The sequence below is a fragment of the Amycolatopsis pittospori genome (genome assembly GCF_013870525.1).
GTDB classification, from domain to species: Bacteria; Actinomycetota; Actinomycetes; order Mycobacteriales; family Pseudonocardiaceae; genus Amycolatopsis; species Amycolatopsis pittospori.
Window position 1 is genome coordinate 1 of record NZ_JACBXD010000056.1, and the last position, 52,105, is coordinate 52,105.

45 protein-coding genes and 1 pseudogene are annotated in these 52,105 nt (G+C 68.6%); 30 read left to right on the forward strand and 16 right to left on the reverse strand.

From position 1 onward, the window contains the following. The 6 genes and pseudogenes from H5J31_RS26955 to H5J31_RS26980 form a co-directional block, all read left to right on the forward strand. Positions 1–638, forward strand: a pseudogene (locus H5J31_RS26955) (IniB N-terminal domain-containing protein); the annotation flags it as partial. Between the two features lie 126 nt (positions 639–764). After that, a complete protein-coding gene (locus tag H5J31_RS26960) occupies positions 765–2,531 on the forward strand; it encodes a dynamin family protein (protein WP_181775450.1) in 1,767 nt (588 codons plus the stop codon). Next, positions 2,528–3,736, forward strand: coding sequence for a GTPase (locus H5J31_RS26965; RefSeq protein WP_181775451.1), 1,209 nt, complete (start codon positions 2,528–2,530; stop codon positions 3,734–3,736). The genes H5J31_RS26960 and H5J31_RS26965 overlap by 4 nt, the downstream gene beginning before the upstream one ends. Then, positions 3,733–3,885: a hypothetical protein gene (locus tag H5J31_RS26970; RefSeq protein WP_181775452.1), complete on the forward strand. Its 153-nt coding sequence runs from the start codon at positions 3,733–3,735 to the stop codon at positions 3,883–3,885. The genes H5J31_RS26965 and H5J31_RS26970 overlap by 4 nt, the downstream gene beginning before the upstream one ends. Positions 3,886–3,911: 26 nt before the next feature. Next, positions 3,912–4,484: a TetR/AcrR family transcriptional regulator gene (locus H5J31_RS26975; RefSeq protein WP_181775453.1), complete on the forward strand. Its 573-nt coding sequence runs from the start codon at positions 3,912–3,914 to the stop codon at positions 4,482–4,484. After that, positions 4,481–5,869: an MFS transporter gene (locus tag H5J31_RS26980; RefSeq protein WP_181775454.1), complete on the forward strand. Its 1,389-nt coding sequence runs from the start codon at positions 4,481–4,483 to the stop codon at positions 5,867–5,869. The genes H5J31_RS26975 and H5J31_RS26980 overlap by 4 nt, the downstream gene beginning before the upstream one ends. Here the strand turns inward: H5J31_RS26980 and H5J31_RS26985 are convergent. Continuing rightward, on the reverse strand, positions 5,866–6,267 hold the full coding sequence (locus H5J31_RS26985) for a TIGR03618 family F420-dependent PPOX class oxidoreductase (RefSeq protein WP_181775455.1): 402 nt from the start codon (positions 6,265–6,267) through the stop codon (positions 5,866–5,868). The two genes, H5J31_RS26980 and H5J31_RS26985, sit on opposite strands and share 4 nt — an antisense overlap. 140 nt (positions 6,268–6,407) lie before the next feature. Between H5J31_RS26985 and H5J31_RS26990 the strand changes: the two genes are divergently transcribed. The 5 genes from H5J31_RS26990 to H5J31_RS27010 all read left to right on the forward strand — a co-directional run bounded on the left by H5J31_RS26990 (position 6,408) and on the right by H5J31_RS27010 (position 12,158). Beyond that, on the forward strand, positions 6,408–7,625 hold the full coding sequence (locus H5J31_RS26990) for a glycosyl hydrolase family 8 (protein WP_181775456.1): 1,218 nt from the start codon (positions 6,408–6,410) through the stop codon (positions 7,623–7,625). A gap of 161 nt (positions 7,626–7,786) precedes the next feature. Then, positions 7,787–8,755: an ABC transporter substrate-binding protein gene (locus tag H5J31_RS26995; protein WP_181775457.1), complete on the forward strand. Its 969-nt coding sequence runs from the start codon at positions 7,787–7,789 to the stop codon at positions 8,753–8,755. Next, a complete protein-coding gene (locus H5J31_RS27000; RefSeq protein ID WP_181775458.1) occupies positions 8,742–9,656 on the forward strand; it encodes an amino acid ABC transporter permease in 915 nt (304 codons plus the stop codon). The genes H5J31_RS26995 and H5J31_RS27000 overlap by 14 nt, the downstream gene beginning before the upstream one ends. Then, positions 9,643–10,431, forward strand: a complete 789-nt coding sequence (locus H5J31_RS27005) for an amino acid ABC transporter ATP-binding protein (protein ID WP_407925066.1) — start codon at positions 9,643–9,645, stop codon at positions 10,429–10,431. Before H5J31_RS27000 ends, H5J31_RS27005 begins: the two co-directional genes overlap by 14 nt. Continuing rightward, on the forward strand, positions 10,428–12,158 hold the full coding sequence (locus H5J31_RS27010) for an aminotransferase class V-fold PLP-dependent enzyme (RefSeq protein WP_181775459.1): 1,731 nt from the start codon (positions 10,428–10,430) through the stop codon (positions 12,156–12,158). The genes H5J31_RS27005 and H5J31_RS27010 overlap by 4 nt, the downstream gene beginning before the upstream one ends. A 74-nt stretch (positions 12,159–12,232) precedes the next feature. Here H5J31_RS27010 and H5J31_RS27015 read toward each other — a convergent pair whose 3' ends face one another. Then, positions 12,233–13,405 carry a macrolide family glycosyltransferase gene (locus H5J31_RS27015; RefSeq protein ID WP_181775460.1) on the reverse strand — a complete coding sequence of 391 codons (1,173 nt, stop codon included), beginning with the start codon at positions 13,403–13,405 and terminating at the stop codon, positions 12,233–12,235. Between the two features lie 290 nt (positions 13,406–13,695). Between H5J31_RS27015 and H5J31_RS27020 the strand changes: the two genes are divergently transcribed. From H5J31_RS27020 to H5J31_RS27045, 6 genes are all read left to right on the forward strand, one after another. Further along, positions 13,696–15,258 carry an alpha/beta hydrolase gene (locus tag H5J31_RS27020; RefSeq protein WP_181775461.1) on the forward strand — a complete coding sequence of 521 codons (1,563 nt, stop codon included), beginning with the start codon at positions 13,696–13,698 and terminating at the stop codon, positions 15,256–15,258. 142 nt (positions 15,259–15,400) lie between these two features. After that, the gene (locus H5J31_RS27025) at positions 15,401–16,303 is read left to right on the forward strand and encodes an ABC transporter ATP-binding protein (protein WP_181775462.1); all 903 of its coding nucleotides are present in this window, start codon (positions 15,401–15,403) and stop codon (positions 16,301–16,303) included. Next, entirely contained in the window at positions 16,300–17,031 is a 732-nt protein-coding gene (locus tag H5J31_RS27030) for an ABC transporter permease (RefSeq protein WP_181775463.1), read from the forward strand. Before H5J31_RS27025 ends, H5J31_RS27030 begins: the two co-directional genes overlap by 4 nt. A 39-nt stretch (positions 17,032–17,070) precedes the next feature. Next, a complete protein-coding gene (locus H5J31_RS27035) occupies positions 17,071–17,715 on the forward strand; it encodes a hypothetical protein (RefSeq protein WP_407925067.1) in 645 nt (214 codons plus the stop codon). Next, positions 17,712–18,035 carry a transcriptional regulator gene (locus tag H5J31_RS27040; RefSeq protein ID WP_181775464.1) on the forward strand — a complete coding sequence of 108 codons (324 nt, stop codon included), beginning with the start codon at positions 17,712–17,714 and terminating at the stop codon, positions 18,033–18,035. The genes H5J31_RS27035 and H5J31_RS27040 overlap by 4 nt, the downstream gene beginning before the upstream one ends. Next, on the forward strand, positions 18,022–19,338 hold the full coding sequence (locus H5J31_RS27045; protein WP_181775465.1) for a DNA polymerase IV: 1,317 nt from the start codon (positions 18,022–18,024) through the stop codon (positions 19,336–19,338). Before H5J31_RS27040 ends, H5J31_RS27045 begins: the two co-directional genes overlap by 14 nt. Before the next feature lie 50 nt (positions 19,339–19,388). On the opposite strand, the gene H5J31_RS27050 is transcribed toward H5J31_RS27045, so the two are convergent. The 4 genes from H5J31_RS27050 to H5J31_RS27065 are packed head-to-tail and all read right to left on the reverse strand — an operon-like array spanning position 19,389 to position 23,599. After that, positions 19,389–20,024, reverse strand: a complete 636-nt coding sequence (locus H5J31_RS27050; RefSeq protein WP_181775466.1) for a FadR/GntR family transcriptional regulator — start codon at positions 20,022–20,024, stop codon at positions 19,389–19,391. Continuing rightward, entirely contained in the window at positions 20,021–21,064 is a 1,044-nt protein-coding gene (locus H5J31_RS27055) for an ABC transporter permease (RefSeq protein ID WP_181775467.1), read from the reverse strand. Before H5J31_RS27055 ends, H5J31_RS27050 begins: the two co-directional genes overlap by 4 nt. Continuing rightward, a complete protein-coding gene (locus H5J31_RS27060; protein ID WP_181775468.1) occupies positions 21,061–22,605 on the reverse strand; it encodes a sugar ABC transporter ATP-binding protein in 1,545 nt (514 codons plus the stop codon). Before H5J31_RS27060 ends, H5J31_RS27055 begins: the two co-directional genes overlap by 4 nt. A 19-nt stretch (positions 22,606–22,624) precedes the next feature. Then, a complete protein-coding gene (locus H5J31_RS27065; RefSeq protein ID WP_181775469.1) occupies positions 22,625–23,599 on the reverse strand; it encodes a substrate-binding domain-containing protein in 975 nt (324 codons plus the stop codon). 319 nt (positions 23,600–23,918) lie between these two features. Between H5J31_RS27065 and H5J31_RS27070 the strand changes: the two genes are divergently transcribed. Next, positions 23,919–25,046, forward strand: a complete 1,128-nt coding sequence (locus H5J31_RS27070) for a CapA family protein (RefSeq protein WP_181775470.1) — start codon at positions 23,919–23,921, stop codon at positions 25,044–25,046. Between the two features lie 276 nt (positions 25,047–25,322). Here H5J31_RS27070 and H5J31_RS27075 read toward each other — a convergent pair whose 3' ends face one another. Together H5J31_RS27075 and H5J31_RS27080 are read right to left on the reverse strand one after the other, a co-directional pair. Continuing rightward, the gene (locus H5J31_RS27075; protein WP_181775471.1) at positions 25,323–26,354 is read right to left on the reverse strand and encodes a family 2 encapsulin nanocompartment cargo protein polyprenyl transferase; all 1,032 of its coding nucleotides are present in this window, start codon (positions 26,352–26,354) and stop codon (positions 25,323–25,325) included. A gap of 12 nt (positions 26,355–26,366) precedes the next feature. Further along, positions 26,367–27,782 carry a family 2B encapsulin nanocompartment shell protein gene (locus H5J31_RS27080; RefSeq protein ID WP_181775472.1) on the reverse strand — a complete coding sequence of 472 codons (1,416 nt, stop codon included), beginning with the start codon at positions 27,780–27,782 and terminating at the stop codon, positions 26,367–26,369. 490 nt (positions 27,783–28,272) lie between these two features. Between H5J31_RS27080 and H5J31_RS27085 the strand changes: the two genes are divergently transcribed. Beyond that, on the forward strand, positions 28,273–29,037 hold the full coding sequence (locus H5J31_RS27085) for a bestrophin-like domain (protein ID WP_181775473.1): 765 nt from the start codon (positions 28,273–28,275) through the stop codon (positions 29,035–29,037). 4 nt (positions 29,038–29,041) lie between these two features. Further along, complete coding sequence (locus H5J31_RS27090) at positions 29,042–30,253, forward strand: DUF6923 family protein (RefSeq protein WP_181775474.1); 1,212 nt, start codon at positions 29,042–29,044, stop codon at positions 30,251–30,253. Between the two features lies 1 nt (position 30,254). Here the strand turns inward: H5J31_RS27090 and H5J31_RS27095 are convergent, their stop codons facing one another. After that, the gene (locus H5J31_RS27095; protein ID WP_181775475.1) at positions 30,255–31,271 is read right to left on the reverse strand and encodes an autoinducer 2 ABC transporter substrate-binding protein; all 1,017 of its coding nucleotides are present in this window, start codon (positions 31,269–31,271) and stop codon (positions 30,255–30,257) included. A gap of 270 nt (positions 31,272–31,541) precedes the next feature. On the opposite strand from H5J31_RS27095, the gene H5J31_RS27100 reads away from it, so the two are divergent. Next, positions 31,542–31,967, forward strand: a complete 426-nt coding sequence (locus tag H5J31_RS27100) for a DUF4396 domain-containing protein (RefSeq protein WP_407925068.1) — start codon at positions 31,542–31,544, stop codon at positions 31,965–31,967. 91 nt (positions 31,968–32,058) lie between these two features. Here the strand turns inward: H5J31_RS27100 and H5J31_RS27105 are convergent, their stop codons facing one another. From H5J31_RS27105 to H5J31_RS27115, 3 genes are all read right to left on the reverse strand, one after another. Beyond that, positions 32,059–33,279, reverse strand: a complete 1,221-nt coding sequence (locus tag H5J31_RS27105; RefSeq protein ID WP_181775477.1) for a glycoside hydrolase family 88 protein — start codon at positions 33,277–33,279, stop codon at positions 32,059–32,061. 169 nt (positions 33,280–33,448) lie between these two features. Further along, the gene (locus tag H5J31_RS27110; RefSeq protein WP_181775478.1) at positions 33,449–34,675 is read right to left on the reverse strand and encodes a hypothetical protein; all 1,227 of its coding nucleotides are present in this window, start codon (positions 34,673–34,675) and stop codon (positions 33,449–33,451) included. A gap of 82 nt (positions 34,676–34,757) precedes the next feature. Next, entirely contained in the window at positions 34,758–37,709 is a 2,952-nt protein-coding gene (locus H5J31_RS27115; RefSeq protein ID WP_328701626.1) for an AfsR/SARP family transcriptional regulator, read from the reverse strand. A 144-nt stretch (positions 37,710–37,853) separates the two neighbouring features. Between H5J31_RS27115 and H5J31_RS27120 the strand changes: the two genes are divergently transcribed. After that, positions 37,854–38,510: an SH3 domain-containing protein gene (locus H5J31_RS27120; RefSeq protein WP_181775480.1), complete on the forward strand. Its 657-nt coding sequence runs from the start codon at positions 37,854–37,856 to the stop codon at positions 38,508–38,510. A gap of 44 nt (positions 38,511–38,554) precedes the next feature. Further along, complete coding sequence (locus H5J31_RS27125) at positions 38,555–40,123, forward strand: alkaline phosphatase D family protein (RefSeq protein ID WP_181775481.1); 1,569 nt, start codon at positions 38,555–38,557, stop codon at positions 40,121–40,123. Between the two features lie 133 nt (positions 40,124–40,256). Here H5J31_RS27125 and H5J31_RS27130 read toward each other — a convergent pair whose 3' ends face one another. Beyond that, the gene (locus H5J31_RS27130; RefSeq protein ID WP_181775482.1) at positions 40,257–41,261 is read right to left on the reverse strand and encodes a winged helix-turn-helix domain-containing protein; all 1,005 of its coding nucleotides are present in this window, start codon (positions 41,259–41,261) and stop codon (positions 40,257–40,259) included. A 143-nt stretch (positions 41,262–41,404) separates the two neighbouring features. After that, positions 41,405–42,565: a glycoside hydrolase family 88/105 protein gene (locus H5J31_RS27135; RefSeq protein ID WP_181775483.1), complete on the reverse strand. Its 1,161-nt coding sequence runs from the start codon at positions 42,563–42,565 to the stop codon at positions 41,405–41,407. Positions 42,566–42,833: 268 nt separating this feature from the next. Here H5J31_RS27135 and folP point away from each other — a divergent pair, with 268 nt between their 5' ends. Beyond that, the gene (folP, locus tag H5J31_RS27140; protein WP_181775484.1) at positions 42,834–43,700 is read left to right on the forward strand and encodes a dihydropteroate synthase; all 867 of its coding nucleotides are present in this window, start codon (positions 42,834–42,836) and stop codon (positions 43,698–43,700) included. 19 nt (positions 43,701–43,719) lie between these two features. Here folP and H5J31_RS27145 read toward each other — a convergent pair whose 3' ends face one another. Then, complete coding sequence (locus tag H5J31_RS27145) at positions 43,720–44,280, reverse strand: dihydrofolate reductase family protein (RefSeq protein ID WP_181775485.1); 561 nt, start codon at positions 44,278–44,280, stop codon at positions 43,720–43,722. Between the two features lie 140 nt (positions 44,281–44,420). Between H5J31_RS27145 and H5J31_RS27150 the strand changes: the two genes are divergently transcribed. Then, positions 44,421–45,140 carry a TetR/AcrR family transcriptional regulator gene (locus H5J31_RS27150; protein ID WP_181775486.1) on the forward strand — a complete coding sequence of 240 codons (720 nt, stop codon included), beginning with the start codon at positions 44,421–44,423 and terminating at the stop codon, positions 45,138–45,140. Here H5J31_RS27150 and H5J31_RS27155 read toward each other — a convergent pair. Continuing rightward, positions 45,137–46,681 carry a sensor histidine kinase gene (locus tag H5J31_RS27155; RefSeq protein ID WP_181775487.1) on the reverse strand — a complete coding sequence of 515 codons (1,545 nt, stop codon included), beginning with the start codon at positions 46,679–46,681 and terminating at the stop codon, positions 45,137–45,139. The two genes, H5J31_RS27150 and H5J31_RS27155, sit on opposite strands and share 4 nt — an antisense overlap. Before the next feature lie 303 nt (positions 46,682–46,984). On the opposite strand from H5J31_RS27155, the gene H5J31_RS27160 reads away from it, so the two are divergent. From H5J31_RS27160 to H5J31_RS27180, 5 genes are all read left to right on the forward strand, one after another. Next, positions 46,985–48,046 (forward strand): ABC transporter substrate-binding protein, encoded by a 1,062-nt coding sequence (locus H5J31_RS27160; protein WP_181775488.1) that lies wholly within the window; start codon positions 46,985–46,987, stop codon positions 48,044–48,046. 16 nt (positions 48,047–48,062) lie between these two features. Beyond that, entirely contained in the window at positions 48,063–48,845 is a 783-nt protein-coding gene (locus tag H5J31_RS27165) for an ABC transporter ATP-binding protein (RefSeq protein WP_181775489.1), read from the forward strand. Further along, a complete protein-coding gene (locus H5J31_RS27170; protein ID WP_181775490.1) occupies positions 48,832–49,740 on the forward strand; it encodes an ABC transporter permease in 909 nt (302 codons plus the stop codon). Before H5J31_RS27165 ends, H5J31_RS27170 begins: the two co-directional genes overlap by 14 nt. A 27-nt stretch (positions 49,741–49,767) precedes the next feature. Then, on the forward strand, positions 49,768–50,784 hold the full coding sequence (locus H5J31_RS27175) for an iron-siderophore ABC transporter substrate-binding protein (RefSeq protein ID WP_181775491.1): 1,017 nt from the start codon (positions 49,768–49,770) through the stop codon (positions 50,782–50,784). A gap of 191 nt (positions 50,785–50,975) precedes the next feature. Next, positions 50,976–51,908 carry an acyl-ACP desaturase gene (locus H5J31_RS27180; protein ID WP_181775492.1) on the forward strand — a complete coding sequence of 311 codons (933 nt, stop codon included), beginning with the start codon at positions 50,976–50,978 and terminating at the stop codon, positions 51,906–51,908. Positions 51,909–52,105: the final 197 nt, after the last annotated feature.

The following is a 52,105-nucleotide window of genomic DNA, read 5'->3' on the forward strand; positions in this document are numbered from 1 at the left end:
TCGACGTCCCGGGTGTCGTCCCGGGCCTGCCGTCGGTCCCCGCCGTCTCCGACGTGACCGACGTGTCGAACGCCGCCGCCGGCGTGACCGCCCTCGCGCAGAACACCGTCGGCAGCTTCGGGCTGACCGATGACCTTTCGCGTGGCCTCGACTCCGCTTCCGTCGGCCAGGCCGGTGGCCTCGCCAACGGCGCCGTCGACACCGCGACCGACCTCGTCCACGACGTCCCCGCCGTGGACGCCGTGCAGATCCCGGCCGTCGACGCCGTTCCGGCCGTCGGTGACCTGACCAGCGACCTGCCGCGTGTCGACGGTGTCACCGGCGGTGCCCCGAACTTCCTCTCCGAGGTCGGCGACCTGACCACCACCATCGGGAACGTGAACGTCTCCGACGTCACCACCAAGGTGCACGAGGTCGCGAACAACTACGCGAACGGTGACATCGCCAACAACCATGGCGACATCGCCGGCAACGTGGCCAACGAGGTCGCCAACGTCGCGAACGGCGCGGGCGTTTCCGACGTCCACGACGTCGTCTCCGAGGTCGGCAACAACATCGGCCACAACGTCGGCAACATCGGCGACGTCCACCTCGGTGCGGGCGACATCGCCTCGAACAACGACATCCACATCGGCTGAGCTGAACATCTTTCATCTCTTGCCGGGTGAACGGGCCCCGCGACCGGTCGTGGTCGCGGGGCCCTCACCGCATGTTGGCCCATGCCACATTGATTCCGCGCTTGGTTAAGGGAACACTGCATCCCCGTGACAGCCCCAGCCTGGCTCGACGTGCTCAACGAGACCTTGGACGCCTGTGCCGCCCACGGTCGCGCCGACCTGGCCGAACGCCTCCGGCGGAGACGTGACCAGCAGGCCCCGGGCACCCGGATCGCGGTGGTCGGTTTTCCCAAGCAGGGCAAGGGTTACCTGCTCAACGCGCTGCTGAACGCCCCGGTCTGCGCGGTCGGCGACGCGAGTACGCCCGCGGTCCCCACCGAAATCGGGTACGCCCCCGATCCCGCCGCCACCCTGGTCGGGCACGCCCGTGAACGCGTACCGGTCGACAATCTGGCCAAGGAACTCGAGGTCCGGCCGCCGGGCTCGCTGCGCCGGGTCGAAGTCGGCCTGCCGCGCGAACTCCTCGGCACCGGACTGGTGCTGGTGGACACCCCTGCGATAGGGGATCCGCGGTCGCCGCGCACGGCGGCCACCCTCGACGTCCTCGCCGACGCGCACGCGGTGATCCTCGTCTCCGACGCGACGCAGGAACTGCAACCGGCCGAACTCGCTCTGGCCCGGCATATCCGGACGTGGTGCCCGGCCCTGGTGCTGGCGATGACGAAGATCGACGTCAGCCCCGACTGGCGTGAACTCGCCGCGCGCAACCGTGCCGCGCTTTCGGACACCGGGGTCGTCGCCGACGTCTTCCCTGTCTCCGCGACAGTGCGCCAGGCCGCCGCGAAGGCCGGTGACACCGGACTCAATGGACGGTCCGGTTTCCCGGATCTCCTGACCTGGGTGGGGGAACAGGCCGCACGGCCGATCGAGAAGACCCGCGCGCTGGCCGCCGCGGTGAGCGTCCGCGCGGCGGCGGTCGAACTGGTCGAAACCCTCCAGACCCGCCTCAACGCCTTCTCCCAGGACAGCGGGATCGACCAGGTCACCCTGCTGCACCAGGCACAACGGCGCGCCGAGGAACTGCGGCGGCAGAACGTCCGCTGGCAGAACCTGTTGTCGGACGAGATCACCGACCTGGTCTCCGACGCCGAATACGACCTGCGCGAGCGGACCAGGGTGATCGTGCGGCATATCGACCGCACCTTCGACGAGGGCGATCCGGTGCAGATCTGGCCGGATTTCCAGACCTGGCTGGAAGAGAACCTCGCCGAGGCCGTCGAGACCAACTACAACTGGGTGTCCGACCGGTCGACGTGGATCGCGCACGCGGTCGCGACCGGTTTCGGCGCACGCTACGGACAGGCGCCGGATCTGCCGCTGACCGGTTCCGGAGCGGACTCGATCCCCGAAGTCGGCACGCCGAAGATCGAACGGTTCAAGATCGGGCAGAAACTCTTCACCGGATTGCGCGGTTCCTATGGTGGCGTGCTGATGTTCGGTCTGGTCACCAGCCTCGCCGGCCTGCCGCTGATCAACCCGGTCTCGCTCGGTGCCGGTGTCGCGTTCGCCACCAAGAGCGTGCGCGACGAAGGCGGGATGCGGCTGCAGCGGCGCCAGGCACTGGCGAAGGCCGCGGCCCAGCGACACGTCGACGACGTGTTCATCCGGTTCAGCAAGGAGATCAAGGACGAGGTCCGGCAGGTCCAGCGGCGACTGCGGGATCACTTCACCGCGCTTTCGGACGAACTCGCGGAAGAGCTGACCCGCCAACGGGAACTGATCATCGCCGGATCCGCCGAACGGGACCGGCGCACGCAACGGGTCAAACGGGAGATCGACCGGTTGGCGGGGCTGCACCGGAAGGCCGGCGCGCTGGGCAGCGGCGCCGCGCCACGCCGGGAGCTTTCCGCGTGAGCTCCGCCCTGGACGTCCGCGAACTGCTGAGCGACGCCGCGGCGCTCTACCGTGACCACCCGCCCGCGCAGGCGATGCTGCAGGAATGTCTGGAGCGGCTGGAAGAACCGCTGCGCGTCGGGTTCGTCGGCACACCGGGAACCGGTAAGTCCACTTTGGTCTCCGCGCTGGCGGAATGGCCGACGCGTGCGCTGCGCGAACTGGATCTGTTCGACACGCCGGCGCTCGCCGAGCACGTCGACGCGACAGTGCGTTTGGTGCGGCATCTCGAACCCGACGAACTCGCGGGTGCCCGTCCGGCGGGTGGTTCGGCGTTCGCACGGCAGAGCGCGGTGAACTCGGTGCTGGTGCTCGGCCGGGCCGACGAGGTCGGCGCGGGCCGGATCGACGCGCTGCTCACCGCGAAGCAGCTGGCGCGCCGCGCTTGGCGGGAAGACCCGAACTGCGCGGGATTCCAGGGGGTCATCGCGGTCGCGGGACAACTCGGGTACGGCGGGCGCGCGCTGCGGGACGACGAATTCGAGGTCCTGCGCGCGCTGGCTTCCGTCTCGCGCCCGGACCTGGAACGGTATCTCCTGTCCGTCGATTCCTTTGTGGACGATCCGTTCCCGGTGCGGATCCCGCCGCAGTCGAGGAAACACCTGGTGTCGCGGTTCGGGCTCTACGGTGTCCGGCTGGCGATCACGCTCATCCGGACCGGCTGCGAGAGCAGGCTGAAACTCTCGGCGGAACTCGTGCACCGCAGCGGACTCGGCGATCTGCGCGACACCTTGGCCGGCTGCTTCGTCGCCAGGGCCGAGGCCCTGAAGGCGCGGACGGCCGTGCTGCGCCTGGAAAACCTGCTCGTCGCCGAACCTCGTCCACACGGCGACCGGCTGGCCGCGCGGGTGGAACGCTTCGCCGCGGCCGCGCACGACTTCCGCGAGTTGCGGCTCATCGCCGACATCCGCGGTGGCCGGACGGCGTTGTCCGGAGAGGTCGCCGAGGAGGCCGCCCGGTTGCTCGGCGTCCAGGGTGTCGCGCCGACCGAGCGGCTCGGACTCGAATCCGACGCGGATCCGGTGGAGATCCACGCGGGCGCCGAGAGCGCGCTCGTCCGCTGGCGGCACGAAGCCGAGCGGGCGGACGCCGCATACGCCGAACGCGCCGCCGCGCGGGTGATCGTGCGTTCGGCGGAGGGCCTGCTCAGCCTCTTCGTGGCTTGACGCGGGCCGACACCCGGGTCGAGACGGTCGGGAAGGTGGTCGCGGACCTGATCGCCGACCGCGGGTTCACCGACCTCGGCGAGTTCACCCGGCTGGGTCGAGGGGCAAGGCGAACGTGGTGCCTGCCGATGGACGACCCGGTTATTTAGTAGTTAGTAACTGGTAACTTAGCCGTATGGCCCGACGGGTGAGTGGAACCGAACGACGTACCCAGGTGCTGGCCATCGCGGCGGACGAGTTCGCGGAGCACGGGTTGCACGGGGCGTCGACGGAGACGATCGCGAGACAGGCCGGGATCACGCAGGCGTACGTCTTCCGGATGTTCGGGACGAAGAAGGCCCTGTTCCTGGAGCTGGTCCGGGCGGCGTTCGAGCGGGTCAGCGGGGGGATGCGGGAGGCGGGCGAGGGGAAGACCGGCCTCGACGCGCTCTCGGCGATGGGCGCCCAGTACTTCGACCTGCTGGCCGACAGGACCGGGTTGTTGTTGCAGCTTCAGGGTTTCGCCGCGTGTGGCGACCCGGAGGTGCGGGACGCGGTGAGGGAGTGTTTCGCGGCGATGTGGGGCGCGGCGGAGGACGGCACCGGACTCGAACCGGTGACCGTGAAGACGTTCCTCGCCTACGGGATGCTGCTCAACGCCGGTGCCGCACTCGATGTCGGGCAGGTCGACGAGGCCTGGGCCGAGGGCGTCCGCACCCGGATCAAGCCGGGCTTGTTCGCTCATCTCACGACGGAGACGAACCGGTGAGCGCCCGCGGCGACGTCTCCGTGCGGCGGGACGGCCGCCTGAGTGGCGCGCTGGTGAGCACCGCGTTGGCGGGAGCGGTGGTCGGCAGCGTCGGCGCACCTCTCATCACCCCGGTCGCCACCGGGATGCACGTGTCCCTCGACGCCGCGCAGTGGACCCTGACGGTGCCCTTGTTCACCGGCGCGATCGCGGGTCCGGTGCTGGGCAGGCTCGGCGGCGGCCCGTACCGCCGGGTCACGATCCTGGCCACCCTGGCCCTGGTCACGGTGGGCGGGTTGCTGACGGTTCTTCCGCTTCCGTTCGCGGCGTTGCTGATCGGCCGCGGTTTGCAAGGGTTGGCGGTGGCGGTCGGGGCGCTGTTGATGAGCGTCGCCCGAGCGCACCTGTCACCGGAGCGCTCGACGTCGACCATCGCCGCGGTGTCGGTCGCGTCGACCGTCGGCATCGGGGTCGGCTACCCGGCGGTCAGCCTCATCGACCAGCTCGCGGGACTGCGCGCCGCGTACGGACTCGGTCTCGTCCTGTCCGCCGCCGCGTTGGTCATCGCCTGGCGGATGCTGCCCGCCGAGGCACCGGGGGAGCGACCCCGGATCGACGTCGCCGGTGCGCTGCTCCTCGCTACCGGAACCCTCGGGCTCCTCCTCGTCATCGCCGAACCCTCGATCTGGGCGACTCCCTGGCTCGCCTCCGGCGCCCTCGCCGGTGTCGCCGCGACCCTGGCCGTGTGGGCCTTCTTCGAACTGCGCACCACCGAGCCCTTGGTGAATCTCCGGCTGCTCGGCCAAGGGCCCATCCTGCGCGCGAACGTGGCGATCCTCATCGCAGGAGTGGGTTTGTATCTGCTGTTCAGCCTGTTCACCCGGTATGTGCAGACCCCCGACGGCGTCCACTACGGATTCGCTCTCCCCGGTGTCGCCGCCGGTGCGGCCTTGATCCCGTTCTCGCTGCTCGGGTTCGTCGCGGGAAGAACGGTGCCCCGGCTCATCGCGGGTATCACCGAACGGTGGACGTATACGCTCTCGGCCGCGATCGCCGCTGCCGGTGCCCTGCTGTTCGCCGTCGGCAATCAGTCCCTGATCGCCGTCCTCACCGCTATCGCCTTGCTCGGCTTCGCCGTCGGAGGTGTCTTCGCGGTGATGCCCAAGCTCGTCCTCGTCGGTGTGTCCCCAGGGGAAACGGCCAGCGTGCTCTCGATCAACCAGATCGCCCGCAGTATGGGAATGAGCATCGGCAGCGCACTCGCCGGCTTCCTGCTCTCGGCCGCCACCCCGGACGGCGGGGAGGTGCCCGGCCAAGACGGCTACGTCACCGCGGCGTTCTGGGCGCTGCCCCTGCTCGCCGTCAGCGCGCTCGTCATCGCCGCGCGCCGCCCGATCGCCCGTTAGGCGTTGCCGAGCACCTTGGACACGGCGATCTCGATGACCACGCGTTCCGGGTTCGGCTTCGGCTGCCGATAGCGGACTGCGTAGCGGTTCTCGGCGTCGCGCACCGACTCCGCGTCCTCGACGAGGACAGCGCGTCCCTCCAAAGTGGACCATCGCGGTCCGTCGATCTGGCAGGCTGCGACCGGAATGCCCTTTTCGCCCGCTTCCTTGAGCATGCGGGCCTTCTTGGACGAGCGGAACGTGATCACCCGGGCGATCCCGGTTTCGAAGTCCACTGTGACGCCGACGGCGACGACGTGCGGGGTCCCGTCGGGCCGGACCGTGGTCAGGGTGGCGAGGTGCCGCTCGGTCCAGAAGTCCCGGAAGGTCTCGCCGCGTGCGCTCAGGTCGATCGTCATGGTGTCCACGCTAGGACACCGTTCATGTAGGCGTCATTTGAGGTAATAGTAAGGAAACTTTCTTAACTCTCTTGTTTTTGGATTGCCCGGATGTCACTCTCGAAACGCGCCGCCGCCATCAACGACGTTCCGGAGGAGCCATGAGAAAGACCGTACGGACAGTGCTGGCCGCGGCCGCGCTGACCGCCGGGCTGGTCGCGTCGACCGCCCCCGCCATCGCGGCGACCACTCAGGGAACCCCTTACCAGCCTGGAGTTCTGCGGCCGTCGGTGTCGCAGGCGACGCAGGACGCGGCACTCGCGAAGTACTACGACTTCTGGAAGAAGAACTTCCTCACCACCAAATGCGGCTCCGGCACGTACGCGGTGAAGGCGCCGGACGCCGACCACGCCTTCGTCGCCGAGGGTCAGGGCTACGGTATGACCATCGCGGCCATGATGGCCGGCAAGGACTCGCAGGCGCGCACTATCTTCGACGGCATCCTGAAGTTCGTGAAGGCGCACCCCTCGTCGATCGACAAGGATCTGCACGCGGCCGAACAGAACGAAAGCTGCAAGAGCGTCAACGGCGTCGACGCGGCGACCGACGGCGACCTCGAGATCGCGTACGGCCTGCTCATCGCCGACAAGGTCTGGGGCAGCGGTGGTTCGGTGAACTACAAGTCCGAGGCGCTGCGGATCATCAAGGCCATCAAGCGCAGCGAAGTACACCCCACCACCAAGTTCATGCGGCTGGCCGACTGGGCGGACAGCGGCAAGTACATCAACAGCTCCCGCTCCTCCGACTGGATGCCGGGCCACCTGCGCGCTTTCGAGAAGGCCACCGGCGACTCCTTCTGGGGCCAGGTCCGGACCCGGCAGGAGCAGGCCGTCACCCAGCTTCAGCAGCAGTACTCGCCCAAGACCGGGCTGATCCCGGACTTCGTCGTCAACACCAACTCCACCCCGAAGCCGGCCCCGGACGGTTTCCTCGAAGACAACGACCCGCACTACGCCTACAACGCCTGTCGTGACCCTTGGCGCCTCGGCGTCGACGGCATCACCGCGGCGGGCAGCCCGGCGCAGGGCCAGGTGCGGAAGATGAACACCTGGATCCAGCAGAACACCGGCGGCGACCCGGCCAAGATCACCACCGGCTACACGCTCTCGGGCTCGAAGCTCCCCGGTGAGTCGGGGCAGCACCCGTGCTTCACCGCGTCGTTCGCCATCGCGGCGATGAACGACCCGGGTAGCCAGGCCTGGCTCGACAAGCTGTGGACGTCGGTCACCACGTGGTCGCCGGACGGCACCGACTACTACGGCACCGGCATCACCGTGCAGGTCCTGCTCATCCTCTCGGGGAACTACATCGCGGTCTGATCGAAGTACATGAAGGCCCCCTTCCTGCGCTTGGGCGCAAGGAAGGGGGCCTTCATGTGGTAAACGGACATCCACTGGACAGGATTTCAACTGTCAGTTGACCTCTTCAACAGCCAGTTGTAGCGTCGGCGACCATCCGAAGTCCCCTGTGGAGGTCCGTCATGCCGTCGACGCCGCTCACCCTGACCCGTACCTGGCGCTTGGCCGTGCTCACCGGCCTGGCCGCGCTCGTCACCGCGGCCTGCGGCGGCGGGCCCGATGGCGCCGGCGGCCAGGAGCCGGCCGCCCCGGGCGCGCCCGCCGCGATTCCCGACACCACCGCGCTGATCGGCGGGATCCAGAAGGACGCCGCCGTCGCCGGGACGTTGCCCGCGAAGTACGCGCAGGCCGGGATGTTGCACCTGGCGTCGAATCTGCAGTCCGCGCCCAACAACTTCTACGCCGCCGACGGCAAGACCCCGATCGGTTACGAGGTCGACCTCGCCAAGGCCGTCGGCGCGAAGCTCGGCGTCACCGTGCACCACCAGGACATGGCGTTCGGCTCGCTCATCACGAGCCTCCAGTCCGGCCGCGTCGACCTCACGATGGCGGCGATGAACGACACGAAGACCCGCCAGGCGCAGATCGACTTCGTCGACTACTTCTCCTCCGGCATCACGATCATGGTCCGCAAGGGCAACCCCGACCAGATCAGCGGTCCGGACACGTTGTGCGGCAAGAACGTCGCGGTCGTGCAGGGTACGAGTCACCAGAAGTTCGCCGAGGAACAGAACGGGAAATGCACGCAGGCGGGCAAGCCCGCGCTGACCGTCACCGCGACCGACAGCGACACGCAGAACCAGAACCAGCTCCGCACCGGCCGGGTCGCCGCCATCCTCAACGACCTGCCCAGTGCGGTCTACATCTCGCGGACCGCGGGCGAGGGCAAGTTCTTCGAGGTCGTCCCGGGTGAGCCGATCAACGGCGGGCCGTACGGGATCGGCGTCAACAAGGAGAACAAGCCCCTGGCCGAGTCCGTGCAGAAGGCGCTTCAGTCTCTGATCGCCGACGGCTCCTACGGCAAGATCCTGCAGGCCTGGGGCGTTGAGCAGGGCGCGGTCAAGGAGGCGAAGCTCAATGGCGGAAGCTAGTCGGCCGACCATCGAGCCGTTGCCGATCGTCCGGCTGAGGCATTGGGGCCGGTGGGTCAGCGCGGTCGTCATCCTCGCGCTGCTGGTCCTGCTCGGGATCGCCCTCGGAGGCGCCCAGATCCAGTGGGATTCGGTCCCGGAGTTCCTGTGGTACCGCGTGATGGCGGTCGGTCTGCTCAACACCGTGCTGCTCGCGGTGATCGCGCAGGGTTCGGCGATCGTCATCGGGATCGTGATCGCCTTGATGCGCCGCTCGGCCAACCCGGTGGCGCGCTGGTTCGCGGCGGGCTACATCTGGCTGTTCCGCGGGCTTCCGGTGCTCCTGCAGATCCTGATCTGGTACAACCTGGCGCTGGTCTTCGAGTTCATCTCGATCCCGCTGCCGTTCGGCGGCTACCTGCTGCACGAGCAGACCAACGTCCTGATCACCGCGTTCACCGCGGCGTTGCTCGGCTTGGCGCTCAACGAAAGCGCGTACATGGCGGAGATCGTCCGCGCCGGGTTGAACAGTGTCGACAGTGGACAGACCGAGGCGGCGAAGTCGATCGGGATGTCGCCGGGTGCGACGCTGCGCCGGGTGGTGCTGCCGCAGGCGATGCGCGTGATCATCCCGCCGACCGGCAACGACTTCATCAACATGCTCAAGGGTACGTCGATGGCGTCGGTGATCGGCGTGACCGAACTGATCCACGCCGCCAACAACATCTCGTCCAACAACCTGCTGGTGATGGAGACCCTGCTGGCCGCCGCGGTCTGGTACATGGTCGTGGTGACCGTCGCCGGTGTCGGGCAGCACTATCTGGAGCGGGCCTTCGATGCGGAGGAGCGGGTGAGCGGCCCGTTCTCCCGTGCCGCCAAGGCCTTGCGCACCGCGCCGCTGGTGAGGAGTGAACGTGTCTGAGCCCGATCCTGGAAAAGCACTGCTGAAGGCCGTCGGGGTCCGCAAGAGCTACGGGCACACCGAGGTGCTGAGCGGGATCGACCTCGAAGTCCACAAAGGACAAGTGGTCTGCCTGCTCGGTCCCTCCGGGGCCGGGAAGAGCACCTTCCTGCGCTGTATCAACCATCTGGAGACGATCGACGCCGGGCAGGTCTGGGTCGACGGCGAGCCGATCGGCTTCCGGCTGCGTAACGGCAGGCTCTACGAACTGAAGGAACGCGAAGTCGCCCGTCAGCGGCGCGACATCGGCATGGTGTTCCAGCGGTTCAACCTGTTCGGGCACCGTACGGCGCTGCAGAACGTCGTCGAGGGGCCGGTGCGGGTGCTCGGGGTCTCGGCGGAGGAGGCGCGCGTCCAGGCGCTCGACCTGCTCGACCGCGTCGGGCTCGCGCATCGCGCCGACGCCTACCCGGCGCAGCTCTCGGGCGGGCAGCAGCAGCGGGTGGCGATCGCCCGGTCGCTGGCGATGAAACCGAAGCTGATGTTGTTCGACGAGCCGACGTCGGCGCTCGATCCCGAACTCGTGGGCGAGGTGCTGGCGGTGATGGGTACGTTGGCCGCGGAGGGGATGACGATGGTCGTGGTGACGCATGAGATGGGGTTCGCGGCGGAGGCCGCGGACGAGGTGGTGTTCATGGCCGACGGCGCGGTCGTCGAGACCGGGCCGCCGGGGGAGATCCTGAGCGCCCCGAAGCATGAGCGGACCAAGCAGTTCCTGGCGCGGGTCCTCGCATGACGCGGATCTCCCCGCGGTACCTGCTGCAGTTCGACGAACCGGCCGGGTACCTCGACTTCGCGCGGTTCGGGCCGCCGTCGCACGCCGTGCTGGACACGACGGCGAGCCTGCTCGACTCCTCGACCAAGGCCGGTCCGTCCACTGTGGACGACCTGATGCGGCAGGAGACGCGGGCCAAGGCCGCCGCCGCACGCCTTTCCGGTAGCGACACCGACCACACGGTGCTGTTGCCGCACACCAGTCTCGGGCTCTTCCAGGCCGCGTTCAACGCTCCCGGTGGCGAGGCGCTGGTCTCGGCGTCGGAGTTCCCGGCCAACACCTACCCGTGGGCGCGCGCCGAACAGGCGGGACGGCTGACCGTGCGGCGGCTGCCGCTGGGGAACGTCACCGCGGACGGGATCAAGGCGGCGCTCACTCCGGAGACTTCGCTGGTCAGTGTGAGCGCGGTCGACTTCCGCACCGGGTATCGCGCCGATCTGGCGGCCATCCGGGAAGCGGTGGGAGACAGGCTGCTCGTCGTCGACGGGATCCAGGGCTTCGGTGTGACCGAAACACCGTGGGAGGTCGCGGACGTGCTCGTCGTCGGTGGCCAGAAATGGCTGCGGGCGGGCTGGGGCACCGGATTCGCCGTGCTCTCGGACCGCGCGCTGGAGCGGATGGAACCGATCCTGTCCGGCTGGACCGGCGCCCGCGACCCGGGGCTGTTCGACGACGAGATCCACCCGGCCGACGAGACCGCGGCCGCGTGGTCGATCTCGAACCTGAGCCCGATCACCTCGGGTGCGTTCGCCGCCGCCCTGGAACTGGTCGAAGAGGCGGGTGTAGCGGCCATCGCCGGCCGGATCGCCGAACGTGTCGGGGAACTCGAAGAGGTCGTGAAATCCGTGGGGGGAGAAGTGGTTTCGGCCGTCGAGCGCCGGGCCGGGATCCTTGCCTTCACCGTGCCGGGGCACGCCGCCGAACAGGTAGGCACCGCCCTGGCGAACGCCGGGATCGCCGCGACGGTCCGGCCCGAGCACGTCCGGCTGTCCCCGCACGCGTCGACTCCGGCGAGCGCGGCGGAACAGGTCCGGTCCGCTTTGGAACGCTTGAAGAAGCCGGTCACGGTCTCCTCCGGTGTTCCCGTGGTCGCGTCCGGGGCCTCGGCGGATCTGCTCACCGCGCTCGTCCCGGCGGTGCACGCGCTCGCCGCGATGCTGGGGCCGGGCAACGAGGTCCTGCTGCACGACCTGGGCAGGCTGCCGGACTCGATCGTCGCCATCGCCGGCGACCTCACCGGCCGCACCGTCGGCGGGCCGATGACGGATCTGCTGCTGGGCCTGGTCCGCCGCGGCACCACGCAGGACCTGACGAACTACGAGACACACGGTCCCGACGGCCGTGCGATCCGGTCTTCGACGCTGTTCCTGCGGGACGCCGACGGGGTCGCCATCGGCTGCCTGTGCGTGAATCGCCTGACCGACGGCGAAGTGCGCTCCAGCGGCCAGGAACCCGAGACGTTCCCACCGGACGTCGACAGCCTGCAGCGGTTCCTCGTCGGGCGCGCGGTCACGAAGGCAGGGATCCCGGTGGACCTGATGAAGAAGCGGCACAAGGCGGCCGTGGTCCGGGAACTGGACGAGGCCGGGTTCTTCCTCATCAAGGACTCGGTGGACCACCTCGCCGGGGAACTCGACGTCACCCGGTACACGATCTACAACTACCTGAACGAGATCCGGGCCACCTGACGCTCCCGCGCGCTATGAACGACCCGTTACTTGCAAAATTTGCCAGTAACGGGTCGTTCATAGCGTCCCGGGCGCTACCCGAGGAAGGACTCGACGGCGTCGGCCGCCCGCTCGATCCCGCCGTTCCCGCGCGTCTCCGCCCGCACCTCGGCCAGGCGAGCCGCGACCGAGGGCGACGAGGCCACCCGTTCGACAGCGGCCCGCAGCGTCGACGCCGTCACGTCCGAAGCCGCGAGTTCCTCGCCGACGCCCAGTTCCGCCAGCTTCGCCGCGTTCCCGAAACCGTCGGTGGCCAGCGGGATCGCCACGGTCGGCACGCCGTACCACAGCGATTCCGTGCTACCGCCCATTCCCGCGTGCGTGATGAACGCCGACGCGGCTTCCAGCACCGCCAGCTGCGGGACGAACGGGTGCACTTCGATGTGCTCCGGCAGCGGCCCGAGGTCGGCCGGATCGGTCTGCCCGATCGAGATGACCACATGCCAGTCGGAATCCCGGAATCCGTCCACGCAGGCGCGGAACAGGTCGATCTGGTCGGTGAACGCGGTACCGAGCGACATCAGCAGGACCTTCTTCCCGCTCGACGGCGGAGTCCAGCTTCGGTCGGCCAGCCGTTCCGGATCCAGTGCCGGGCCGACGAACCGGACCGTCGACGGAACCCTGTCGACGTTGGGCTGCATCGCCCTCGGCAGCAGGGCGAGGACCTGTCCCGGATGGGAGATCCAGTCCCAGGCGTCGGCCTCGATCCCGTTTTCTTCCAGCCACAGAGTGAAAGTGGCGAAATAGTCCTTTCCGGACGGTGAGCTGCGAAGCGCGTCCAGCATCTCGCCCAGATCCTCTTCGTAGCCGTCCCAAGCGACATACGTCGGGGACAGCTGCACGGCCGGGACGCCGTAGCGCCTGCCCAGGATCGGTGCCGGGAGCCCGCCGATGTCGTACAGCAGCAGGTCCGGCCGGTTCTTGTCGTAGAAATCGGTGAGCACCGGCATCGCCTGGATGCCCTCGTCGAGGAAGACCCGCATCTGGGACCCGGCGTCCTCCGGCCACGCCGACTGGTCGCCCAGCGGGAGGATCGAGGGATGCGAGACCACTTCGGCCCCGGTCGGTGCGATCAGGCCGGTGAGCGGCTCGCCCACGACGTAACTGACCCGATGCCCGCGAGCGACGAGCTCACGGATGATCGCCAGGGACGGGTAGATGTGGCTCGGTGCGGTGCAGCCGATCATCGCGATGTGTTGCTTCTGCATGATGTCCTGTCTGAATCCGTGAAGGAATGACGGACGGCGCGCAGAAAAGGGGCCACCCGGTGGCGGGCGGCCCTGCGGTCACGCCGTCTCAGGCGGTGCGCATGCGGATGTGGTAGGTCATGATCGAAATCCTAGCGGCATCGGACGGGGCGCCCAAACGCTTAACCGGTTGCCCGGTTTGCCGCGATCGGGACCCGCCGTTGGTAGGGACCTTCGCCGGAAGGGTTCCGCAGGTCACGCACGTGGATAGGGTTTGCTCGCTTTCACCTTTGGAGGGAAAGGGAGAATCCGTGAGACGTGTTCTCATCACCGCGCTGGCCGTGGCCACACTGGCTTCGGTCGCGGTGACCGCACCGGCTGTCGCCGCGGAAGACGCGCAGCCGGCCGAGACGATCACCTGGGGGGCCTGCACCGATCCGGCGCTCGTCACCGCGGGCGCCGAATGTGGCTACCTGTCCGTGCCGCTCGACTACTCGAGGCCGCGCGGCGAGAAGATCCAGCTAGCGCTCAGCCGCGTCAAGCACAAGACGCCGGAAGCGCGGTACCAGGGCGTCATGCTCACCAACCCGGGTGGCCCCGGCGGCTCCGGGCTGCTGCTCGCGACCCGCGGGCCGCGCGTGCCGAACCACGCCGGCGACGCCTACGACTGGGTGGGCTTCGACCCGCGCGGCGTCGGCGCCAGCAAACCGGCGCTCTCGTGCATCCCTGACTACATGGACTACAACCGGCCGAACTACACGCCGACCACGCCGCAGCTGGAGAAGACCTGGCTACAGCGCTCGAAGTCCTACGCCGACGCGTGCGCGAAGAACAACAGCCGCGCTCTGCTCGACAACATCAAGACGACTGACACGGTCAAGGACATGGAGAGCATCCGCAAGGCACTCGGCGCGGAGAAGCTGAACTTCTACGGGTACTCCTACGGCACCTACCTCGGCCAGGTCTACGGGACGCTGTTCCCGCAGCACGTCCGCCGGATGGTCCTCGATTCCACTGTGGACCCCCGCAACGTCTGGTACCAGGCCAACCTGAACCAGGACGTCGCGTTCGACGTCAACATCAACATCTGGTTCGGCTGGGTGGCGCAGCACGACGACGTCTACCACCTCGGCAAGACGCAGGCCGCGGTGAAGCAGGTGTTCGTCGAGCAGCTGAAGAAGCTGGCCGTGGTCCCGGCGGGCGGTTTCGTCGGTCCGGACGAGTTCCTCGACGTCTTCCAGCAGGCTTCGTACTACCAGCTGCGGTGGACACTGCTCGGCGACGCGCTCGCGAAGTTCGTCAACAACGGTGACTGGCAGACGATGAAGGGGCTGTTCGAGACCTTCGGCGGTCGCGGCGACGACAACGGGTACGCCGTCTATCTCGCCGTCCAGTGCACCGACGTCAAGTGGCCGCAGAGCTGGCAGCAGTGGAAGCACGACAACTGGCGTACCTATCAGAAGGCGCCGTTCTTCACCTGGCAGAACGCGTGGTTCAACGCGCCCTGCCTCTACTGGCCCGCGAAGCCCGGCCACCCGGTGAAGGTCGACGGCAAGAAGGTGCCGAGTGTGCTGATGATCGGTGAGACGCTCGACGCGGCGACGCCGTACGAAGGCAGCCTCGAGGTCCGTAGCCGGTTCCCCGGCGCTCGCCTGATCGGTGAGCCGGGTGGTACGAGCCACGCGATCACCCCGCGCGGCAACGCCTGCGTCGACAACCGGATCGCCGACTACCTGGCGACCGGGGCGCTGCCCGACCGCAAGCCGGGCCGGACGGCCGACGTCGAATGCGCGCCGTTGCCGCTCCCGGTGCCACCTCCGGCGCCGGCGGCCGCTTCGGCCCCTGAGGCGGCTACCTCCCGGGTGCCCGCCTAGCCGCTGTCCGTGAAGGCCTCCTTCCCTACCGTCAAAGTAGGGAAGGAGGCCTTCACGGCGTCATGGGTTTCCAGGACAGGGGACTTTGTGTTACAAAGTGCGTACCGACTTTGTATTTCAGAGTGCTCGAAGAGGGAGAGTCATGGTGGACGCGTTCAGCCTCGAAGGGCTGGTGAAGCGCTTCGGTGACGTCCTGGCCGTCGACGACGTCGGCGTGCGTGTCGCACCGGGCGAGGTGGTGGCGCTGCTCGGGCCGAACGGCGCGGGCAAATCGACCACGATCGACATGCTGCTGGGCCTGACCAGGCCGGACTCCGGACGGGTGCGGGTCGCCGGGCTCAGCCCGGTCGAGGCGATGGACCAGGGGCTGGTCGGCGCGATGGCGCAGAACGGGACGCTGCTCAGGGACGCGACGGTCGCCGAACTCGTCGGCCTCTTCGCTTCCCTGCACCAGAAGCCGCTGCCCGTGCGGGAGGTGTTGAAGCGCGCCGGCGTCACCGAGTACGCGAACCGCCGCTGCGGGAAGCTCTCCGGTGGTGAGCAGCAGCGGGTGCGATTCGCGCTCGCGCTGGTCGGCGACCCGGATCTGCTGGTGCTCGACGAGCCGACGGCGGCGATGGACGTCGACGGGCGGCGCCGGTTCTGGGCGTCGATGCGGGAGTACACGGAGACGGGCCGGACGGTCCTCTTCGCGACGCACTACCTGGCCGAAGCCGAGGACTACGCCGATCGCGTCGTGCTGATGAGGCACGGCAAGGTCGTCGCGGACGGACCGGTCGGGGAGGTCCGGGCCGCCGTCGCGGGGCGGGTGCTGCGCGCCGTCGTCCCGGATGCCACCGAAGCGGCCCTCGCCGCGCTGCCGGGGGTGTCGCGTGCGGTGCTGCGGGCCGGGCACGCGGAGCTGGGCTGCGCCGATTCGGACGCCGCGATCCGCGGCCTGCTGCGCGAGTTCCCGCTCGCCTCGGACATCGAAATCGCCGCTGTGGGGCTGGAAGAAGCCTTCATCGCGCTCACCGCCGATGAGGCTGAAGGAGCTTTGAGATGAACATGAACTACCTCGCGCTGGAGATCAAGCGCATCGTCCGCAGTCCGCAGTTCGCGTTCTTCACCATCGGGATGCCACTGGCGATGTTCCTGTTGTTCGGCGGGATCTTCGGTGCCCGCGAGCTCGCTCCCGGCGTCTCGACCGCCACCGTCACCATGGTGAACATGGCCGCGTACGGCGCCATGACGGCCGCGCTGTTCACCGGCACCCGGGTCGCCACCGAACGCACCGACGGGTGGCAGCGCACCTTGCGGCTGACTCCGATGCGGGCGCCCGGCTACCTGATGGTGAAGGTGTCGGCGGGTCTGTTCGTCGCGCTGCCGGTGCTGCTGGTGATCTTCGCGGCCGGGATGATCCGCGGCATCCGCCTCGAAACCGGCCAGTGGCTGACGATCTTCGGCGCCCTGTGGCTCGGCGCGCTGCCGTTCGCGGTGCTGGGTCTGATGATCGGGCTGTTCGGCAAGGGCGACACCGTGCAGGCGGTGACCGGTGCGCTGATGCTGCCGCTGGGCATGTTCGGCGGGCTCTGGATCCCGCTGCAGGTCCTGCCCGGCTGGATGAACACCGCCGGGCACCTCATGCCGACGTACTGGCTCGGCGAGATCGGCCGCGCGCCCGTGCTGGGCGGCTCGGGCATGCTGACCGCCGTCGGAGTGCTCGCGGGCTGGCTGGTCGTCCCCGCACTCGTGGTGATGGCGCGGTTCCGGCTGGACACGGCCAGGCTGTGACTTCGAAAGGAGCCGGTGAGCGCGTGTTAGTTTTCCGAGGTGGCGGAGGATGAGCGGGCCGTGCCCGAGCAGGACGACGACGCGCGGCCGATGACGCCCGAGGAGTCGCTCGCGCTCATCGCCCAGCAGTCGGAGGAGACCCGGCGGGAGATCGGGCCGAATCCGGCCGTACTGCTCGCGGTCTGGGGTCTGGTGTGGCTGTTCGGTTTCGGTCTCATCTTCCTGTCCGCGCCGCCGACCTCCTTGATGCCGCTGTGGGCGGCCTCGGCCGTCGCGGTCGTCGCCTTCGCCGGCGCCATCGCTTACTCGGCGATCTACGGCATCCGGACGAGCCGGGGCGTTCGCGGTCCGTCGCGGCTCGTCGGGGCGATGTACGGGTGGAGCTGGATGATCGCGTTCGGCGGGCTGACCGTCGTGAACACGGCCTTGATCCGTCAGGGGCTGGATCCCGAGCTGATCCCGCTGCTGTGGTCCGGGACCTCGCTGATGCTCACCGGCCTGATGTACCTGGCGGGCGGCATGCTGTGGCAGAGCAAACTGCAGTACGGCCTCGGCGTCTGGATCATCCTGTGCGGTGCGGCGAGCGTGCTGGCCGGGGGACCGCACAACTTCCTGGTGCTGAGCCTGGCGGGCGGAGGCGGATTCCTGGTGGCGTCGCTGGTCTTCCTGGTGCGGGCGCGATGAGCGAAGACGGGCTGCCGCAGCTCGATCCGGTGATCCACGCACAGGCGAGGCTGCGGGTCACCGTGGCGTTGTCGAGCCTGGGGCAGGGGGACAGCATCACGTTCCCCCGCTTGCAACAGCTTCTGGACATGACCCCGGGCAACCTCTCGACGCATCTGCGCAAACTCGAAGACGCCGGCTACGTCGAGATCACCAAGGCCTTCGAACACCGCACACCGGTGACGCTCGTCGAGCTGACCACCCGCGGCCGGGCGGCGTTCGAGGAGTACACGCGCGCGCTGCACCGGCTTCTCGAGGTGCCGGGCGATGGGCGGGCTTGACCGGTGGGTCATCCACCTCGACATGGACGCGTTCTACGCCTCCTGTGAACAGCTGACCCGGCCCACACTGGCCGAACGTCCGGTGCTGGTCGGCGGTGCGGGCCCGCGTGGCGTGGTCGCCGGCGCGAGTTATCAGGCGCGGGCGCACGGGATCCGCTCGGCGATGCCGATGTCGCAGGCCCGGCGGCTGCTGCCGCCCAACGGGGTCATCCTGCCGCCGCGGTTCAAACTGTACGAACTGCTGAGCACGCAGGTGTTCGACCTCGTCGCGCAGTACGCGCCCGTCCTGGAACGGATCTCGCTGGACGAGGCCTTCGCCGAACCGCCGTCGCTGGTGGGTGCCACCTCCGCCGAGGTGCACGAGTTCGGTTCCCTGGTGCGGGAACGGATCCGGGCCGAGGTCGGGCTGGTGGCGTCGATCGGGGCGGCGTCGGGGAAACAGGTCGCGAAGGTCGCTTCGGATCAGGCGAAGCCGGACGGGCTGCTCGTCGTCGACCAAGGCACCGAACGCGACTTCCTCGCGCCGCTGCCCACCCGGGTGCTGTGGGGTATCGGTCCGGTGGCGGAAGGGAAGCTGAGGGCGATCGGCGTCCGGACACTGGGGCAGCTGACCGCGCTCTCCGACGCCGACGCGGTGTCCACTTTGGGCAGTGTGGTCGGCCGGGACCTGCGGCGGCTGGCCACCGGCGTCGACGACCGGCCGGTGTCCGACCGCGCGGAACTCAAACAGGTCAGCGCGGAGACCACCTTCGACCGCGACCTGATCGACCTGGCGAGCCTGCGGCGCGAGGTCCGCGATCTCGCCGTCCACGCGCACAAACGGCTGGTGAACGCGGGGCGGGTGGCGCGGACGGTGGTGGTGAAGCTGCGGGACACCGCGTTCAGCACGGTGACCCGTTCGGAGACGATGGCCACGCCCACCGACGAATTCGACCAGCTCGCCTCGATGGCCGAGCGGTTGCTGATCGACCCGGCGGAGTTCGGCGGGGTCCGGCTGGCGGGCGTCGCCTTTTCCGGGCTTTCGGTGCCGCATCAGGATCCGTTGTTCACCTTGTCCGTCCCCGTTTCCGAAGCCTTGGAGACGTCGGTTTCGAAGGCGCCCGCTCCGGTCGTGTTCTCGGGCTGGCGTCCCGGGGACGACGTGGTGCACGAGGAGCACGGGAGCGGCTGGGTGCAGGGAGCCGGACACGGGCGGGTGACCGTGCGGTTCGAGACGCGGACCAGTGGGCCCGGAGTGGCGCGGACCTTCACACAGGAGGACCCGGCCCTGCGACGCGGCGACCCCGCGGATTGCCTTTCGTGACCTCGCATTTAGTCCTCTGAATGCGGTCCTTGCGCGTGCGACTACCGCATTCAGAGGACTGGATGCGTTGTTTCCAGCAACCGGCGGGCCGCGGATTCGGCGCCGTCGGCGTTCTTCCCGAGCACCATCGCGACGACGCGGGAGTGGGCGACCAGAACTTCGTCGCCGGGGACCTCTTCGAGCGCCGCCACCACCGGGATGTGCAACCGCGCGATCAGGGTGTTGCCGGACGCGCGCAGCAACGCCGCGTGGAAAGCGCGGTCGGCTTCCCGGAACGTCTGGACGTCGGCCGCGTCCGCCATCAGTCCGTAGGCCGCGACGAGGACCGCGAGTTCGTCCGGACGACGGTGCCACGCCGCCATCCTCGCCGCCTGCGGCTCGATCGCCTGCCGCAGTTCGAGCAGTTCGGCCAGCTGCTTCCCGCATTCGGGCCCGGCGACCCGCCAGGCGATGACGTCCGGGTCGATCGCGTCCCAGTGTTCCGGCGTCCGTGCCCAGGTGCCGACCCTCGGCCGCGCGGCGACCATGCCCTTGGATTCCAGTACCCGCAACGCTTCCCGCACCACCGTGCGCGAGGCGGAGAACCGGCGGCCGATGTCTTCGGGCACGATCGGCCCGCCGGTCCCGAACGTGCCGGCGACGATCAGTCTGCCCAGTTCGTCGACGATCCGGGCATGCCGGGTCATACGGGCAGGCCGACTCGGCGTTCCCCGCTGCGGACCTGCTGGAGCACGACGGCGACGACGAGCAGTGTCCCGGTGGCCATGTTCTGCCAGAACGGGTTGACGCCGAGTCCGGACATCCCGTTGTTGAGCACGCCCAGGATGATCACCGCCAGCACGGTGCTGATGATGGATCCCTTGCCGCCCTTGAGCATCGTGCCGCCGAGCGCGGCGCCGGTGACGGCGAGCAGTTCGAGCCCTTCGGAGCCGGACGTCGGCTGGCCGGATCCGGTGCGCGCGGTGATCAGCAGCCCCGCGATCGCCGCGACGACGCCGACGAGCGCGTAGACGCCGATGATGTAGCGGTTGATGTTGATCCCGGCGAGCCGGGCCGCGGTGTCGTTGCCGCCGATGGCGTAGATGTTGCGGCCGATGTCGGTGTAGCGGAGCAGGAAGTGCAGGACCGCCGCGACGATCAGGAACACCCACAGCAGTGTCGGCAGCCCGGCGATGGATCCCTTGGCCAGGAAGATGAACAGGTCGTCGGCGCCGGTGTAGCCCTGCGCTTTACCGTCGGAGATGACCTGCGCGATGCCTTTGTACGTCGCCAGCATCGCCAGGGTCGCGACCACGGGGTTGACCCGGCCGAAGATGATGATCATGCCGTTGACCAGGCCGCAGACGATGCCGACGCCGATCGCGGCGAGCAGGCCGACGGTGGAGCTTCCGGTGGAGGTGAACACCATCGCCGAGACCACGGACGCGAGCCCGGCCATGGAGCCGACGGAGATGTCCAGCGCGCCCAGGATGATCACCAGGGTCTGCACGAGCGACAACAGCCCCATGATCGTGATCGCACTGCCGATCAACAGCAGGTTGTTGGTGCGGAAGAAGTTCTCGTTCAGCGAGCTCATCAGGATCACGAGCGCGATCAGGGTGAGCAGCAGGCTGGAGTTCTGCACCCCGATCGCGGTCAGCACCCGCCGGGCGGGGGACACACGCGGGGTTTCGTCGACGGGCGAAGCTTTTTCCTGCGCTTCGCTGGAGCGCGTGGGCGTGCTCACGAGGCGATCTCCTCGGTGTCTTCGACGGCGGGTTCGGTGGCGGGGATGGCCAGGGTGAGGACGGCTTCCTCGCTGGCGTCGTCGCGGCCGATCTCGCCGGCGACGCGTCCCGCGCGCATGACGACGATCCGGTCGGCCAGGGTGAGTACTTCGGGTAGGTCGGAGGAGATCACCAGCAGCGCGATGCCTTCGGCGGCGAGGCCGTCGATGATCCGGTAGATCTCGGCCTTCGCGCCGACGTCGACACCGCGCGTCGGCTCGTCGAGGATCAGCAGTTTCGGTCGCCGCGCGAGCCAGCGCGCGAGGACGGTCTTCTGCTGATTACCGCCGGAGAGCTTACGGACCTCTTGTTCCATCGACGGCGTCCGGACGCGGAGTTCGCGCACGTATTCGTCGACGAGTTCGCGTTCCTTGGCACGGCGTACGACCCGGAAGCGGCGCAGCCGGTCCAGCACGGCGATGGAGACGTTGTCCCGCACGGAACGCTGCATCAGCAACGCGTCGGTCTTGCGTTCCTCCGGCGCGAACCCGATGCCCGCTTTGACGGCGTCGCCGGGAGTGCGGGCGCGCAACGGTTTCCCGTCGAGTTCGACGGTTCCCGAGCGCACCGGCAGGTCGCCGACGATCGCGTGCGCGAGTTCCGAGCGTCCGGCGCCGACCAGCCCGGCGAGGCAGACGACCTCGCCCGCGCGCACCTCCAGCGAGATGTCCGTGACGTCGTCGGTGGTGACCCCGTCGAGCCGCAGCACGACCCGGCCGGTCTCCTGCGTGCTCCGGCGTTCCAAAGCGGACAGGTCGCGGCCGATCATCATGCGTACCAACCGGTTCTCGTCGGTGGACGCCGCGTCCTCGACCCCGATCAGCTTGCCGTCGCGCAGCACCGCCACGCGGTCGGCGAGCTGGAAGATCTCCTTCATCCGGTGAGAGACGTAGACGACCGCGACGCCGCTGTCCCGTAGCCGCCGGATCAGCGCGAACAACGCGTCGACCTCGTGCTCGGACAGCGACGACGTCGGTTCGTCGAACGCGATCACCTTCGGCGGCGTGGCGGCGGTGAGCACCCGCAGGATCTCGACCAGTTGACGTTGCGCGGGCGAGAGCCTGCTCCCGAGCGTCGCGGGCTGTAGTACGCCCTCGAACCCGTACTCCCGCAACGCTTCCTGCGTCATCCGGTGCAGGGTCCGGCGGTTGACCAGACGTCCGCGCGACGGCAGCTCGCCGACGAAGACGTTCTCCGCCACCGAAACGTGCGGGATGATCTCCGGCTCCTGATAGATCACCCGGACACCGGCGGCCATCGCCGCCCGTGGCGAATCGAACGCCACGGGACGGCCTTCGGTCAGCAGGCGCCCGTCGTCGGGCCCCTGGTCGCCGGACAGCACCCTCAGGAGGGTGGACTTGCCGGCGCCGTTCTCGCCCATCAGCGCGAGTACTTCGCCGGGCCGGAATTCCAGGGAGACCCCGTCGAGCGCGGTCACCCCGGAGAACCGTTTGCTGATCCCTTCGGCGGTCAGCACCGCCGCGGGTTCTGTCGTGGCCATCGAAACGCCTCCGCGCGGATCAGATGCAGTTGACGCCGGCCTGCTTGTAGTTGTCCTTGGTGACGATCTGGGTCTTCGCGATCGTCTCCGGGGGCAGGTCCTTCGAGTTCTTCACCTTGTCCACCAGCAGCTGGATCGCGGTGCGGCCGACCTCGGCACCGGAGATGAACAACGCGGACTTGTTGCCGGTGTCCTTACCAGCGGCCCAGTCCTTACAGGTCAGGTAGGCACCGAGGCCGACGCCGATGATGTCGGCGGAAGCGACGCCCGAGTTCGCGAGCGCGGTGACGGCGCCGGTCTCGTTCTCGTCGTTGCAGCCCCACACCACCCAGTGCTTCACGCCCGGGTTCGAGCCGATCACCGCGCCGGTGCGGTTCTGCGCGTCCACCGGGGTGTTGTCGGTACCGACCTCGATCACCGGGACCTGCGCGCCACTGTCCTTGTCGAACGCGGCCTTCGCCGCAGTGACGCGGTCCGAGCACACGGTCAGGTCCTGCTTGTAGGCGCTGATGATCTTGGTGTCGGCCGCGGTCCAGCCAGCCGCCTTGAACAGCTTCGCGGCCTCCTTGCCGACGGAGTCGCCCATCTGCGAGCCGTTGAAGCCCACGAACGGCGACTTCGTCCCGCCGCCGTCCTTGATCACGTCGTCGGAGGCGATGATCGGGATCCCCGCGCTCTTGGCCTTGTCCAGCACCTGCGGGCCGATCGCCTGGTCCGGGACCACGATCGCGATCCCGTTCGCGCCCTGGGCCACCGCCGCGTCCAGCTCGGTGATCGCCTTGTTGGCGTCCTGCCCGAGGTTGACGACCTTGAGTTCGACGCCCAGTTCCTTCGCCTTCTCCTGCGCGCCCTGCGCCTGCTCGACGAAGTACTGCTGATCGCCCTGTTTCTGCAGGTAGAACAGGGTGACCTTGCCGGTCGCGGGCGCCTGCTGCTGCGGCGCCGCGGTCTCCTTGCCGGACGAACAACCGGCCAGTACCACTCCGGCAATCAAACAAGAACCAACAAGACGCCAGGGCAAGGACTTGTGCGAAGCTGTGTACATCGAGGGCTCCCAGGACGAAGCGAAAGAGTGTGACTCGTATTACTAAACACTCTTGAGGGTGACGTCAAGCCACGATTTGACCTACCCGGAGTGGGTCGTGGTCGTACTAATCGCCTGTTCTTCGACGTCGGACGCCGGTTCGGCGCCGGGTGATCCTGGGGAACTTGTCCGAACTTTGTCCGATCGTTCTTGTTGACTGTGGTTGAGTGTTGGACTCCGTTCGGAGTAAGGCAGGATGGGTAGGACTGTCACCCGAACGAGGGAACCGATGTTCAGCACCCGTGCCCGCCAAGCCTCCGTTCTCGTCGGCGCCGCCGTGCTGCTCGCCGCGTGCAGTGAGACTCCCGAGCAGACGCCTGCCGCGTCCGACGCTCCGGCGCCGCGGACGAGCCAGGCGCCCGACGGCTCCTTCACCGTGGTCGCGACCGGTGACGTGCTGATCCATCCGGCGCTCACCGAACAGGCCAAGGAGGACGGCAAGGGGAAGATCGACTACCGGCCGCTGCTGGCCGGGGTGAAGCCGTTGATCTCCGGCGCGGACCTCGGCATCTGCCATCTCGAAACCCCGCTCGCGCCGAAAGGCGGCCCGTACAGCGGGTATCCGTCGTTCAGCGCGCCGCCCGAGATCGTCGACGCGCTCAAGGACACCGGGTACGACAACTGCTCGACGGCGTCCAACCACACGATCGACCAGGGGGCGGAAGGCGCGACGCGGACCCTCGACAAACTCGACGAGGCCGGGATCAAGCACACCGGCTCGGCGCGCTCCGCCGAAGAAGCGAAGAAGCCGCTGATCGTCGACGTCAACGGCGTCAAGGTCGCCCAGATCTCCTACGCCTACGGGTTCAACGGGATCAAGGTGCCGTCCGGGAAACCCTGGCTGGTCAACCAGATCGACGCCGAGGACGTGATCGCCGAGGCCAAGGCCGCGCGCGAGGCCGGCGCGCAGGTCGTGCTCGCGAGCCTGCACTGGGGCACCGAGTACCAGCACGACGCGACCGCCGAACAGCGCTCCCTGGCGAAGAAACTGCTCGGCGACGACTCGATCGACCTGATCATCGGGCACCACGCGCACGTCGTGCAGCCCTTCGAGCAGATCAACGGCAAGTGGGTCGCGTACGGCCTCGGCAACAGCGTCGCCCGGCACTCGGAGCCGAAGGGCTCGACCGAACAGGGTGCGGCCGCGCGCTTCCGGTTCGTGCGCGACGGCGAACGCTGGAAGGTCGACAAGGCCGAGTACATCCCGACCCTGGTCCAGCTCGGTCCGCCGATCCGGTTGCTCGACCTGACCGCGGGCCAGAGTGGAAACGCGGGAGCCGAAGCGCTCAAGGCCACCGACGAAGTCGTTCTCAGCCGCGGCGCCGGTGACCAGGGCCTGACCCGCCCCGGTCGCTGATCCTCCGGCGTGCCGTCCCTCTGATCACGCCTGCCGTCCGTCTGATCACACGTGCCGTCCCTCTGATCACGGGTGTCGTCCGCCTGGTCACGTCTGCCTTCCCTCTGATCACGGCTGCGCGGTGGTCGCCACGGGACGCCACGTGTGATTGAACGGACGGCAGGCGTGATCAGACGGACGGCACGTGTGATTGAACGGACGGCACGGCCCTGGTGTACATGGGTGGTCCGGGCCCTTCCACCGGCCCGGGCCACCCACGCCCCCTCCGCGCCCGTCTCAGTACCGTCGCCGCACCACCAGTTTCGCGAGGGCCGCGAGCTCGGCGCCTGGGCGGGGCACCGGATCCGCGACGGCGAGATGATGCAGCGCGCCGGTCAGGAGCGCGTCGGCCTGCTCCTGACTCCACGCCCGGCCGCCCGCCCGTTCCACCAGCTCCGCCGCGTGGGGCAGTTCCGCGGCGTCGAGGGTTTCCCGGCGGTACAGGACGTCCAGCTCTCGACCGGCGTCCGTCCCGGAGTGGAGCGCGGCCACCACCGGCAGGGACTTCTTCCGGTTGGAGAGATCCGAGTGGACCGGTTTCCCGGTCACCGCCGGATCGCCCCAGATCCCGAGGAGATCGTCGATGTGCTGGAACGCCAGCCCGAGTGCCCTCCCGTACTCGGTCAGCCGGCCGACCTGATCCTCCCTCCCTTCCCCGGCGAGCGCCCCGAGCGTGCACGAGGCCCCGATCAGCGCGCCGGTCTTCCCTTCGGCCATCCGTACGCATTCGGCGGTGTCGACGTCACCGCGTTCTTCGAACTTCAGATCCGCGCTCTGCCCTTCGAGCAGGTCGATCACGGCCGTGCTCAGCACACGCAACGCGGTCTGCCCGAACGGCGACAGCACCTCGAACGCCTGCGTCAGCAGGGCGTCCCCGGCGAGGATCGCGGCACCGGTACCGAAGACGGTCCAAGCCGTCGGGCGGTGCCGCCGGGTGGTGTCCCGGTCCATCACGTCGTCGTGCAGCAGCGAGAAGTTGTGCACCATCTCGACCGCGACGCCCACCGGGACGGCGACTTCGGCGTCACCGCCGACAGCCTCGGCGGCCAGCATCGCGAGCGCGGGCCGCAGCGCCTTACCTCCGTCCGAAGTGGACGGACGGCCGTGTTCGTCCCACCAGCCGAAGTGGTAGCCGGCGATCAGCCGCATCGACTCGGGCAGTTTGGCGACGGCTTCCCGCAGCGCCGGGTCGAGCAGATTCCGGCTCCACGTCAGGACTTCACCGGCGGGCCGGGCACCGGTGCCGGTGCTGGTGTCAAGGGTCGTCATCGGAGGCGCCTCTCAGCCTTCGCGCCCGAGTTCGGCGTTTTCCAAGATGCCCAGCGCGTCGGGCACGAGCACCGCCGCCGAGTAGTACGCGCTCACCAGATAGGACAGGATCGCCTGCTCGCTGATCCCCATGAAGCGGACGTTCAGGCCCGGCTGGTATTCGTCGGGCAGTCCGACCTGGTGCAGGCCGACGACGCCCTGTGCCTCCTCGCCGGTCCGCATCAGGAGGATCGAACTGGTGCTGGTCTCGGTGACGGGGATCTTGTTGCACGGCAGGATCGGGATACCGCGCCAGGCGGGCACCTGGTGACCGTTCAGGTCGACGGCGTCCGGGTAGATGCCCCGTTTACTGCACTCGCGGCTGAACGCCGCGATCGCCTTCGGATGCGCGAGGAAGAATCCGGGGTCCTTCCACACCACGGCGAGCAGTTCGTCGAAGTCGTCCGGCGTCGGCGGGCCGGTGCGGGTGTGGATGCGCTTCGAGAGGTCGGCGTTGTGCAGCAGGCCGAAGTCGCTGTTGTTGATCATTTCGTGTTCCTGGCGCTCGCGCAGCGCCTCGATGGTCAGCCGCAACTGCTGTTCGACCTGGTCCATCGGCTGGTTGTAGAGATCCGCGACCCGGGTGTGGACCCGCAGCACGGTCTGCGCGACGCTCAGTTCGTACTCGCGCGGTTTGGTGTCGTAGTCGACGAACGTGCCGGGCAGGAGCGGCTCGCCGTCGTGGCCCGACGAGATGTCGATCAACGCCTCGCCGTGGTCATTGCTGGCCTGCGATCCGCCGGCCGAGAACGCGTCGATGTGCTCGCGCAGCGCGTCCGAGCGTTCCACGATGTCCGCGAAAGCGTTCCGGGGTAAGGAAAGCACCGTGCACGCGGTGACCGCCTTCGCGGTGAACTCCCAGATCGCGTCGTCCTCGACCAGTACCTGTGAGCCGAAGTGCTCGCCGTCGGCGAGGACGGCGAGCACGGTCTGGTCGCCGTACGCGCCGACGCCGATCTTGTTGATCTTCCCGTGGGCGATGAGGAAGACCTGGTCTGCCTGATGTCCGAATTCGACCAGCGCGTCACCGGGGGAGAGCTCCCGCTGGACGAACCGGCCGGCGAGTTCGGACAGCACTTCCTCGTCGTCGAATCCGCGCAGCGGCGGCAGTTCGCCCAGTTCCGGCGGGATCACCCGGACCTGGGAACCGGCGGTGGTGAAGGTGACCCGTCCGTCGCCGACGGAGTAGCTCAACCGGCGGTTGACCCGGTACGCGCCACCCGAGACCTGCACCCACGGCAGCAGCTTCAGCAGCCACCGCGACGAGATGCCCTGCATCTGCGGTACCGACTTGGTGGTCGTGGCCAGCGTGCGGGCGGCGGCCCTGCCCAGGCTCAGCTGTGCGTTTCCCGCGGCGGTGGCCGAGGTGTCCGGATCCGTGACAGTCACTGAGAAATCCACCCGTCTTCGTGTCGTGCAGGGGTCATCGGCCGGTATTCCCGCCCTGGTGAAGTGCAGTTCTCACAATTCGCGGATACCCATTCGAGTGGGGCAGGCGCAAAATCAACATAGCAAGCGGGAATGCCCGCACAAACACTCGATCGGGTCTCCGGGTACATTCACCTGTTTGCCGGATTGGCCGTCGGCGGGCCCGCTGACGGCGGCCGTTCGGGCGACGGAGCGGTGAGGAATGTCGGTATACGACGACGTCGGTGACGTGCGGTGTCGGGTGATCACCCGGTCGTGAAGCGGTCTTCCCTGAGCGGTGACGCCCCTTTTCGGCGTGTGTCGGAAATCGTTTCGCGGGCTGAGAAATTGGGCCGAGACGGTGATGATCGACTTCTTCTTCTCCGCCACCGGTATGAATTGATTCAACCGGGCTTTTCGCCGCGCCGAACGGTGAACTAGTTTCAGCAGTCTTCACGGGGTAAGGAGTCGAATGGGTATTTACCTGACCGGCATCGCCTGGGTCGTCGGCGCGGCGGCACTAGCGGGGTTCGTCGGCTACCTCGTCCGCAGATTCGGCTGGGACGAGGGGCGGCCGGACAACAACGACGCCGCCGGCCAGGTGTTCACCATCGTCGGCGGGCTGCACGCGGTGCTGGTGGCGTTCATCCTGATCTCCCTGTTCGACTCCACCAGTGCGGCACGCGAGGGCTCCTATCACGAGGCGGACAGCCTGGTCGCCGCCGTCTGGGCCGCGGACTCCCTGGGGCCGGAGGTCAAGGACGAGGTCCGGAAGCTGAGCGCGGCCTACATGATCACCGTCGAACAGGAGGAGTGGCCGCTGATGGCCGGGGGCGGTGAGACCGTGGGCGACACCGGCTGGAAGCAGCTCGACCAGCTGCGCAAGGCGGTCGACAAGGCGCCGTCGGACGACGACTGGGTCCGCGAGCGCAAGGCCGAGGCGGCCACCCAGCTCTGGCAGGTCTACGAGGCCAGGCAGGATCGGCTCAGCGCCGTCGAGGACGGCAAGGTCGGCGGCGTCGTCTGGTTCGCCCTCATCCTCGGCAGCCTGATCTCGGTGCTGCTGCCCAACCTGTTCGGCGGCACCCGGCTGGCCGCGCATCTGGTCATCGTGTCCACCCTGGCGGGCACGGTCACCCTGCTGCTGTTCGCGATCTACCAGCTGCAGAACCCGTTCGGCGGCGGGGTGCGGATCCCGCCGGACGCGTTCACGGACGCGCGGGCAAGGATCGCCTGATCCCATGGAGACCGTGACACGGGCAGCGGCGACGGTGGCCGTCGCCGGGCTGGTGGGCGCGTCCGCGCTGCTGGCCCCGATGGCCGCGCGCGCCGCCGAGTCCTGCCTGGTGGTGCAGGCCGAGACCGGGTCCTACGGGAAGTCGAAGCTGCGCTGGATCGACGTCGGCTCGGGCACGACGCTGAGGGTCGCCGATTCCGGGTACCGGCTCAACGCGCTCGGTTACTCCGCGACACGCGACCTGGTCTACGGCGTCGCCGAAGGGCTGAGCAGGGGCGCCCACGCGGTGACGATCGACCGGGACGGGCGCACCCGGGACCTCGGCCCGATCACGCGCGCGGGGAACCGGCCGCCGGTGTGGAGCCCGGTCGCCGGGGTGACCGCCGGCGCGATCGGCGGGAATTCCTGGTACCTGCTCAGGAACGGCACTCTGTACACAGTGGACTTGACGCCGGGGGCGCGGTACCTGCGGGTGATCCGGACGGTGTTCCTGCGGCCGATCACCCTCGCCCACGACGTCAACGACTTCGCGTATCACAATGGACTGCTCTACGGGGTTTCCACCACCTGGCGCGGAAAAGGTGCCGTGATCACCATCGACCCGGTGACCGGCAAGGTCTTCGAAGCCGACGGTTCCCGGTTCCCGCCAGCCGAGGTCTACGGTTCGGTCGTGCTGGCCCGGGACGGCGCGCTGTACGCCACGGCGAACCGGATCGGCGGGCGCAGCGTGCTCTACCGGCTCGACCGCGGCGGTCGCGTGACCGAGGTGCGCTCGGCGGCGCCGCTGGCGGGTTCGGACGCGGCGGGCTGTCTCACCGCTCCCGAGGTCCCCGAGCCCGAGCCACCGAAGCCGTCGCCGACCCCGGCACCCACTCCGACGCCTTCACCCACGCCGACACCTACGCCTACTCCTGTGCCGTCACCGACGCCTTCGTCGCCCAGTCCGACACCGACACCGACCGCGACGACCCCGACCCCCACGTCGTCGCCGAGTCCGACGCCGACGAGTGCGCCCGCGGTGGTCGCGCCTCGGATCACGCCCCCTCCCGCCGTACCGAAACCGAAGCGTTCGGCGGCGCCGCCCCGGGAACGCGAGGAGGCGGCGGAGACCGATCCGCACGCGCGCACCAAGGAGAAACGTCGGTGGGGGCTGACCGCGCTGGTGCTGATCCTCGGTGGCGGAGCCGCGGCGGGTGCCGTCCGGCGGGCCCGGTGAGTCAGTACTTGAACTGGTCGACGTTCTCGCGGGTGATCAGCAGCGGGTCGCCGAGCAGCACGGTCTTCGTGACCTCGTCGTACTTGATCGCCGGGAGTTCGAGGTTGACCTTGTTGGACGCGGCGAGCGGTTTGCCTTCGGCGATCTGCTTGCCCGCCCACGCGGTGAGGTAGCCGAGCGATTCGACGTTCCACAGCACGGAAAGCGAGGCCGAACCGTCCAGCAGGTACGGCTTGATCGCCTGCGGCGTTCCGACGCCGACGGTGAACACACGCCCGATCTTCTCCTGCGAACGGACCGCCTCGGCGACCCCCGGCGCGGACGTCGTGCACTCGCCGACCAGGCCGGTGAGGTCCGGGTACTTGACCATCAGCTGCTTGGCCAGCGTGGTGGCGGTGTCCTTGTCCTCGCCGGCGTAGACCGTCTCGACGAGTTGCGCATGGGGATACTGGGTAGCGGTATAGGCGCGCTGGACCGCGATCCACGCGTTGAGGTTCTCGGCGGTCTCACCACAGGAGACGATCGCGTACTTTCCGGTGCCGCCCATCTTGCGCATCAGCGCGTCGGTGAGCGCCTTGCCGATGCCGTCGGGGGTCGCCTGGTTGACGAAGAGTTCGCGATCGGTACCCGGCGCGTCGGTGTCCGAAGTGATCACATGGACGCCCTTGGCGCGCGCGTCGGTGATCACCGGCGCCATCGCCCGGGGGTCGTTCGGGGCGATCGCGATGACGTCGACCTGCTGGTCGACCAGGCCGCGCACGATCGAGACCTGCGCGGCGGGGTCCACCGTGGACGGGCCCTTCGAGGTCCATTCGACACCGAGTTGCTTGGCCGCGGCCATCCCGCCGGTGTTCATCGCCTCGAAGTAGGGGATGCCGGCGACCTTCGGCACGAACGCGATCCGGACCGGTTTGGCGGCCATCCCCGCCGGCTCCTTGCCGTCGCAGCCGGCCAGCCCGAACACCGCGCCCAAAACGAGCACGGTGGCCACAACGAGCGTCTTCGTCGGCCCTCGCATCTCCACCCCATAGTCACGGAACCACTTGAACCAGCCGATCGGTCTGCGCGCGGTGGAGACCTCCGGGCGAAACTAAGGTCTCCGGTTACCCCGGTCAACCGGATGAGCGCAAAGGGTTACGGAAGTGAGTTCATCGACCTGGTCCGATTACCGGGTCGGCCTACCGAGGTGACGGTCAGCGATCAGGAGACGCGGCTCACTCGACCAGGTATACGGGTGGGGGGTATATTGACCCGCATGAACGAAACGCGGCATGGAGCAAGCTGGTCGATGGCGGCGTCGGCGACCCTGCACTGCCTCACCGGCTGTGCGATCGGCGAGGTCCTCGGCATGGTCATCGGCACGGCGCTCGGCCTGCACAACGCGGCGACGATCGTGCTGTCGATCGCACTGGCCTTCGTCTTCGGCTACGCGCTGACGATGCGCGGCGTCCTGAAGTCGGGCCTCGCGTTCGGTGCCGCCCTCAAGGTCGCGCTGGCCGCCGACACCGTGTCGATCGCGGTCATGGAGATCGTCGACAACGGGATCATGGTCGTCGTGCCGGGTGCCATGGACGCCGGACTCGGGAGCTTCCTGTTCTGGGGCGCACTCGCGTTCGCGCTCGCCGTCGCGTTCGTGCTGACCGTGCCGGTGAACAAGTGGATGATCGGGCGAGGACTCGGGCACGCGAAGGTCCACGCGCACCACGGTCACTGAGCCTCGGATCGCCCCGCGCGCGTGCTATGAACGGCTCGTTACTTGCAAAATTTGCAAGTAACGAGCCGTTCATAGCGTCTCTGGGGGTGCGCTAGACGCTCGAGAGGTCGATCGCCTTGTCGATCTCCTTCGGCATCAGCACCCGGAGGATGCCCTCCAGCAGGTAGTAGTCGGCGTAGGGGAGCGACACTTCGACGCCGTCTTCGGACGGACGGTTGCGTGTGCCCCGCGCCACGATCGCTTCGGCGCGGGTGGACTTCGTGGTCAGGCAGGTGTCGCACAGCGCGGTGAGGATCCGGATCGCGGCTTCGCGGTACTGCGGCCGGTTCGCGACCTTCGCCAGGTCGAGGAGGCCGCACGCCATCACGGCGCCGGCGGAGGAGTCCTTGATGTCGTGCGGTGCCTGCGGGGCGAGGTAGTCCCACACCGGGACGCTGTCCGGCGTCAGTGAGCGGAGTGCGAAGTCGGCAAGGCGTTGCGCGGTCCGCAGGAACAGCGGGTCGCCGGTGCGCCGGTACATCGTGGTGAAGCCGTAGATCGCCCAAGCCTGCCCGCGCGACCAGCATGACGACGGGCCGTAGCCCTGCACGGAGTTCGGGCCGATGTCGGCGCCGGTGTCCGGGTCGAAGTCGAAGACGTGCGGGGTCGAACCGTCCGGTCGCAGGAAGACCCGCTCGGTGGTCTTCGCATGCGAGACGGCGACGTCGAGGTACTTCCGGTCGCCGGTCTGCTTGCTCGCGAAGGTCAGCAGGTCCAGGTTCATCATCGTGTCCACGATGACCCGGCCGGCGTTGCCCGGCGTGCCCAGGGCGCCCCAGGCCCGGATGAACCTGCCCTTTTCGTTGTACCGCTGGATGAGTGACGCGGCGGCGTTGAGCGCGCCGGTGCGCCATTTCTCGTCACCGGTCAGCCGCCAGCCGGTCACCCAGGACGGATAGAACAGGAATCCGAGATCGTGATCGCTGGTTTCGTACTGGCGTGGCGCGAGCTTTTCCGCGGACCTCGTCGCGAGGGTGCGGAATTGTGGATCGCCGCTGTAGATCGAAGCCAGCCACAACGTGCCCGGCCAGAATCCGCCGATCCAGCCGCCGTTGCGGGAATAGGTCCATTTCTCGAATCGGGTGATCTCCGGGAAGTCCGTCACGCGGGGCGCGACGGCTCGCAGTTTGGTCACCGCGTAGTCGGCCGCTTGGCGGAAAGTCCTTGCCCCGGCGGCTTCTTCCTCGGCCGCACTGGCAGTTGAGGTGATCGTCGTGGCCGCGACGGCGGCGCCGGCCGCGGTGGTCAACAGGGTTCGCCGGGATACGCTCACAAGGCCCGCCATTCGTCAGTGGGAAATGAGTCACGGGAGTTTCGCACGACGGTTACGCGCTTGTGAAGGCCATTCATAGGTGTGAATAAAGTGCCGATCATCGGGACGCGAAAAAGGGCGAAGGCCCGGCGTAATGGGGGCACGCCGGGCCTTCGCGATCAGGGGTAGGTCACGCGCACTTCGGCGCGACGGGCAGATCCGATCCGGTCTTCAGGTAGGTGTCGGAGACGTAGTGCCCCGGGCCGATCCGGTCCCAGATGTTGCTGGTGCCGAACTTGCCGGTGACGGTCTCGCCCTCGACGTAGCACTCGATGTTGACCTTCGCGTAGTTCGCCGCGAGGCCCTTGACCGACGCCGTGGTGCTCGCCGACGAGCGCACGTTCATCGGGTCGCCCGCGGTGCTGACCACGCCGGTCGGGCCGGAGCCGGTCCACAGGTAGGAGACGTTGACCCAACCGTTGTCGGACATCTTCAGGCCGTCCCAGAAGGTGCCGTCCGCGAGGTCGATACCCGCCGGGTTGGCCACCTTGCGGCCGAACTCGTCCTTGCCGCCGTTGTAGCCGTCCTGGTAGGCCGCCTGCGCTTCGGGCTTGCCCTGCGGCAGGTTCTTCCACATCTGGCGGGTGGCCGACGGGTTCCAGTAGTCGTCCTTGGTGTTCCACGGGCCGACGTCCCACACCGGCGCGTACTCGCAGCGGCTGTTGTCGGTGCGGCAGACGCGGACGGTGTAGTTGCCGGTGTTCTTGGGCGCCAGGCCGCGGCCGGAGGGGAGGGCGACGAAGTGGTCACGCGACTTGATCACGTGGCCGTTCGCGGTGGTGCCGCCGACGAGACCTTCACGGGTGCCGAAGACCTTGTAGGTCAACGGGGCCGCGGCGGCGCCGACGGCGTTGGTCCGCGGGCCGAGTTCGCCCCGCAGCACGACGTCGCTGACCTTCGCGGTCACGCCGTCGTTCGCGGTGCGGAGTCCGATGCGGACCTGGACCGTGGTGACCGAAGTGGACAGCAGGGCGGCGCCGTCCTCGGTGGGCGTCCACTCCGTCCAGTCGTTGGAGTTGAGCTTCCCGCGGACGTCGACCTCGATGGAGGTGCCCTTCGGCGCGTCGGCGGTCACCTCGGCGCTGACGCGGTTCACCGGCTTCCCGAGCTGCTGCTCGGCCAGCAGCAGGTAGCCCTGGCTCCCGATGGAATCCGGTTTTCTGTGCCAGGCGGCGTTTTCCAGGCTGAGCACACCGCCGTCGCTGCGGACGTTGACGTCATCGCCGTCTACAGTGGACAAATCGGCGCGCCAGATCCCTTCGGGTGCGGCGTTCGCGGGGCCGGCGGCCAGCGCGGTGACCGCCCCCATGGCCAGCACGGCCGCCATCACGCGGCGGGCCTTCACGGTCCGGACCATTCCGGTCTCCCTTCGAGCACTCTTGATTGCTACGAAGGGAGCTTCGCCGGACCTTGTACACGATCGATACAAAAGCACGTACTTATGCGGAAGCCGGCTTCCCGTAGGAGGCTTCGGCGGATTCCTGTAATCGTGAAGCGAGCGCGGATTCCTGTGGCCGCGCGGAAAGTTCGCGCCACAACGCCAGTGCACGTTCCGAGTACGTCCGTGACCGCTCGGGCTGGCTCAGTGCCTCGTGCAGTTCCCCGAGCAACTGCGACACCTCCGCCTCGGACCGCCGGTCGCCGTTGCGCCGGTGCACGCTCAGCGAGTTCACCAGCAGCAGTTGCGCGTGGGCCAGATCCCCGCTGTGCAGATAGAGCTCGCCGAGGTTCTGATTCGCGTACCCGACGCAATGGTCGTCGCCGAGTTCGTCGAAGATCGCGATCGCCCTGTCGACACGTTCCCGCGCGCCGGCGAGGTTGCCCTGGTGCTGGCGCAACATCGCGAGCCGCTTCAGCGCGTGCGCCTCCCGGTGCCGGTCGCCGATCGCCGCGGACTGGTCGAGCGCCTCGGTGAACCAGCGCTCCGCGTCGGCGAACCGGCGTCGCGCCAGCCACACCGCGCCGATCGCGATCCGCGCGACGGCTTCCCCGTGCGGATCCCCCGCCGCGGAGAACTGGTCCAGCGCCGCGTGACAATGCTCCAGCGCGACGGTGACGTCGCCTTTGATCCGCAGCACGGTGCCGAGTCCGGCCAGCGCGATCGCCGCCCCCCGAGTGTCACCGATCTTGTCGAACAGCAGCTGCGACTGCTCGAAAGCGACCTGCGCCTCGGCGTAGCTGTCCTGGTACAGCTGGATCTGTCCGAGGTTCCGCTGGATGATCGCCTCCCCGCGGACCTCGCCGGACCGGCGTGCGGCGGCCAGGGCGACGGCGTGCGTGTGCAGCCAATCGTCCTGGTGCCCGCGCTGGTCGAAGTACGGCGCGAGCGCGGCGGCGAGGCGCCAGGCGAGCGCGTCGAAGCCGAGTTCGGCCGCCAGCGAGACGGCGGCGACACAGGTGTGCCGTTCGGCGGCGAACCACGCGGCCGGATCCTCCACCAGATGTCCGGTCCCGGGCGGGAGAGCGGGCTGGGCGGCGGTGTCGTCCCGGTAGAGCCCGAAGAAGTGGATCGGCATCCTGTCCGCGGCTTCGACCGCGAGAGCGAGATACCCCTCCAGTACCCGCTTCGTGGCGTCATGGGCCTTCGCCGGGACGTCCTGCGCGCGGAGTTCGACGGCGTAGCACCGAAGCAGGTCGTGCAGCCGGTAGCGGGGCTCGCCGGTGCCGTCCGAGCCCAGGAGGTCGACCAGATGGGCGTCCACCAGCACGTCCAGGACATCGTCGGCGTACGGGCGGCCGAGCAGCGCCGCGACCACCCAGGCCGGGAACTGGACCGAGCCGAGACCGCCGAGACCGCGGAACGCGGTGGCCGCGGACATCGGGAGGAGGTCGTAGCTGAGGGTCACACTGGCCCGGACGGCCAGATCGCCGACGCGGAGTTCGTCCAATCTCCGTCTTTCGTCTCTCAAGCGGTCCGCCAGCACGCGCAGTGTCCAGCCAGGACGGTGGGTGAGCTTCGCCCCGGCGACGCGGAGCGCCAGCGGCAGGTAGCCGCAGTGACGCAGGATCGCGGTCGCGCTCTCCGGCTCGGCGGCGACCCGTTCTGTGCCGACGATGCCTTCGAGCAGCTTCGCGGCCTCGGATTCGGGCAGGAGATCGACGTCGAACGGGGTGGCCCCGGCCAGATCGGGCAGCCGCACCCGGCTGGTGATCAGCACCGCGCAGGCACCCGCCCCGGGCAGGAGCGGCCGGACCTGCGCCGCACTGCCGGCGTCGTCGAGGACGACGCACATCCGCGTCCCCGCGAGCCGGGACCGGAGCAGCGCCGCGCGTTCGGCGAGATCACGCGGCAGGCCCGCGTCCGGGACACCCAGCGCGCGGAGCAGCTCGGCGAGCACGGTCATCGGGGGCCGGGGCGAGGACGACGTCCCGGCGAGATCGACGTGCAACTGGCCGTCGGGGAAGTCCTCCCGCACCGCGTGCGCGACCCGGACGGCGACCGAGGACTTGCCGACCCCGGGCGCCCCCGAAAGCACCGCGATCGCGGGTTTCCCCTGCTCACGACGTTTGCGGAAGAGTCCGACGAGTTTGGCGACCACGACGTCGCGGCCGGTGAAGTCCGGTAGGTCCAGCGGCAGCTGGCAGACCGGCGCCGTCGGCCGGGAAACGGCGACCGCCACGGTTTCCTGGGACGCCGCCGGCGTGACGACCAGCGAGGCCCGCAGCTCCCTCAACCGCGGTCCCGGTTCCGTGCCGAGTTCGTCGGCCAGCACCTTCTCGGCCGTCTCGTAGGCCTCGATCGCGTCGGTCGTGCGGCCGTCGGCCCGCAGCGCGACGATCAGCTGCTGCCAGAGTTCCTCGCGCAGCGGATGTTCGGTGACCAGGCCGCGCAGCTCGGCGACCGCTTCGGCGGTGCGGCCGAGTTCGATCCTGGCCCGCAGCCGTTGTTCGGAGACCGCGAGCCGCAGTTCCGTCAGCCGGGCGACGGTCGCGCCCCAACCGTGGTCGTGGGGGAGTCCTTCCAGGACCTCCCCGCGCCACAACCCTTCGGCTTGATCCAGCAGGTCGAGTGCGGTTTCGGCGTCCCCGCGGCCGAGTGCGGCCTGCGCGCGGGCGGAGAGTTCGCCGAACCTGACGTGGTCGATCTCCTCCGGGCTCGCCTTGAGGATGTACCCGGACGCCCGGCTGCCGATCCGTTCCCCCAGTGCGGGGTCGCGATCGGCGAGGCGTTTGCGGAGCGAGTGGACGTAGGTGCGGATGTTCGCCGCCGCCGAACGCGGAGCCGACGAGGGCCAGAGGACCTCGATCAGCAGTTCCGTGGAGACGACGACATTGGGCTGGAGTAGCAGGGCAGCGAGCAGCAGGCGGGGTTTGGGGCCGCCGAGCGGCACCACTTGTCCGTCCACCGCCACTTCGAGCGGACCGAGAACGCGAAACCCGAGAATAGTCACCTAAACCGCCAATACGGCAGGAGCCCCATATCGGCCGATCGTATTACGGAGCGGCCATGGTTGGCTAGATCCATTCGCATGCATGTGCAGACAGTGCTCGCGGTTTGTACGGGATGTGTACGACGCCGGATGACGCTGGAAGCCATGAAGCGTTCAAGTATCCGGCGTCTGGCCGGTTTCTTTCTCGTGCTGGCGACGGCGGGTGCCTTGGGCCTAGCCGGTGCGACCCCCGCGCTCGCCGCGGCGACCGGGACCGTGAAGACCGCGGGTGACCCGCTGAACGTGCGCCGCGCGCCGAGCACCAGCTCGTCGGCGGTGCGCACGGTGGCCAACGGCGCCACGGTGACCATCGACTGCCAGACCATCGGGACCGAGGTCACCGGCCCCTTGGGCAAGACGACGTTGTGGGACTACGTTCCCGCGCTCGGGGGTTACATCTCGGACGGATATGTCTACACCGGCTCAGATCAGCGGATCGCGCCCGACTGCGGCGTCGGCTCCGGCAGCGCCGAATGTTCCACCGGTGTTTGCGCGGGCGAAGGACAGTTCCGTTCATCGGATGCTCATTTCCTGGTCTACGACAAGGACGCCGACGGCAAGTCCGCCGTGGTCGCCTACTGGCTGAAGGGCGGCGCCGGCCCGTTCTACGTCTGGGCTTCCGGCGGGAACGGCACGCACGTCGACAAGGCCGTGCCGGTCGCGAAGGGGTCGTGGGTCTACTACAAGGTCTGCGTCGCCGACGCGTCGGCGAATCCGACCCTCGAAGCCTGTAGTGGCGGCATCACCGATTACGCCGCGTGAAATTCCTCCCCGTTTCTTTCCCCACTTCGAAAGGTTGAATTCTCATGGGTCAGGTGAATCGGCGGGCGGTACTCCTCGGTGGAGCGGCGGTGTCGGCCGCGGCGTTGTCGTCGACGCTGCCCACGTGGGCGAACGCGAGAACGATGGCGGCGGCGCCCGCCATCCGTGACCCGTTCCAGCTCGGCGTCGCCTCGGGCGACCCGCTGCCGGACAGCGTCGTGCTCTGGACACGGCTCGCCCCCGCCCCGCTCAACCCCGACGGCTTCGGTGGCATGCCGGACGCTTCGTACACAGTGGACTGGGAGATCGCGAACGATCAGGCGTTCTCCTCGATCGCACAGAAGGGCGCCGCCACCGCGGTCCGCGCCTCCGGGCACAGCGTGCACATCGAACCGGCCGGGCTGGAGCCGGGACGCGAGTACTTCTACCGCTTCAAGGCCGGCGGCTACATCTCGCCGGTCGGCCGGACGCGGACCGCCCCCGCCGCCGGTGCCGCCGTCGACCGGCTGAAGTACTGCTTCTCGTCGTGCCAGCACTGGGAGGAGGGCTGGTACCACTCGTACAAGGGGATGCTCGCCGACGACCCGGATCTGGTGCTGTTCCTCGGCGACTACATGTACGAGAAGAAGTCCGGTCGCGTGGCCGCCGAACGCAACCCGCGCAAACTGGCCTTCACCGACGAGGTGAAGACGCTGGCGCAGTACCGCGCGCGGCACGCCCAGCACAAGACCGACGCCGACCTGCAGAACGCGCACGCGATGGCGCCGTGGATCGTGGTCTTCGACGACCACGAGGTGATGAACAACTGGAACGGCACCACGGCTCCGGCGACGGCGGAGCGCAAGACCGCCGGGTTCCAGGCGTTCTACGAGAACATGCCGATCAGGGCGACCGCCAAGCCGAGCGGCGCGACGATCCGACTGTACCGGCAGTTCGGCTGGGGGAACCTCGCCCGGTTCCACCTGCTCGACACCCGCCAGTACCGCAACGCGCAGGTCACCGACCCGTCCGGTTCGGCAGGCCCGGCGTGTACCGACATGCGGGCGACGTCGCGCAGCATCCTGGGCACGGCACAGGAGGCTTGGCTGCTGAAGGCGCTGGAGACGCATCCGGCGAAGTGGGACTTCCTGGGACAGCAGGTCTTCTTCGCCACCCGCGACGGCGACGGCAACAAGGCCACCTGTGAGAGCCCCGATTCCTGGCAGGGCTACGAGGCTTCGCGCGACCGGATCGCGAAGGGCATCGTGGACCGCAAGGTACCGAACCCGATCGTGCTGACCGGCGACGTCCACCGGCACTGGGCGGCGGATCTCCGCCGCGACTACTTCAACCACAGCGACCCGGTGTTCGGATCGGAACTGGTGACGACGTCGGTGACGAGCAACAGCGACACCGCGACCGATCCGTCGTCCACCTGGCTCTCGCACAACCCGCATATCAAGTACTGCCGAGGAAAACGCGGCTACGTGCGGGTGACGGCGTCGCAGGCGCAGATGCGGGCGGACTTCATGACGGTTTCGGACACCACCGAGTACGACTTCTCGAAGGTGACCTTGGCCGCGGACCGCAGCTACGTCGTCGAAGCGGGGAAGCCGGGCTTGCAGAAGGTCTAGGGGACCTTCAAGTCCTTCGGGAGCCCTTGTTGCGAAAGCCACTTTCGCAACCTTCAACGTTGCGAAAGTGGCTTTCGCAACATCGCCTCCTGCACGACGGCCGCCCCTCGATCCAGGGCGGTCCGCGGGAGACTCAGGAAAGCAGGTCGACCAGCGCGTCACCGCGAGGCGTCCGGACCACGAGGACGACCTGGCCCTCGCGGTGCCGCTGGATCAGGCCGGCCGAGACGAGTTGTTCACAGTGGTAGGTCGCGGTGCTCGCGGCACACGAAAGGAGGTTCGCGATCTCGCCCATCCGCGCGGGTTTTCCCAAGTGCCGCAACAGTTTCGCGCGGTGGGCGCCGACAACCAGGTCGAGTCCGTCGACGCCGGGGCGCGGTTCGGCCCGCCCGTTGTCGAGCAGGCCGTCCAGACCGGGCAGGGGATAGCCGATCCAGATGGCGTCCTCTTCGTCGAAGTTCGCGACCACCGACCGGCAGCCCGCGAGCATCGGGACGAGGATCAGTTTGCGGCCCCGCGTCGAGTACCGCGCCGGTTCGGCGTCGGGCAGCAAGAGTGAGCCGCCCTGGAACCGGAAATGCGGCCGCAGCAGGCCGAGTACGGCGTCCGTCCCGCCTCGGACGGAGGCGACGCCGATCCGCTCGATCTCACGGTCGAGCAGGGGGCGGGCCTTGGTCCACAGGTTCTCGGTGGCGAGCCTCGTCGCGGTGAAGGCGTCCGCGAGGGAGGCCGCCCACCGTCTCGGATGGTCGGCGGCCTGCCGCCAGTGCGCGGGCAGCCGCTCACCGAAGACCTCGTCCAGGCCCTTCAGGATGTCGGCCTCCGACAGGTCGCGCAGCACGTCCGCCTGGCTCGCGGCGGAGGCGTCCCGCGCGGGACTGATCGGCACGATGAAGTCCGGCTGCACGGAGGTGCCGCGGCGGGAGAGCGCGCTCGCGGCGCGGTAGCCCTGCTCGGGGATCGCCGAAGCCACCTGGCGGCGCCAGGCGGCGGGCAGGCCGCGGTCGTACCCGCCGACGACCTCGACCAGCATCGAAACGAGTGAGATATGCGGGGAAACCGCCACCCCGACGGGGATCGTGCCGGTATCGCCGAGTTCGAGCCGGGTATAAGAAGCCTGGGGCGGCGTCTCGCGCATCCGGTCGTCCCTCCTGGGATTGGGCGTCGCAGCACGCGATATTAGCGCCTCCGGTCAATACCCAGTACGACCCGATAAGGAACCGAAGGACGCTTTCCCCGGCTCTGACCTGGGAAAAGCGCCCTTCGGCCGGTGCGGCGACCTCAGAAGGCGAGTTGCTCATTCATGACGAGAAACGCACCGAGACCATGGAAATCGTTGGTGCCACGCCGGCGTGCGTAGTAATACGCCGTGTCTCCGACATTCGTGCCTTCGGAGATGTTCGCGATGTTCGTCAGTCCGTCGGGACCGGTCGAAACCTGGGAGAGCACACCGGTATGGCCCTTCGCGGCCACCGGTCCGTACTCCGAACCGACGTACCCGCGTTCCACCGCTCGCGAGAGCAGGAAGGTGTACATCGCCGAGGCCGAGGTCTCCAGCCAGTTGTCCGGGTCGCCGCCGCGGTCGACGATCTGGAACCAGCGGCCCGAAGCCGGGTCCTGCCAGCGCGTGTAGCCGGCCGCCAGGAACCGGACGATCTCGACGAGACGACGGCGCCTGGGGTGGCCTTCGGGGAGGATCTCGAGGAGGTCGATCGCCGCCATCCCGAGCCAGCCGATCGCGCGGGCCCAGTGGAACTTCGAATGCCGTCCGCCCCCCGAGGCCCACGGTTCCGAACCGTCCTCGTCGTAGGCGTGGTAGAGCAGGCCCTTCGCGGGTTCCTTCAACCGGTCGAAGTAGACGACGATGTTCTTCGCGGACTCTTCGTAGCAATAGCCGGAATCGCCGAAGGTCTTGCCGTACAAGGCGAGGAACGGCTGCGCCATGTAGACGCCGTCCGCCCACAGTTGCCCGGTCTTGCTCGTGGCGTGGAACATCCCGCCGTCGGACGTCCGGGGATAGGACGGGAACCGGCGGCGCAGCTGTTCGGCCGCGGTCTTGTACTTCGCCTGCCCGGTTTCGTCGTACAGCAAGGGGAACATCTGCCCGGAACGCATCGCGTCCAGATTGGTGAAGCCGTTGGAGATCCCGCTTTCGGTGACGAACCGGTCGTACCAGGCGAGGATGTGGTCGAGGTAGCGCTTCTCGCCGGTGCGGCGGTACACGAGGTACTGGCCGTAGAGGTAGAGACCGCGGGTGTAGCCCCAGCCGCCGAGGGTGGCGGGCGTGTAGCGCTTCATCGTCGAGTCGACGACCGCGCGGGACCAGTCCACCGGAGCGGCCGCGGCGGTCCCGGGCAGGACCAGCGCGCCGAGGGCACCCGCGCCGCCCGCCAGCACCGTCCGCCGGGAAAGGCGTGCCACGCGAAGAGGATCTGAGGACATTCGTGGCCCTTCCTGCGTCCGGAGCGTAGTGACCGGGATGCCGATCCGCCGTCCGTCGGCATCCCGGCCGGCTCCGGGGCGACCGGGTCGCCTGACGGAACTTCCTTGCGGGACAACGTCTACTCGCCACTTCGAGAGCGAGTCAAGAGAGATCCGATCTCTTCCTTCATATATCAGATATGCCACTCGAATGGGTGCTCCCGCTGCCCGGGACGGTCCCGATGGGCGGCACTTCCCCCGGGATCATCCGGCTCCGTACGATCGACCCGTGAACGAGCTGACCTTCCGCGGGCGACGTGTCGCCCGGGACCGCGCCCTGGTCATGGCGATCGTCAACCGCACCCCGGATTCCTTCTACGACAAGGGTGCGACCTTTTCCGATCCGGACGCGCTCGCGGCCGTCGCGCGGGCCGTGGAGGAGGGGGCCGACATCGTCGACATCGGCGGGGTGAAGGCCGGGCCCGGTGCGGAGGTCGACGTCGAGGAAGAGATCCGACGGGTGGTGCCGTTCGTCGAGCGGATCCGCGAACTGCACCCGGACCTGGTGATCAGTGTCGACACCTGGCGGCACGAGGTCGGCAGGCGGTCGGCCGAAGCGGGCGCGGATCTCATCAACGACACCTGGGCGGGGGCGGATCCACGGCTCGCGGAGGTCGCGGCGGAGTTCGGCACCGGCTACGTCTGTTCGCACACCGGCAACGCCGTCCCGCGCACCCGGCCGTTCCGGGTGCACTATCCGGATGTCGTCGCGGACGTCGTCGCGGAGACGACGGCGCACGCGGAAGCGGTGGTCGCGCTCGGCGTCCCCCGCGAGGGCGTCCTGATCGACCCGACCCACGACTTCGGCAAGAACACCTGGCACAGCCTGGCGCTGCTGCGGCACGCGCGGGAGCTGGCGGACACCGGCTGGCCGGTCCTGATGGCACTGTCCAATAAGGACTTCGTCGGCGAGACGCTCGGCGTGGAACTCGCGGAGCGGGTCGACGGGACCCTCGCGGCCACGGCCTGGGCGGTGGCCGAAGGGGCGAAGGTGTTCCGGGTGCACGAAGTGAAGCGGACCCGGCAGGTGCTGGAGATGGTCGCGTCGATCCAGGGGGTGCGGCCGCCCGCGCGTGCGATCCGCGGGCTGGCCTGACACCCCCTGGTGACAGCTGTCAGTCTTGGGGTTCGAGGTGAAGCGCGGTGATCCCGCATTCGAAGGTCTTCGACTTCACCAGCCGCAGTGCCTGATTGGAGCCGAGCGCCGGGAACACCGGCAGGCCGGCGCCGATCGCGGTCGGGTTGACGAACAGGTGGATCTCGTCGAGCAGGCCCAGTGCGATCAGGTCAGCGGCCAGTCTCGCGCCACCCGAGGTGATGATGTCGCCGCCCGGCTGGTCCTTGAGTTTGCCCACGATCTCCGCCAGGTCGCCGCCGGCGACGGTGGCGTTCTCCCACGGCGACTCCTTGAGGCTGTTCGAGATCACCACCTTGGGCGTGTTGTTCATCTTGTCGATCGTTTCCTGCGTCTCGCCCTCCATGCCGGACTGCCAGGCCGGGATGAAGCCCTCGGCGAGGTTGCGGCCGAGCACGATGGTGTCGACGGGGTCCCAGAGCGGGCCGACGTAGGCGTTGACGTCCTCGGTCCACGGCAGGGTCATCCAGTCCATCTCGCCTTCCGGACCGCCCATGTAGCCGTCGATGGTGGTCTGTACCTGCAGCTTGAACTTGCGCATGAGCGCTTCCTTCCCCAAAGGAGTTACCCGCGGACGCTGAAGTGTCCCCAGGAGAGCTATGTGTCCGCCGGACACATGGTGTACGTTAGACACATCCGAGACCGGATGACAAGCCCGAATTTTCGGAATTGGAGTGCGTGATGGCGACCTCGACAGGCGCCGGCCCGGAACCGGGTGCCGGCAGCATCGACCTGCTCTGGGGTCTTTCGCAGCGGGAGCCCAAACGCGCCCGCCCGGCCTTGACGATCGAGAGGATCGCCGAGGCCGCGACCGAGATCGCCGACGCGGACGGCATCGCGGGCGTCTCCATGCAGCTGGTGGCCGGCCGGCTCGACGTCACGAAGATGGCGCTGTACCGGCACGTCAAGAACAAGGCCGAACTGCTCGCGGTGATGACCGAGCTGGCCATCGGCCCCGCGCCGGATCTGCTGGCGCTGCCGGGCGACTGGCGCTCCCGGATCGAGGAGTGGACGCATCAGATGCGGATGACCTGGCGCAGGCATCCGTGGCTGCCGGACGCCACCGTCGGCGTCCGGGCGACCGGACCACGGGAGATCGGCTGGACCGAATCCGCGGTCGCCGCGCTGGCGGGCACCGGGCTCACCGGCGCCGAGCGGATGGACGCGGTCTTCCTGCTCAGCGGGCATCTGCGTAACACCCATTCGACGAACAACGCCGGAACCCAGCCGTGGGAAGGCGATCGCGGGCTGCGCGGGCACGTCGCCGCGAACCCGGAGATGTTCCCGGCGCTGCTGGAGGCGGCGGAGTCGGTCGACGGCGCGCCCGCCGACAGCGGGTACGAGTTCGGGCTGCAGCGGATCCTCGACGGGCTGGCCGCGCTCATCGCCCGGCGCGATTAGCCGTTCAGCGGGATGACGGCGGAAACCGTGGTGCCGGAGCCGGGTTCGCTGAAGACGGTCAATTCCCCGCCCAGCGCGCGGACGCGGTCGCGCAGTCCGTGCAGCCCGGAGCCGCCGTCGATGTCGGCCGTGCCGGTCCCGTCGTCGTGGACGTCCACGCGAAGACCATCCTTCTCGACTCCGATGCTCACGCGGACTTCGCGCGCCTGCGCGTGCTTCAGCGCGTTGGTGATCGCTTCGGTGACCACGAAGTACGCCGTCGCCTCGACGGCACCGCTGAGCCTGGGCACGTCCGCGCCCGCGAGGTCGACCGCGAGCGGGATCCGGTCGAGCAGCGACCGGACCGCGGGGATCAGCCCGGCCTCGGTGAGGATGGCGGGCCGCAGTCCCCGCGCGAGCTCGCGCAGCTCGGTGACGGTGGCCTGGAGCTCGTCGATGGTGCTGGTCAGCAGGGCCGCGACGGCCGGGGTCAGTTCGTCGCCGAGGCGCCGCTCGGCCATCCTCAGCAGCAGCACGACGCTCACCAGCCGTTGCTGCGCACCGTCGTGCAGATCCCGTTCGACGCGACGCCGCTCGTCGTCGGCCGCGGCCACGATCCGCGCGCGGGAGGCCTGCACCTCGGTGAGGCGTTCTTCCAGCTCAGCGGCGAGACGCTGGTTGTCCAGCACCAGTCCGGCGGCCGCGTTGAGCGCGTCGATCGACCGGCTGTCCTTCCACACCTCGTCGTCCTGCACGAGCGCCGCCAGCCCGGAGCCGTCGCGTTCCAGCAGGAGCCGGATCATCTCCGCGTTGCCGACCCGCGCCCGCAGAACCCCGATCAGGAACGCCAGCGGCCACAGGCAGAACGAGATCCGGTAGACGTCCAGCAGCGGTTCGGAGTACGGGTGCCCGGAGCCGAGCGCGCTGCCGACCGTCGTGCAGACCGCGCCCACCACGGCGATGGCGACGACGGGGGAGAGCAGCCGCCGTTGCGGAAGCCGTCCGGCGAGCCAGCGATAGAGCAGTACCACCACGACACCGGCGCCGATCACCGCGCCGATCAGTTCCAGCAGCCGTTTGACCAGTTGTTCGGCCTCCGGAGAGGCCGCGACGGCGGCGAGATTGCGCGGGTCGTCGTTGACCAGCAGCCCGAGAACGGCCGAGCCGAAGACCACGGCATAGGCGGAGAAGACGAGGACGCGTTCCCAGCGTGACCGGAGCTTCCCGTGCGGGAAGGCCAGCACGAGATGCGCGATCACCGGACTGGACGCGGCGGGCAGCGCGAGTCCGATGGTGTGCGCGAGCGGGTCTCCGGCGAACTGCAGGTCTTCGGCGAACAACGCGAGCCCGGCCACCGCGATGAGCAGGCCGATGGGATTCGAGGCGCGGCGCACCTGCGCGACGGCGCCGGCGAGCAGGAAGAGGAACCCGGTCGCGGTGGACAAGGTGGTGTCGAGCACGGTGTGCGTGCCGTCGGCGATCTTGAGCGTCATCGCCAGGACGCCCAAGCCGATCCCGGCGGTCAAGACGCCCGCCATCGCGACGGTCCGAGGGTGCTTCATCGCCACCTCGACCCCACCTGCCGTCTCCCCCTGGTGGTTCTTCACGTGCCCTGCCGGATGTCCGGTCGCGGTCAACCGTGATTCGCCCGTTCGGCCCGGACCGTTACACCGGGAGGACGCCCGATCGGGGGTAGTGGGTCTGGGACACGCGTCCTGGCATGTGGAACAACTGTTCCGCCTGGTGTCAAGGTTTCTCAGGATCTTTCCCGTCATGCGGATGGCGATGCAGGCACGTGGGTGAACATGCGACTCTCGCGGCCACCACCCGAGGCCGAGCTGTATCCCCCGAAAGGCGACCCTGCCGTGAGCACCCACCACAGAACGCGAATCCTGGCCGCGGCACTCGCCGCCCTGACCCTGGCCGGCGGGATCGCGGGGTGTTCACGTGCGGACAGCGGCGCGGCCCCGGCGGAGCAGAAGAGTCAGGGCGCGGCGGCCGAGGTGCGCGTCGGGTACTTCCCGAACGTGACGCACGCCCCCGCGCTGATCGGGGTGAAGAAGGAGTTCTTCGCCAAGGAGCTGGGCTCGACGAAGCTCACCACCCAGACGTTCAACGCCGGGCCCGAAGAGGTCAACGCGCTGCTCGGCAATTCGCTCGACATCGCCTTCATCGGCTCCGGCCCGGCGATCAACGCCTTCACCAAGTCCAAGGGCGCCATCCAGCTGGTCTCCGGTGCGGTCACCGGCGGTGCGCAGCTGGTGGTGAAGCCCGAGATCGCCACGCCCGAGCAGCTTTCGGGCAAGAACATCGCGACTCCGTCGCTGGCGAACACCCAGGACGTCGCGCTCAAGAAGTACATCGCCGAGAAGAAGCTCGCCGACGTCAAGATCACCAACCTCGACAACCCGAAGACCTTCGACGCCTTCAAGAAGGGCGAACTCGACGGTGGCTGGCTGCCGGAGCCGTGGTCGTCGCGGCTGGTGCTCGACGCCGGGGCGAAGGTCTTGCTGGACGAGAAGACCCTGTGGCCGGAAGGCAAGTTCCCGACCACGGTCGTGATCGTGCGCAGCGAGTTCCTGCAGCAGCACCCGGAAACCGTCACCGCCATCCTCAAGGGGGAACTCGCCGCCATCGACTGGGCGAAGACCAACCCCGCCGAGGCGAAGACTGTGGTCAACGGAGAACTCAAGGCGCTCGCGGGCAGCACACTGAGCGAGGCGGTCCTCGACCGGGCGTTCTCGGGCATCGAACTCGGCATCGACCCGGTCGCGTCGACCTTCACCCAGCTCGCGCAGGACTCGGTGACCGCGGGCGTGGTGAAGTCCGCGGTGGACCTGAAGGGGTTCGCCGATTTCGGCCCGCTCAACGCCGTGCTCTCCGAGCAGGGCAAGCCCGGCGTGAACGCGCCCGGGCTGACGAAGTGACCGGAGGGGATCAGCGATGACGACCACCTTGGAGCCCGGCCTGTCCACCGGTGTCGCCGTGCGCCTCGACGGGGTCCGGAAGGCGTTCGGCCCGACCGGCCGCGCCGTCGTGGCCCTCGACGGGATGGACCTGACGGTCGCCCCCGGCGAGTTCGTCTGCCTGCTCGGCGCGTCCGGCTGCGGCAAGAGCACCCTGCTGAACCTGGTCGCCGGCCTCGACCGGCCGACGTCCGGCTCGATCACGCTGGAGACGTCCCGCCCCGCGGTGATGTTCCAGGAGGCCGCCCTGATGCCGTGGCTGACCGCGGCCCGCAACGTGGAACTCCCGCTGCGCCTGGCCGGTTTCGGCCGGACCGAGCGTCGCGAGAAGGCCGCCGAACTGCTCGAACTGGTCCGCCTCGGCGGCGCGGGCGACAAGCGGCCGCACGAGCTTTCCGGCGGTATGCGGCAGCGGGTCGCGCTGGCCAGGGCGCTGGCCGCGACCCTGCGCGTCGGCGGCGACCAGGAGCAGGCGCTGCTGCTGATGGACGAGCCGTTCGCCGCGCTCGACGCCATCACCCGCGACGTCCTCCAGGGCGAACTGCTGCGCGTCTACCGCAGCACCGGGACCTCGGTGCTGTTCGTGACCCACGACGTCCGCGAGGCCGTCCGGCTCGGTCAGCGCGTCGTGCTGCTCTCGTCGCGGCCGGGCCGTGTCGTGCGGGAATGGCGCGACGTCCAGGCGTCCGACGCCGAAGAGCTGACCCTGGAGATCACCGGTCACCTCCGGGAGGTGATCAGTACCCATGCCGCGGCTTGACCGCCCTGACACGTCTGCCGCGGCTGTAGAGTCTTCGGAAGCGGATGAGGCCGTCGGAGCGGGGCTCGACTCACTCGACACCCCCACCGGGGAACGCCGGGAGAGCCGCGGGAAGCGGTTCGTGCGCTCCTTCGTGCCGCCGCTGGTCTTCCTGGCCCTGCTGGTCGCGCTGTGGCAGGGATTGTGGGCCGCCGCGTTCTGGTCCGAATCGATGCTGCCCGCGCCGATCGCGGTCTGGGACGAACTCGTCGGCATCACGACCGACGGCGACATCTTCGAATTCGTCTGGACGTCGGTGCACCGCGCCGCGCTCGGCTTCCTGATCGGGGTGATCATCGGGACCCCGCTCGGCCTGCTGGTGGCGAAGGTGCGGCTGGTCCGCGCGGCCGTCGGGCCGTTCCTGACCGGGTTGCAGAGTCTCCCGTCGGTGGCCTGGGTGCCGGCGGCGATCCTGTGGTTCGGGCTGAACGACGCCTCGATCTACTTCGTCGTGCTGCTGGGTTCGGTGCCGTCGATCGCGAACGGCCTGGTCTCGGGTATCGACCAGATCCCGCCGATCCTGCCGCGCGTCGGCCAGGTGATGGGGGCCGGCAGGTTGTCCTCGGCCCGGCACATCCTGTTGCCCGCCGCGTTGCCCGGTTTCCTCGCCGGACTCAAGCAGGGCTGGGCGTTCTCGTGGCGTTCGCTGATGGCGGCGGAACTGATCGCGCTGTCCCCGGCGCTCGGCAAGGGACTCGGCGCGTATCTGAACGAGGGCTCGTCGTTCAACAGCATGGAAGGCGTGATCTCGGCGATCTTCCTGATCCTGCTGGTCGGCGTCGGCATCGAGTTGCTGGTGTTCCGTCCGCTGGAGCGGTCGGTCCTGCGTGCCCGAGGTCTCACCGCGTCCCTTTAGGACTTTGGCCAGGCTAGCCTTACCCGCATGTCCGATTTCGGTGTGCGGGTCAAGGCGATCCTGACCGCGCTGATGATGTCCTTGCTGGTGGCCGGATGCGGGTCCGCGGAATCCGCGGACGGGGCGGAAGTCCCGCCGGAGTCCCAGGGCACCTTCCCGGTCAGTGTCCTGCACAAGTACGGGACGACGACGGTCGAGAAGCAGCCGTCGCGAATCGTCACGCTCGGCCTGTCCGACCACGATTCCGTGCTGGCACTGGGGATCCGGCCGGTCGGCGTCGTCGACTGGTTCAGGGAGCGTCCGTACGGGAAGTGGCCGTGGACGCAGGCCCGCTGGGGTGACAAGGCGCCGGAGATCGTCGGCGAACGCGACGAGTACAACTTCGAGAAGATCGCCGCGCTGAAACCGGATTTGATCCTCGCCCAGTACAGCGGGATGAAGAAGGAGCAGTACGACAAGCTCGTGCGGCTCGCGCCGGTCGTCGCGCAGCCGGGGGACTACGAGGACTACGCGGCGCCGTGGCAGCGGATGACCCGGCAGATCGGCAAGGCACTGGGACTCTCGCAGAAGACCGAAGACCTGATCTCGGACATCGACGCGCGATTCGCCAAGGCGCGAGCGGAGCACCCCGAGTTCGCGAAGCTGTCGATGGTCGTCGCCGACACCTTCGAAGCGGGCAAGTTCTCGGCGTTCACCACGACCGACCCGAAGATGATCTTCATGACGGAGCTGGGGTACCAGCCGTCCGGCCCGGTCGTGAAGGAGAGCAAGCCGGCCGACAACGTCGTCGAAGTCTCGTCGGAGCGCTTCGACCTCTTCGAAGCCGATCGCCTGGTGTGGCTGAACTCCGACGTCGGCGCGGAGGCGCGGGTGCGAGCGGATCCGGTGTATCGGAAGCTGAAGGTCAATCAGGAGAAGCGGGATCTGTTCATCACCTACGAGAACCCGCCGGTGGGCGCCGCGATCTCGTTCAACACCGTGCTGAGCATCCCGTATGCGCTGGAGCAGATGGTGCCGAAGCTCGCCGCGATGCCGGGCAAGTAGGCCTCGTGCCGGGGTGGTCGTGAGTGGCGATTCGGGTTAGAACCCGAATCGCCACTCACGACCTGCTTGCCGGTCACCCTTCCGCCACCGGCCGGTCATCGGTCCGTCAGCCGTGGAGGTGGCCTACCTACGGCACCGTAAGTTACGGTGTCGTAGGTAGGCGTTTCCGTTATCCCGGAAGGACGAAACGCATGACGGTCCCCGAAACCACCCGGCTGATGCTCGAACTCGAGGGGACGGTCGAGGAGAACCTCAACCGGCATCTCTCGATCGCCAAGGAATGGATGCCGCACGAGTACGTGCCGTGGAGCGAGGGCAAGAACTTCGCCGAACTCGGTGGCGAGCCGTGGGATCCGGAGCAGTCGCGGGTTTCGCCGATCGCGCGCACCTCGCTGGAGGTCAACCTCCTCACCGAGGACAACCTGCCGAGCTACCACCGCGAGATCGAGCGGGCCTTCGGGCGCGACGGCGCGTGGGGCACGTGGGTGCACCGCTGGACGGCGGAGGAGGGGCGGCACGGCATCTGCATCCGCGACTACCTGCTGGTGACGCGCGCGGTGGACCCGGTCGAGCTGGAGCGGGCACGGATGCAGACGATGCAGGCCGGGTACGACAGCGGCGACAAGCCGCTCTTGAACGTCTTCGCGTACGTGTCGTTCCAGGAGCTGGCGACGCGGCTTTCGCACCGCAACACCGGTAAGTACACGCAGGATCCGCTGTGCGAGAAGCTGCTCGCGCGGGTCGCGATGGACGAGAACCTGCACATGGTCTTCTACCGGAATCTGGTGCAGGCGTCGCTGGAGCTTTCACCCGACGCGATGATGCGCGCGATCACCGACGAGGTCGTCCAGTTCCAGATGCCGGGTGCGGTGATCCCGAGCTTCGTGCGGAAGGCCGCGCTGATCGCCAAGGCCGGCATCTACGACCTGCGGATCCATCACGACGAGGTGATCTGGCCGCTGCTGCGGCAGTGGAAGGTCTTCGAGCTCGAAGGACTCGGCGAGGTCGGCGAGAAGGCCCGCCACGAGCTCGACCAGTTCCTCAAGGGACTCGACACCCAGGCGTCACGATTCGAAGAGCGCCGGGCGGCCGCCGAAGCCCGCTCCGCCGCCCGCCGCGCGTGATCAGCCGGACGTCACCCGTGATCAGCCGGACGTCACCCGTGATCAGACGGACGTCGCGCTGACGTCCGGCTGATCACGCGTGGCGTCCATCGGGTCACGCGTGATCGGGCCGGATCAGCGGGAGCGGCGAGCGCCCGCGCGGGTTCCCGACGAGAAAGCGGCGGCACCGCCGCGGCGGGCCGGAGCCCCACCGGAGG

Excerpts from the sequence above, each read along its gene's own strand:
- H5J31_RS26975 (WP_181775453.1), top strand. The coding sequence starts at position 3,912 with ATGGCCCGACGGGTGAGTGGAACCGAACGACGTACCCAGGTGCTGGCC.
- H5J31_RS26985 (WP_181775455.1), bottom strand. The coding sequence starts at position 6,267 with ATGACGATCGACCTGAGCGCACGCGGCGAGACCTTCCGGGACTTCTGG.
- H5J31_RS26990 (WP_181775456.1), top strand. The coding sequence starts at position 6,408 with ATGAGAAAGACCGTACGGACAGTGCTGGCCGCGGCCGCGCTGACCGCC.
- H5J31_RS26995 (WP_181775457.1), top strand. The coding sequence starts at position 7,787 with ATGCCGTCGACGCCGCTCACCCTGACCCGTACCTGGCGCTTGGCCGTG.
- H5J31_RS27000 (WP_181775458.1), top strand. The coding sequence starts at position 8,742 with ATGGCGGAAGCTAGTCGGCCGACCATCGAGCCGTTGCCGATCGTCCGG.
- H5J31_RS27010 (WP_181775459.1), top strand. The coding sequence starts at position 10,428 with ATGACGCGGATCTCCCCGCGGTACCTGCTGCAGTTCGACGAACCGGCC.
- H5J31_RS27015 (WP_181775460.1), bottom strand. The coding sequence starts at position 13,405 with ATGCAGAAGCAACACATCGCGATGATCGGCTGCACCGCACCGAGCCAC.
- H5J31_RS27025 (WP_181775462.1), top strand. The coding sequence starts at position 15,401 with ATGGTGGACGCGTTCAGCCTCGAAGGGCTGGTGAAGCGCTTCGGTGAC.
- H5J31_RS27030 (WP_181775463.1), top strand. The coding sequence starts at position 16,300 with ATGAACATGAACTACCTCGCGCTGGAGATCAAGCGCATCGTCCGCAGT.
- H5J31_RS27040 (WP_181775464.1), top strand. The coding sequence starts at position 17,712 with ATGAGCGAAGACGGGCTGCCGCAGCTCGATCCGGTGATCCACGCACAG.
- H5J31_RS27045 (WP_181775465.1), top strand. The coding sequence starts at position 18,022 with ATGGGCGGGCTTGACCGGTGGGTCATCCACCTCGACATGGACGCGTTC.
- H5J31_RS27050 (WP_181775466.1), bottom strand. The coding sequence starts at position 20,024 with ATGACCCGGCATGCCCGGATCGTCGACGAACTGGGCAGACTGATCGTC.
- H5J31_RS27060 (WP_181775468.1), bottom strand. The coding sequence starts at position 22,605 with ATGGCCACGACAGAACCCGCGGCGGTGCTGACCGCCGAAGGGATCAGC.
- H5J31_RS27070 (WP_181775470.1), top strand. The coding sequence starts at position 23,919 with ATGTTCAGCACCCGTGCCCGCCAAGCCTCCGTTCTCGTCGGCGCCGCC.
- H5J31_RS27075 (WP_181775471.1), bottom strand. The coding sequence starts at position 26,354 with ATGACGACCCTTGACACCAGCACCGGCACCGGTGCCCGGCCCGCCGGT.
- H5J31_RS27085 (WP_181775473.1), top strand. The coding sequence starts at position 28,273 with ATGGGTATTTACCTGACCGGCATCGCCTGGGTCGTCGGCGCGGCGGCA.
- H5J31_RS27090 (WP_181775474.1), top strand. The coding sequence starts at position 29,042 with ATGGAGACCGTGACACGGGCAGCGGCGACGGTGGCCGTCGCCGGGCTG.
- H5J31_RS27095 (WP_181775475.1), bottom strand. The coding sequence starts at position 31,271 with ATGCGAGGGCCGACGAAGACGCTCGTTGTGGCCACCGTGCTCGTTTTG.
- H5J31_RS27100 (WP_407925068.1), top strand. The coding sequence starts at position 31,542 with ATGGCGGCGTCGGCGACCCTGCACTGCCTCACCGGCTGTGCGATCGGC.
- H5J31_RS27110 (WP_181775478.1), bottom strand. The coding sequence starts at position 34,675 with ATGGTCCGGACCGTGAAGGCCCGCCGCGTGATGGCGGCCGTGCTGGCC.
- H5J31_RS27120 (WP_181775480.1), top strand. The coding sequence starts at position 37,854 with ATGAAGCGTTCAAGTATCCGGCGTCTGGCCGGTTTCTTTCTCGTGCTG.
- H5J31_RS27125 (WP_181775481.1), top strand. The coding sequence starts at position 38,555 with ATGGGTCAGGTGAATCGGCGGGCGGTACTCCTCGGTGGAGCGGCGGTG.
- H5J31_RS27130 (WP_181775482.1), bottom strand. The coding sequence starts at position 41,261 with ATGCGCGAGACGCCGCCCCAGGCTTCTTATACCCGGCTCGAACTCGGC.
- H5J31_RS27135 (WP_181775483.1), bottom strand. The coding sequence starts at position 42,565 with ATGTCCTCAGATCCTCTTCGCGTGGCACGCCTTTCCCGGCGGACGGTG.
- H5J31_RS27145 (WP_181775485.1), bottom strand. The coding sequence starts at position 44,280 with ATGCGCAAGTTCAAGCTGCAGGTACAGACCACCATCGACGGCTACATG.
- H5J31_RS27150 (WP_181775486.1), top strand. The coding sequence starts at position 44,421 with ATGGCGACCTCGACAGGCGCCGGCCCGGAACCGGGTGCCGGCAGCATC.
- H5J31_RS27155 (WP_181775487.1), bottom strand. The coding sequence starts at position 46,681 with ATGAAGCACCCTCGGACCGTCGCGATGGCGGGCGTCTTGACCGCCGGG.
- H5J31_RS27165 (WP_181775489.1), top strand. The coding sequence starts at position 48,063 with ATGACGACCACCTTGGAGCCCGGCCTGTCCACCGGTGTCGCCGTGCGC.
- H5J31_RS27170 (WP_181775490.1), top strand. The coding sequence starts at position 48,832 with ATGCCGCGGCTTGACCGCCCTGACACGTCTGCCGCGGCTGTAGAGTCT.
- H5J31_RS27175 (WP_181775491.1), top strand. The coding sequence starts at position 49,768 with ATGTCCGATTTCGGTGTGCGGGTCAAGGCGATCCTGACCGCGCTGATG.
- H5J31_RS27180 (WP_181775492.1), top strand. The coding sequence starts at position 50,976 with ATGACGGTCCCCGAAACCACCCGGCTGATGCTCGAACTCGAGGGGACG.